The following is a 57,671-nucleotide window of genomic DNA, read 5'->3' as shown; positions in this document are numbered from 1 at the left end:
AAAATTGTTGGTAATCGCTGGTTTGATGTTGATAGTGAAGATGGTAAAGGTGATGGTAAAGCTATATTTGAATATTGTTTTTCAAAAAGTGTCGGTGCAGTCATTTTTCTAACTGCTACAGTCTATCGCACTGACTTAGTAAAACGCGCTCTCCAAGATTGGCAAGATGCTGAGAATAACTGGATATCTTTAGCATATTTAGCTGGATATTGTGCTGCTAATGGTAGCGTAATTGTCACGAAAGAGACTTATTTAGAATGTGTTGTGGGTGTGAGTTATTGGCAGAAAGAACCAAAATCAGCACTGTTAATGCAATACAAACACATCCCCGAAGTAATTTTGAAATTAGAGCAAAGTGGATATTCTAAGCAGTTTTGTCGGCGGATGCTTTTGCAGAACGGGAAAGAAGTCAACTTAAAAGTTTTATTAGGTGCTTTAAGAAGATGGCCGATGTCTGCCATTAAAACAGTAGTTCCATTTGTAGCTTTAGTCAGCTTGTGTGCTTTTGATTTGATGGTTTCTAAAGAGTTTGGGTTAGCAGAATCAAGTGAAATCTCTACTGAAGAAGTGCGGAACTATAAGCCATAAGCTACTAATTTACTAACAAATATATCTCACAAACAGAAGGTATTTACGCCATGCTTAACGCTATTAAACGCAAAATAGCTACGCTTTCAGATGACTTTAAATATTACCTAGCTCGTTGGCAGCATAGCAGAAATTTGCCAGCCTTGGCAGAAAGCGATTGCAACATCCTTAATGCTCTCAAAAAAGATGGCGTTCACGTCACAACGCTAGCAGATTTAGGGTTAGACTCTAGCCCCGAACTGCTCAAAGCTGCGTACCATCAATTGTCTCAGATGGAACAGCCCAACAACGACCATCTAGATGAAAGGTTGCCACAAATCTACACAGTTACAGGTTTACCAGAATTTTATGCCTGGGGGGTAGAGAAAAGGCTACTCAACATCATCGAAAATTATATCGGTCTTCCAATTGCTTTTCATGGTGTACATTTACGCAAAGATTTCAAGAATAAACATCAGTTTGGGACGCTACTATGGCATAGCGATGCAGAAGACCGTCGGATTATCAAAATCTTCATTTACTTGAATAATGTAGAAGAAAAAACTGGGCCATTTGAATATATTCCTCGTTCTTTAACTTCCCTATTTAGTTGGAATTACTTTCGTCTTTACTACAAACTTTGGAAGTCAGGCTATATGGGCATCGATGATGAACAAGTAAAATCAGTCATCCCCAAATCAGCTTGGAAATCCTGCCCAGGGCCAGCAGGTACGGTTATTATTGTAGATACAAAAAATGCTTTGCATCACGGTACAATACGCACAGAAGACCGCTCAACACTATTCTTTTGTTACACCGCCAATCCTCCAGAACGGCCAGACCTCTGCACCCAATACTGGGATGATACTTATCCCAGGATAGAGCTACACTCTGCATCTGATGCAGTTAAAGTTCCAACTTAGTAACCTTTTGTACTCAACATTCATCTTCAAGGAATCATCATGATTTTCACCGAAACCGCACTCAAAGACGCATTCATTATTGACTTAGAAGAAAAGCCAGACCACCGTGGTTTTTTTGCTCGGTCTTTCTGCGCTCAAGAATTTGAAGCACACGGATTAAAACCTACAGTTGCCCAATGTAATCTGTCTTTTAATTACAAAAAAGGCACTATCCGGGGAATGCACTATCAAATTCTGCCAGCAGCAGAAACAAAGTTAATTCGCTGCACAAAAGGCGCAATCTATGACGTAATTATTGATATGCGTCCTGAATCTCCCACCTTTTTATCACACATTGGTGTAGAACTTACCCCAGAAAACCGCCGCGCTTTGTATGTTCCAGAAATGTTTGCTCACGGTTATCAAGCGCTGACGGATGAGACTGAAGTCATATATCAAGTAGGTGAATTTTATACGCCAGGGTATGAGAGAGGTTTACGGTATGACGACCCCTTCTTTAACATTGATTGGCCTCTAGCTGTGACTGAAATATCTGAGAAAGATTTAAATTGGCCTTTGTTGAGAATGATGACTGTTGGTAATACTTCTAAATAATTTTAGCGGTATTAGATGGTTCGTGAAATTATTTTTAACGAACCGCCAAGAACGCATAGATGCTTCTGCGGCTTCCCACAGAGTAGAGTGCAAAGGAAATAAATTAGAATTGGGCTACAACTTTGATGTTATCCAATTCCACAATGATAAATTCGTTAGCATCTAGCAAACAAGCAGCTAGTAGCTATAAGTAAATTTAATTCCCATGAAATTGTACTTAATATTTAGCTGTGAGCAATTATTAAGTGCAAGTTTATAGAGAATTTGTATCACAACCAACAGTTCCAAAAAGGAGTTTAGTTCATGATTATTATCGATCGCGCCTTACAAGCCCGTGCAGCAGCAGGAAATCCTATCAAGGTGGGAATGATTGGTGCTGGTTTTATGGGTCGAGGAATTGCCAACCAAATTGTTAATTCCGTGCCAGGAATGGAGTTAGTTGCTATCTCCAATCGTCAGATTGATGCAGCCAAGCGAGCTTATTCGGAAGCCGGAATTGAAGATATTCAAGTTGTTGCAACTGTCAGCGAATTAGAAGATGCGATCGCAAACGGTAAGTATGCAGTCACAGAAGACGCTAAGTTACTGTGTCAGGCTGAGGGCATCGAGGCCATAATCGAAGTCACAGGTGCAGTGGAATTTGGCGCTCACATCATCATGGAAGCGATCGCTCATCGCAAGCATGTGATTATGATGAATGCCGAACTTGACGGCACTATTGGCCCCATCCTGAAAGTCTATGCTGACAAAGCAGGTGTGATTCTTAGCGCCTGTGATGGCGATCAGCCAGGGGTGCAAATGAACCTCTACCGCTTTGTAAAAAGCATTGGTTTAACTCCCTTATTGTGCGGTAACATTAAAGGACTCCAAGACCCCTATCGCAATCCCACCACCCAGGAAGGATTTGCTAAACGTTGGGGTCAAAAGCCCCACATGGTGGCTAGCTTCGCCGATGGAACCAAAATTTCCTTTGAGCAAGCGATCGTTGCTAATGCCACAGGGATGAAAGTCGCCAAGCGGGGAATGTTGGGATATGACTTCAACGGTTATGTCGATGAAATGACCCATTTATATGATGTTGAACAACTCAAAGAACTGGGCGGCATTGTCGATTATGTAGTTGGAGCAAAACCAGGCCCAGGCGTATATGTATTTGCCACACACGACGACCCCAAGCAACGCCACTATCTCAACTTATATAAATTAGGCGAAGGCCCACTTTACAGCTTCCATACTCCTTATCACCTCTGTCATTTTGAAGTTCCCTTGTCCGTAGCGCGTGCAGTCCTCTTCGGTGATGCCGTCATGTCTCCACTCGCAGGCCCATTAGTAGATGTTGTCACCACCGCCAAAATCGACCTGAAAGCAGGAGAAACCCTAGATGGCATCGGTTACTACATGACCTACGGACAATGTGAAAATTCCCCCATCGTCCAACAGCAAAATCTCCTACCAATTGGTTTAGCTGAAGGATGTCGCCTGAAACGGGATATTTCTAAGGATCAAGTCCTCACTTATGAGGATGTAGAATTACCTGAAGGTAGACTCTGCGATCAACTAAGAACTGAGCAAAACACTTATTTCGCCTCAGAAAAAACCTTAGTAGCAGTTGGGTAATATCGGTTCCAAAAATATTCGCCACAAATGAATTGGCTGTAGGGGCTGTACATCTGTCATACGTGTCAACTTAAGCTTATCTCACAGGCGTTTTACCCCCCTTAATCCCCCCTTATAAAGGGGGGAAAAACAAATCTAGTTCCCTCCCCTTTACAAGGGGAGGGTTAGGGTGGGGTGACACGTCCAGTAACGGTAAGTGAATGAACTCAATATCATGCCTTGACAAGGGTTTCACGTTAAGTTGACACCAATGGTACAGAGGTACGCCCCTATCAACGTACTTGTCGCCAGAATTTCGTAAAGAGAGAGGAAAGGAAGCTATACTGCGGGACACTAAAGTTGTTGATATTAACTTGCTGGGGAGCGTTGAAACAAACCCGATCGAAACTTTAGGTCAAATTCATGAAAATTGCTCTAGTCCACGATTATTTAACCCAGCGAGGTGGGGCAGAGCGTGTATTTGAACTGCTTTGTAAGCGTTATCCTGAAGCAGACATTTTCACATCTCTGTACGATCGCCAAAAAACTATTGATCTAGGCGATCGCATCGTTAACACAACCTTCTTACAAAAAATCCCTGGTGCAGCAAAGTATTTCAGGTCAATGGCTCCTCTATATTTTCCTGCCTTTCGCGCCTTGGATCTGCAAGACTACGATCTAATTATTAGCAGTAGCACCAGCTTCGCCAAAGCAGTGCGAAAAAATCCCAACGCTCGCCACATTTGCTTTTGCCATAACGTCACCCGTTTCTTATGGGATACAGCAACCTATTTAAGAGAATACGGAGACTATAGATATTTTGCACCTTTAATTGAGCAAGTATTTCAATTAATGAGAAAGGTAGACCTGAAATATGCCCAGGAACCTGACCTTTATATTGCTAATTCTAGTGTTGTTGCCCGCCGTATTGAAAGTATTTATGGCAAAAAGGCAATGATGGTTAACTATCCAATTGATACTAGTAAATTTGTTTTTTCCGATATAAAAGATGAATATTATCTGGCTTCAGCCCGGATGATTAGCTATAAACGCCTTGATATAATAGTCGAAGCTTTTAACTGGCTAGGATGGCACTTATTAATATCAGGTGACGGGCCAGAACTAGAACGGTTAAAATCTAAAGCATTAAAAAATATTGTGTTCTTGGGACACGTAAGTGATAGAGTCCGCAAAGACTTGTTTTCCAAAGCCAAGTCTATTATTGTCGCAGCCTTAGAAGATTACGGGTTAGTTCCAGTAGAGGCTAATGCTAGCGGTACACCAGTCATTGCTTATGGTGCTGGTGGAGTATTAGATACTCAAATACCAGGTGAAACAGGAGTCTTTTTCAAAAGACAAACACCCGAATCTCTACAAATTGCGTTACAAGAAGCTAATGGCATCTCTTGGGATTACGATCGCATCCGTAATCATGCAGTAGCAAACTTCTCAGAGAATGCATTCTTTGGGAAAGTTGAGCAAATTATTAACCAAGCTTGTGGCGGACATCAAATATTCATTTGATTTCGGAATTTCTTGACACTATAAGATTACCTATTTAATTTCTCTCTCCTTCTCGGCGGGTTGTGAAAAATAGGTAGTCTTCGGGGTATCTCTTAGCGTAAGTCTTGAAGACAAGGATAATAAAAGTGGTTCAAACTAGCCTAAATCCTCAAATAAATCCAGCCTCTGAAACTGAACCCAGCTACGGACAATTATTTGCCGTATTTGTGCGAAGATTTCCTTGGTTTTTAGCAGTATTGATTAGTTCTATTGCTATAGCAGGCATGGTAACTTTAAAAACTAAACCAACTTATAAAAGTTCAATGCAACTGCTAGTAGAATCTAACTATCAAGGTAAGAAAGAATCAGCAGGAGTAGATAGTCAGTTTACTGACTCTAATATTGTCATAGATACTGCAACTCAGCTTAACTTGATGCAGAGTTCTGGACTTATCCAAAAAGCAGTTGATAAACTTCAGTCTGATTATCCAGATATCAGTACGGCTGAAATTAAAGCTTCTTTAGTCTTAACTCAATTGAGAAGTAAAGAAGATAATGTTGCTACAAAAATCTTTCAAGTCGAATACACTGCTGGAGATCCAGAAAAGACACAAAAAGTTCTCGGTGCAATTCGACAAGTTTATCTGGAATATAACAAACAACAGCAGACTTCGCGGTTACAAAAAGGTCTGCAAATTATTAGGGAACAGTTAAGTAAAGCCAGTGAAGAAGTAAACGCATCTGAGACTAATTTACAAAGATTTCGCAGAAATCAGAACTTAATTGATCCAGAGTCACAGGCCAAAGCGATTGAGACAGCTTTAAATAATATTTCTCAAGAAAGACAGACAACTCGCGCTCAGTATGGCGAAGCCTTAGCACGCCAAAAATCTTTGGAAGAACAACTTAACCGTTCTCCTCAAAATGCTCTAGTTGCTTCTCGCCTGAGTCAGTCTACTCGCTATCAAGGCTTACTAAACGAAATCCAAAAAAGCGAATTGGCACTAGCACAAGAACGCTTACGCTTTACAGATCAGACTCCGAGTGTCCAAAAGCTCAAAGAACAGCTTCAGGGACAGAAGGAATTATTGCAACAAGAAGTAGGAAGAACTTTAGGCGGAAAGTCTGCTAGTGCTTTCACTTCTGGAGACTCTCTTCTCGAACGAGGACAACTCGGTGAAATTGATCTTAGCCTCGCTGGTCAGTTAGTAGAAACGCAGACAACTATAGTTGCTTTAACTGCCCGCGATCAAAGTTTAGCTCAGAAAGAAAACGAGCTACGTTTAGAAATCAAACGCTTCCCGCCTCTTTTGGCTTATTACAATCGGATGTTACCGCAGTTGCAATTTAGTCGTGAAAGATTAGAGCAACTTTTAAGAGCAGAACAGCAATTGCGGCAAGAACTTTCCAAGGGTGGTTTTAATTGGGAAGTAGTAGAAGATCCTCAAAAAGGCGCACAATTAGGCCCCAATCTTCAACAGAACTTGCTGTTAGGTGCTGTGGTTGGGTTGATGTTAGGAGGCATTGCTGCCTTTATTCGAGATTCGGCTGATGATGCAGTTCATACCACTGCTGAGTTAGAGAAGCAAATGGCTCTACCTTTGTTGGGAACAACCCCCAAATTACCGCCAGCTAAACCCAGAGAATCAATGATTAAATTGCCCTTTGGCAAGCCAGAAGTTCTCGCCCCTTGGACAATTCAAGTATTGCAATCTCCACCACGTTGGGAATCGCTGGATCTGATTTACAAGAACATTGAACTTTTAAATACTGTTGCTAACTTAAAATCTTTGATGATTACCTCAGCTTTACCAGATGAGGGTAAGTCAGCTTTGGCGTTAGGTTTAGCGATGAGTGCTGCCCGTTTACACAAGAGGGTGTTACTAATTGATGCCAATTTACGCGATCCCAGTTTGCACCACCAACTGAATCTTCCTAATGAACAAGGGCTTTCAACTTTATTGGCGAGTGATGCAAGTCTACCCAACCAAATTAGTCTTCAATATTCAGGTTCTTCCTACATCGATATTTTGACGGCTGGGCCCAAACCTGTTGATCCAGCTAATCTGTTGAGTTCTCCCCGAATGATGCAATTGATGGCAGCTTTTGAAGAAAACTATGATTTGGTACTCATAGATGCTCCCCCAGTTCTTGGTTTGGTGGATGCCATGCTTACCGCATCATCTTGTCGTAGTGTGGTCATGGTGGCAAGCATTGGTATTGTGACACGAAGCCAGTTGACTCAGGCTACAGCAATGCTAAGTAAGTTAAACCTGATTGGGGTTGTGGCTAATGGGGTATCAAATAGCAGTAATTACGTACCTTATATCAAACAACAGCAATTGGCTCTCCGTCAAGCTGTGGAAAAGTAACTAGTACCGCGAGATGCAAGATCCCCGACTTCTTAGAGAAGTCGGGGATCTAATTAGTTTAAATGCAACACGTAGTAGGGTAGCACATCAGTGTTACCCTACTTTTTAATGAACAAAATTTAATTTTATTGCTATCAGGAAAATTTTCGTATATTTATGCGATCTTTATGGCTTTTCAGAGAAATCACTGGCTCTTTAAAGAGTAAATAAAGAATTTATGGGAGCGATCGCTATTTCTAAATAGTCTTATATTCTAGAGATTAAAGCACCTTCACAAAGGCTAGAAGACAATAGCAGACTGGTTTTGGTACATTTATCGATACAATAAACACCTCAGTGCAATTAAACGTAGATATAAATTTATGGGTAATTTCCCTCTACATATTTCTACTTTCAGTAGTTACCGGAAAATACCGATTACCCATGAATATTGATAGTAACGTTGATTTGTAAACCTCTACACCAGCAAACTTCTGGACGATATGTGCTTGGCTGAGTGGCAAATAGCAATAATATATTTTTGCCCTCAATTATCTCCAACTTTTTGGACTGACAACAAGATTCGGATTTGGGTCTTTGGCATTGATAGCCTTTGATAACGCCTCAGTAATTCACTCCTGTATAAACCCAAAGACATTATGACAGCTTCAATAATTCCAACTCTAGAGAGTTTATATAATGTAACCCAGTCACACCAAGATAATCGTGGGTACTGCACACTCCAGTGGCGGCGGGGTAAGTTGTTGGTAAAACCGCTTGGGCGAGTGAAACAACCACATCTGCCTGCATTAAATAGTAAGCGATCGCTAGTAGAATGCTTACAACATTCTCCAGTAAGTTTGGTAAGCATAGATCCAAAGCTGGGTGAGGCTTTGCTGAGGTTTTGGGCAGATGCGTGTCAAGAAGCTCAAAAACCAATATTCCTAAGCATACCTGCCGCCAATAAACCTTCTAATCAACCCTGGAGACAATTGCAGCGATTAATTGATTGGATTGCTGCTTTAGTATTGCTGCTATTAGTAAGTCCAGTCATGCTGGGCTTGATGGCATTAATGCAAGTTTACTCACCAGGATCGCTTTTTTGTCGTGAATGGCGGGTTGGAGAACGCGGTAAACTCTTTCAAGCAATGAAGTTTTGCACGCACAATAATATCACACCGCTAGGGCGTTGGATGGTTAAATACAATCTCAACAATCTGCCCCAGTTATTTAACGTGCTACGCGGTGACATGAGTTTGACTGGATTTCATAGTTGGACTTTAGAAGATGCAGTACAGCTAAATAAACTACCCGAAATTAAACCTTCTTGGGAAGTAGAGGCATCTCACCTGTTACATCTAGATAGCCAGACACTGTAATTCATCTGTGCGGTAATTGATGATTTCATCTACCGCACTGAGATTAACGCACAAATTGCTGATGTAGCATCTATAGCGGTCTATCTACCCTGCCAAACTATTATTATAAAATCCATGAATTCTCAACTTCCTCAAAAATTCCGTAGTCTGCTCAAAGCTTCTAGCTTTTGGCAAGACAACTATTTGATATTGCGAGAATTTAAACACTTTCGCAAAATAGTAATTTTAGCTCTGACATTTTCAATTTTAGCCGCAACCTTTGAAGGGGTAAGTATTGGCTTCTTGCTCACCTTTTTGCAAAGTTTAACTAGCCCAAATGCTCAACCTGTCCAAACAGGAATAGAATGGTTTGATAATTTGGTATTAGGAGCTAATACATCATCAATTAATCGTCTTTACCGCGTATCATCGCTGATTTTACTGACTACTTGGCTACGTTCTGGGTTCAATTATTTTGGACAAGTTTATACCGAATTATCTCAATTGCATTTTGGCGATCGCTTACGTAAGCAAATTTTTGAACAGTTACAATCCTTATCGTTAAGCTACTTTGCCAAAACTCGTTCTGGTGAACTAATTAACACAATAACCACAGAAATCGAAAGAATTAGACAGGGTTTCAGTGGTGCAGCATTTTTAGTAACTAGAGGGATAACAACTCTTGTCTACTTAATCTCAATGTTTTTGATATCATGGCAACTAACTATAATTTCAGCGTTACTATTTACACTTTTAGGTGTAGGTTTATCTAATCTCAATGCCAGAGTCAGAGAATCCAGTTTTGGCATGACAACTGCCAATGCTAACTTTACATCAACAGCCATAGAATTTATTAATGGCATTCGCACTGTTCATTCTTGTGGTACTCAAGAATTTGAGCGCCAGCGTTACTACAAAGCTAGCGACAAGGTAGTAAGTTCTACAACTAAAGTTGTATTCACTTGGACACTTGTGAAGCCAATTGCTGAAGGGGCAGCCACTACGGTGTTGGTGGGAATGATTATTTTAGCATTCACTAGTTTGGTTAGTAATGGAACGCTACAAGTTGCTTCTTTGTTAACATTTTTCTTTGTGCTATTTCGCTTCATCCCATTTGTTCAAGATATTAATGGCACACGAGCATTTCTCAGTACCCTACATGGTTCAGCAGACAATATTAAAAATTTGCTGAAAAGTGACGATAAATATTATTTCCAAAATGGAAAATTGGAATTTCAAGCTTTAGAAAGGGCAATAAATTTAGTATCCGTAGATTTCGGTTACGATGACCAGAATATAGTGCTACATAACATTACCCTGACCATTGAAAAGGGAAAAATGACTGCACTAGTTGGATCTTCTGGCGCTGGTAAAACAACTCTTGCTGATTTAATTCCTCGCTTTTATAATGCTACAGAGGGAAATGTTTATATCGATGAAATTGATATAAGACTATTTGAAATTAACTCTCTACGTCGTCAAATAGCTGTTGTAAGTCAGGATACATTTATCTTCAATACTGATGTTTGGCAAAACATTGCTTATGGCACTCCACAAGCAACTAATGAGCAAATTCAAGAAGCTGCTAAATTAGCGAATGCGCTGGAATTTATTTTAGAAATGCCCGAAGGTTTTGATACCCAATTAGGAGATCGGGGTGTTAGATTATCTGGAGGACAAAGACAGCGAATTGCGATCGCACGGGCACTACTACGGAACCCAGAAATTTTGATTTTGGATGAAGCAACTAGCGCCTTAGATTCTGTATCCGAGCGCTTAATTCAAGATTCATTAGAAAAGCTATCTGTGGGAAGAACAGTAATTGCGATCGCTCACCGTCTTTCTACTATTGCAAAAGCAGATAAAGTTGTAGTCTTGGAAGCGGGGCGGATAGTAGAACAGGGCAAATATCAAGAATTACTCGCACGCCAAGGCAAGCTTTGGGAATATCACCAGATGCAATACTATAATTCGTAATTCGTAATTCGTAAAGACGCTCTCTACGGGACGCTAAAAACGAACACTGACTCGCTAACGTAATCTGTAATTTGCGAATTACGAGTTCATTCTGCGAGTCACTTGTTTATAATTTTAATCAGGAAAAATAAATGGTAAACATAGGCTACCGCGCTGCTAAAATTCAAGGTAAATTTAATCGCTCTCTATATAAAGCAGCCCTTTCTCAGATTGTCAGCATCTCGATAAAGCAAACTCAGCAAGTTCCGGTAAGTATCTATGCTTTATCATGCGAACGCGATTTACCAGAACAAGTGGCAAGTATTCGCTCATTCATTCGTCATGTCGGCATTCCAGAGACATTTACTGTAGTTTCCGATGGCAGTTACACTGATTCTAGTTGTAATTTACTCCGCCGTATCCATCCCTGCGTTCAGGTAATACTTTTACAAAACTTCCTGAGAACAGATTTACCTCAATGTGTTCTTGATTATGCCCAACTACATCCAATGGGCAGAAAGTTGTCGGCATTAATGTCTATTCCTGTTAATGGTACTACGATTTACACTGATTCAGATATTTTATTTTTTCCTGGCGCGATTGACTTAATTGATTTGAGCAAGTCGGATGATAAATACTCTCTTTATCTACCTGATTGTTCTATGTCGCTAGACGAGCGAATTATTTATGATGAGTCTGAAAAATCGAATCCTGTAAATGGTGGATTTATATTATTTAGGCATGAATTTGACTGGACTTTTGCCATCAAACGTTTAGCAAATCTTCCAGAAGTTCCAAGTTATTTCACTGAGCAAACACTTGTACATTTAACCATGCACCACAATCATGGTAAACCTCTATGCTCAAATAAATATGTTCTCAATGTAGAAGATCAGTTCATTTATCCAGATAAATCTGCAAGTAAAAACATTGCTCTCAGACATTATGTGAGTGATGTTAGACACAAGCTTTGGTTTAATGTTGGCATATAAATTGATGAAGATAAGCCTCTATTTAGATGAGGACTTCAATGAATAATAACGTAAAGAATGGTGGTTAATGCTTAACTCAATTAATGATGCCAAACAAAATGATAAACAATTGCACAGAGGGCTTTTTAAAGAAGACCTAATTTATCAATGCTCGAATTTTGATGTAGGCGAGGGCGGAGGTGTTGAAACTTATTTAGCTTCTCTATTTGAACATCGACCACCTGAAGTTAGCGATCGCGTGATAAAATCGCTCAAGGGTTTTGACCAAAGCCAATTCAAGCTGCTGCACATCCACAGCCCAGATTTACTATTGCAGCTTACTGGCGAATGTCCTACTGTCTTTAGTGTTCATAATCACTCATTGTACTGTCCTAGTGGCACAAAGTATTTAGCAGAGCAACGGACAATCTGCGATCGCAACTTCTCTTACTTAGGTTGTACCTGGGGTAAACTAGCAGATAAATGTGGTAGTCGTAGACCGTTAAGGACTCTTAAAGAATTTCAAACTACTCATCAGTTATTAGATACCTTAAAAAAGGTAAAAATCACCTTTGTTGCTAATAGCGAATACGTGCGCCAAGAGTTAATTAAAAATGGCGTACCCCCGGAGCAAACTGTAACGTTACACTGTGGTATTTCTGTACCGCAAATTAAAGCTGCTCCTCTGAGTCTAGAAATTCACCGAAATCATAGAATTTTGTTTGTTGGCCGTATTGTTTCTGATAAAGGTTTGGAATGGCTGCTTAAAACCTTAATACATACAAACCCACAAATTCAACTTGATATTGCAGGTGAAGGCTGGGAACGACCACGATTAGAAAAGTTAGCAAATACACTCGGATTAAGTAATCGGATTACTTGGCACGGCTGGTGCGATCGCAATAAACTAAATAAACTTTACGAACAGTGTTTTGCAGTTATCTTTCCTAGTGTTTGGCCTGAACCTGCCGGTCTTGTAACTCTAGAAGCATACTCTCGTTATCGACCTGTAATTGGTAGTGCAGTCGGAGGAATACCAGAACATTTACAAGATGGAGAAACGGGTATTCTGGTTCCAGCTAATGATATTAAAAAGCTGGCTGATGCTATTCATGATTTGTATGGAGATCATCAAAAAAGCCGACAAATGGGCGAACAAGGCCATGCTTTATTGATGAAGGAATTTACAATGGCTGCTCATGTAAATAATCTGCAAACAATTTATGCAAAAACAATAGCTGACTTTCCTTCAAAAGCAAAAAAATTATATAGCTTCAAGTGAAATAAGCTTAATTTGGTCAAATTCTCTAATGGTGCATCTTTTATTTATTAAATATAAAGGAAAAAATATGTCATTATCTCAAGAATGTCAACAGCCTTTAGTCAGCGTTGTTATCCCTACCTATAATCGACCAAATTATCTTAAGCAAGCGATCGCTAGTGCTATTCAACAGACTTATCAAAATATCGAAATTATTGTTTCTGATAATTGTAGTTCAGAAGATACTCAAGCCGTCGTCGCATCTTTTGATGATTCACGTATTCGATTTTGGCGACATCAGCAAAATGTCGGTATGTTTGCAAATCAGCAGCATGGCTTCAAGATGGCGCGAGGTAAATATGTTGCTAGTCTTCATGATGATGATATCTGGAATGAAGACTTTCTAGCGAAACTTGTACCAATACTAGAAGCCAACTCTGAGTTAATTCTTGCTTTTTGTGATCAATATATTATAGACGCGAATGGTATTATTAATAACAGTGGAACTGAAGAAAATACATGCGGTTATAAGCGAGACAAACTAGCAAAAGGAATTCATCAACCTTTCTCTAAAATCGGGTTAGTTGATAAAAGTATACCCACTGCTGCATCTTGTGTGATTCGTAATAATCTCGTCGATTGGGATAGTATTCCCTCAGAAGTTGGCGGGATGTGGGATTTATATTTAACTTACCTCTTCTGTATATCTGGTTATGGCGCTTACTACTATCCAGAAAGACTAACGCGATATCGTGCCCATGAGCAAACTGATACTATGCTCAGTGGTAGCCGAGATGTGCAGGCAAAAATCTGCAAAGCTAAAAGCGAAATGTTCTGTTATCAAGTCTTCATGGAAGACCCGCGTTTACAGCAATTTAGGGCATATTTTCAACGGAAATGGTTAGAGGCTAATACAACTTTGGGTATTGGTTTACTGCGAAGTGAACAAATAGCAGTAGCACGTCCTTATTTTTGGCAGGCGCTGACTAAACAAAAATTTAATGCACGAACTTTAGTAGCATTAAGTCTAAGTTTTACTCCGCAGTTTTTGGCCAATAAGTTAATAGAAATGTCGAAATAGTAAATTTTTGTAGAGGCAATTCATGAATTGCTTCTACCCGAAGATATTTGTTTATGTAAATGCTACTTAACGAACCGCAAAGAGCGCTAAGGCAAGAAAAGAAGATTGTTTAGAGTTCTTGGGCTGCGGTTTTAAGTGAGCCTAAATTATTAAAGAAGGTAGTCAATGAAACTTTGTATTGTTACTCATAAAATCAAAAAAGGTGATGGGCAGGGACGAGTAAACTATGAAGTTGCTAATGAAGCGATTCGTCGCGGTCATCAACTCACATTATTAGCTAGTGAAATCGCACCAGAACTAGAAAATAATAGTCAAGTTAATTGGGTTAGAATTCCAGTCAAAGACTATCCAACAGAATTTTTGCGTAATTTAATATTTGCCCGAAAAAGTACAGATTGGTTGCAGAAAAATCGCTCTGAGGTTGATTTAGTTAAAGTCAATGGCGCAATTAATCTGGCTGCGGCTGATGTGAACGCTGTACATTTTGTCCACAGTTCATGGTTGCGATCGCCTGTTCATATTTCTCGCAACCGCCGAGATTTATATGGTTTTTACCAGTGGCTATTTACGGCTTTTAATGCCCGTTGGGAAAAACAGGCTTTCCAAAAAGCGCAGGTTGTTGTGGCTGTATCTGAAAAGGTAGCGCAGGAATTAGTCAATATTGGTGTACCGCGTTCTCACATTCGCGTCATCATCAATGGCGTTGACTTAGAAGAGTTTGCCCCTGGTGAAAGCAATCGCCAAAAGTTAGGTTTACCGGAGAATGTCACCCTAGCATTATTCGCCGGAGACATCCGCACACCCAGAAAGAACTTAGATACAGTACTGCACGCCTTGGTGAAAGTTCCCGATTTACATTTGGTGGTAGTGGGACACACTCAAAATAGTCCTTTCCCTCAGCTAGCAGCCTCTTTGGGGTTAAGTAAACGTGTGCATTTTGTGGGATTTCGCCGTGATATCCCCCAAATTATGCAAGGAGTAGATTTATTTGTGTTTCCTTCCCGATACGAAGCTTGCAGCCTCGTATTGTTAGAAGCACTTTCTTCAGGACTGCCAGTAATTACTGCCACAGCCACCGGCGGCGGAGAGTTGGTGACACCAGAATGTGGCATCGTCTTATCCGACTCAGATGATATTAATGCTTTGGCTGTGGCGTTGATGTCCTTGGTGAGTAGTCCCGCCCTCATACAGCAAATGGGCAAAGCTGCTCGTTCTGTGGCAGAAAAACATAGCTGGACTACTATGGCACAAACTTATGTGGATTTATTCGAGGAGTTAAGCAATGCGGAACACCGTTCTGATACCAACTTATCGCCGTCCACAAGACCTATCACGCTGCCTTTTGGCGCTACAGGAGCAAATTAAACCCGTCGATCAGGTGATAGTGGTTGTCCGCGATACAGATGCAGAAACTTGGCAATTCCTGGCGCAATTAAACGCGCTTAATCTGCCACTGCATACTGTGAAAGTGACACAACCAGGCGTAGTAGCAGCCCTCAATGCCGGACTAGCAGCAGTAGAGGGCGATATCGTTTCCATTACTGATGATGATGCTGCACCCCACCCAGATTGGTTAGAGCGCATCGCTGCTTACTTTACCTCAGATAGTCGCCTCGGCGGTCTGGGAGGGCGTGATTGGATATACCACGGCAGCAAGTTAGAAGACGAATCCCGCCCAGTAGTGGGACAGTTGCAGTGGTTTGGGCGAGTGATTGGCAACCATCATCTGGGAGTGGGAGAACCCCGCGAAGTCGATATTCTCAAAGGCGTAAACATGAGTTTTCGTAAAGAGGCCATCGGACAATTACGCTTTGATGAGCGGATGCGTGGTACTGGAGCGCAGGTACATTTTGAAATGGCATTTACTCTGACATTAAAACGGGCTGGTTGGAAGATAATTTACGATCCTAATGTTGCTGTAGACCACTATCCAGCAAAACGTTTTGATGAAGATCAGCGAAATAATTTTAATGAAATTGCCTTTATTAATTTAGTCCATAATGAAACCCTAGTTTTACTAGAACATTTGCCATTTATCCGCCGGATTGTATTTTTATTCTGGGCAGTATTTGTGGGTACATGCGATAGTCTGGGTTTCGTACAATGGCTGAGATTTTTACCTAGCCAAGGGCAATTGGCAGGGAAAAAATTGCTGGCATCTTGGCGGGGGCGTTGGCAGGGATATCAAGAATTCAAAATTCAAAATTCAAAATTCAAAATTAAGGAAATTTGAATTTATTGAAAGCTGCCAAATTTATTTATCTGTATATCTAAAATTGAATGAATTCTAAGCAGATACTTTACAATAGTTTTTCACAAGAAAATTATTCTCCAGAAGAGCGATCGCAACAAGGGTGGATGGCGATCGCAAGCTTTATACTACTAACTGTAGTTTGCTATTTTGCTGGTGCTACTGCTGCATTACGCCTAATTTATCCGGTGACGGCTTTAGCAGTAGCTGTATTTTTATACTTGCGGCATCCCATTCTCTACGTCAGCTTTACTTGGTGGATATGGTTTCTCACGCCTTTAGCTACGCGCTTAGTTGACTTTCGGGTAGGTTGGGATGCTACCCGTCAGATGCTCATAGCACCCTATTTAGTGGTGTTTGTAACTATTGCCACATTCTTGCGACATTTTCCCCGCGCCTCACGTCAAGGGGGTTTGCCGTTTGTTCTGGCTTTTATCGGAGTCTTTTATGGCTTTCTCATCGGTCTGATTTATAACCCACCAATCCCTGTAGCACGCGGGTTGCTGGATTGGCTCAGTCCAATCATTTTCGCTTTTCACTTATTTATAAACTGGCGAGATTATCCTAGCTATCGCCAAAATATTCAGCGAACTTTTCTTTGGTGTGTGTTGATTTTAGGGGCTTATGGTGTATATCAATTTGTCGTAGCTCCTGAGTGGGATAGGTACTGGCTCATAGAATCAAAATTATTTATGAGTTCTGGAAACCCTGTACCTTTCGGAATGCGCGTTTGGAGTACATTACACTCAGTCGGCCCCTTTGGTTCTGTCATGCAAGCTGGGTTGCTGTTGTTATTTACCAGTTCTGGAAACTTAATTTTTCCTGCCTCAGCTGTTGGTTACTTGTCCTTTCTGCTGACACAAGCACGAACTAATTGGGGGGGCTGGTTATTAGGAATAATAATGATTATGGGTTCAGTCAAAACCCGAATTCAAATGCGCTTAATTACCATAATTGTGGTGATGGCAATTTGTGTAGTGCCATTAACAACCATTGAGCCAATTGCTGGGGTTGTCGCAGCGCGTTTAGAAACATTTTCTAATCTTGAAGATGACAACAGTTTTAAAGATAGATCGGGAAGTTATGACAAAAACCTGGGTTTAGCCCTTTCTAATGGTCTAGGTAATGGCTTAGGAAATATTTGGAAAGTTAACGAAAAAACTGGACAAATTGAAGTAGTGGTAATTGATAGTGGCATTTTAGATATGTTTTTCACCCTTGGTTGGTTTGGAGCCATCTTTTATATGGGTGGATTAATTTTGTTAATTGTTAGTGTTAGCAGTTATGGTGAAGGTCGTTTTGATAGTTTTATTAGTGCTGCCCGCGCCATTGGGATCAGTTCTGCTACACAGCTAATTATCGGTAGTGGAATGTTGAGTGTAGCAGGGATGATTCTTTGGGGATTTTTAGCTATGGCGATGGCAGGACATAAATACTATAGCAATCCCAAGATCCCCGACTTTTCTAAGAAGTCGGGGATCTGATAAATCTAACAACTTAAATAGGACTGATATAAATTATGAAAGCAATTATTGTAATGCCACTAGCCGAACAACGAGGCGGCGGTGAAATGATGCTTTGGGATTTGGTACAGCAAGGACGTAATGCTGGTGTTGAGTGGCTAGTGATATTTTTAGAACACGGCCCAATGGTAAAACAAGTAAAGTCCCTTGGTATTGATGCGCGAGTTGTGGAAAGTGGGCGTTTACGCCAAATCCACCGTTTTATTGGCGCTGTTTTTCGGATAGCTGCGATCGCCCGCCGCGAACGTGCAGATATAATTGTCAATTGGATGTGGATCACGCATATATCTGGAGGCTTGGCAGCAATGCTGGCTGGGTTGCCTGCTGTCTGGTATCAACTAGAAGTACCTAGCGATAAAACTTGGTTGGTAAGACTTGCTACTTTAATCCCAGCCCGCGCAATTATCACTCTCTCTCAAGATGGCAAGCAAGCACAAGCAGAGATTTGGCCTCATAGACCAACACCTTTAGTTTATCCTGGTGTAGCCCTAGACCGATTTGAGCCTAATGCTTTGCCAACTCCTGAAGAAGCACGGCGCAAACTTGGCTTACCCTTACACGGCCCGTTGATTGGAATTGTCGGACGATTGCAACGATGGAAGGGAATGCACGTATTGGTACAAGCGATGCCCACAATTTTACAGAAGTATCCTGATGCCCATTGTGTGGTAGTTGGCGGTAAGCACGATTTAGAACCGGACTACGAGGACTTTTTAAAAGCAGAAATCACAAACTTGGGCTTGAAAGAGCAAGTAATTATGGCTGGACTACAGCGTAATATTCCAGAGTGGGTGCAGGCGATGGATGTATTCGTTCATGCATCGGATAAAGAACCCTTTGGAATTGTGATTATTGAAGCGATGGCGCTAGGTAAACCTGTAATTGCTGGCGATGCAGGAGGCCCGACAGAGATTATTACCGATGGCATGAATGGGCTATTAACACCTTACGGCGATGCGGATAAATTAGCGATCGCAATTCTCCGCTATCTTGACGAGCAAGAATTTGCCCAGAGTGCCGGAGTAGCTGCCAGGCAACGCGCCCTCGATTTCTCAACGCAGAACTATGCTCAAAACTTTATTAGTGCCATTCGTTCTGCAATACCAAGCCTTTCGTCTGCTGATTGACACTCTCAGCGTCAATCATTTCTACAATAGACATCTTTGAAAAAGAATCTTAAGAAGGGTAGTACCGATGTATTACCCTTCTTGATTTTATGCTTCGTAAGATTGATATCACATATAAAAACAACACAGTTAGGTAGATTTTTGCAGAACATAATTAGAAAAGTTACCAGCAATATTTTAAACGGCAAATTAATGATAAATTTTGCAGTTTTATGAAACACCATAAATCAAATGATGGTCGCATTTTGATATATGTATTTACTCTGATATCTAATAGTTATTTATTTAATTAATAGAGAGAGTTGAATAGTATAATTTATATCTAAAATCAGGAAAAGACTGATTATACAAGTATGTCAATTTTTAAAACTTTATGTTTTTTCCTTAAACTTTACCGTTTCTTAATAATAATTATGTGAGTCTCTTTTAGGATAGTGGAAGCACACTATTTGTGCTGCTATAAAGGCGCTTTAGTGAATATGTAAATTCTCTGTGTACGTAATGATGACAACAGCAGCAGACTCTAAAAACTGGCTGCAAGTAAGCCGTTATAGTAATCGGGGAAGTGTTTATTTGTTTGCTCCGATGATTAACTTCAATGTGATGGCTGAAGTTGGAGACACTCCCCCCTGATTTGACGTGCTTGTACTTGCTTGGAAATTTTATGAAGAATTCAACAATTACATCTCGCTCGCAGTGAATAAGTTTCACTCCGGCTTTGGAACGGGATAAATAAATGTAATTGAATTGAAGTAATTACTTTGATATTTGATAACTGATTAGCTGAATTATAGTAGCTTGTCAAATTGCTAATTTATACCACATGGAGAGTTAGATATTTGATGTTGCGGTAAAGCATTAAGCTTCAGTATTAATTAGTAGCAAATATAAAAAAGTGTTTCTCTTCTTTCCAAATAAGTACATATACTAAATACTAATTACAGAATTTGCTTGTAAATAAATACAGCATTTCTTGTATAGCCATTTTTAACAATTAAATAATGCCTGTATTTCATAGCTCAAAGCTGACTTTAGGTTTTTCAAATTGTTGAAAAACTCTATATTAGCCATCTTGTTTTTTTATTATCTGTAATCTAATAATGCAGATATAGAAATATAGATGGTACATAATAAGACTGAAATACAGAATGTAATTACTTAGACATTTTGCAACTCTAAAAACACCAAAACTTGCAGTTTATTTGATAAGAACAGAGCCATGAAGGACTTGAAGGATTTTTCAAAATTAAAGCGATTTCAAGAGCTTTTGCTAACTACTTTTTTAGGTGACATCCCAACAATTTTTGGAGGTGTAAAATTACGTATTTTTTTCTATCGTACTATTTTTGCCCAGATAGGTAGTTCAGTATATATTCAAGATGGCGTTGAATTTCTCGGTGCAGATTCTATTAAAGTTGGGAATGGAGTTTATATTTTCAAAGGTGTTCGTATAGATGGAAAAGGACACGACAATAATAGAATTTATCTAGAAAATGGAGTTATTCTAGAGCGTAACGTTTTAATAGGGGCACTAAATAACACTTCTATTCACATTGGTGAAGATACTTTTATTGGCCCTGGCGTTTGTATTGGTGGCCCTGGAAACATTAAAATTGGCCAGAATTGTTTAATTGCAGCCCACACTGCAATATATGCCAATAATCATAACTTTGCAGATCCGACAGAGCCAATTAAATACCAAGGTGTTACTTGTAAAGGCATTGTGATTGAAGATGATTGCTGGCTAGGCCATGGAGTAAAAGTATTAGATGGTGTCACCATTGGTAGAGGCAGTGTTATTGGTGCTGGCGCTGTTGTTACTAAAGATATTCCCCCATTTTCGGTAGCTGTGGGTGTACCTGCACGAGTAATTAAAAACCGTGACGGCAAAGGGCTTCCCAAGGCTAAAGAATTACCTATGTCATCTTGAAACTAAGTTTTACCTGAAGATAGTCAGCCATTTACTAATTTGATTAATAGTCTTTTGGCAACATAATTTTAGCGTTACTCAGGGGTAAATCTATCTATCAGCAAAACCATAGTGTGAGATTAAGTAAATGACTAAAGTTACAGAAAAACCTACTGAAAATAGACTTCATCTTCCTTACTTGGATGGCTTACGTGGATTAGCATCTCTGTATGTTGTACTTGTTCACGTTGAGCCAGCAATCGGAGAGCAATTGCCCATACACTGGTCTATTTTTGTCAGAGCTATGAAATATGGTGCATTTAGTGTTATCAGTTTTATTGTGCTTTCTGGCTACGTTTTAATGCTACCAGTAGCCCGTTCTGAAAATGGTCACTTACCAGGACATTTCAGTAATTATATTAAGAGGCGATCGCGGCGAATTCTCCCACCTTATTATGTAAATTTGCTCATCTGTTTGCTACTAGCTGCAATTGTTTTTATATTAGAGAAATTCACTTCTTTTCAGTGGAATGAATCGGCAGGCATTGGATCATTTTCGCCTAATTTTTCTTTGATAGATGTCTTGTCTCACTTGTTATTAGTTCATAATCTTAGCGACAAAACATATTTAACAATTAATTCCCCTATGTGGACTATAGCAACAGAATGGCAAATGTACTTTTTGTTTCCGTTACTGTTGTTACCTATATGGCGACGTTTTGGCTTATTGGTGCTTGTCATTATCGCCTTTGTAATCGGTCTAACACCTATATACTTGTTGAATGGATTTCTTCAACAAGCCAATCCTTGGCTATTAGGTATATTCTGTTTAGGAATGGCAGCAGCAGATATTGGATTTTCTCAAAAACCCAGGTTAGTGGCTTTCAGGAATTCTCTACCGTGGGGACGATTGGCTATTGTCTTTACTTGTGTTGCCTTTATAACTGAATGGCGGCAACTAGGATTGCATATATGGATTAATCAAAGTTTCGCCGGTCTTGCCTTTGCTTGTCTATTTGTTTCTTTAACTAAGTCGATAATTGAAGGGAAACAGCCATCTTTAATACTACAGATATTACAACATCCTTGGGCGATCGCACTTGGTACATTTTCTTATAGCCTCTATCTGATGCATGGGCCAGTCTTAGTCTTTGTGCGTTACTTCCTGTTTTATCTGCCAATTTCCCCAGATATGTTTGCGGCGGCATCCTATTTAGTAGGCACTATCATGTCACTCATCATTTCTTATTGGTTTTACTTATTCTTTGAACGGCCATTCATGTCCAGTTTCTTAAAAAAGCGCAAAGTCAAAGATGCTGTAAACTTACAAAAACATTAAGTTGACTAAATATAGCAAATGGTTCCTTTATTTTTCTTATAAATAAAGGATTCAGATAAAAATATTCCTAATCTAAGTAAACCGTGGATTATTTCTGCTGTAATTGTTGCACCGCTTCTACTGACAAACCAGTAATTCGAGCGATCGCTTCTACTGTCATCCCTTCTGCTAGTAAGTTTTGGGCAATTTCATGAGCTTTTTGTTGACTTCCTTCTTCTTTGCCTTCGGTTTTAATTTGTTGGTAAATCACAGACTCGCGCATTATGTCCTTCCTAAATAAACGTCCAATCACTTCTTGTTCTAATACTAACCCAGCCAGAATTGCGGAGGCGGCAGCAATATTACTTTGCGTCCGTCGATCAGCAATTTTGTCAACAGCCGCAGCTGACAGTTGCAATGTATCAACTTTGTTCTCAGCAGCACTTAAAACCGCAAATGGTAGTAATCCTGGTGCAGACAAAAAATCTGAAGCAGGTTGCTCCCACAAACGAATCACTGAAAATTCATGTTGTAAACTTCCAGCAGTAAAAGTGGTTTGATAGACCTTTTCCGATTCGGTTTTATCTAAGTAAATTACCACTTGGTGCATTCGTTTATTGGGAAAACGGCGATACACCCGTAATCGATAATCCGCCATCCGAAAAGGCATATTATCGTCGGGCTGGGTCTGGAATTCAATGTGCAGAACAACTTCATCTGATTGCAACAATATTAAGGCATCAGCACGAATAGGTTCTAAGGATAACTCTGTAGGACTTAATTTAGTTAAGGTAATGGGTTCTCCTAATAACCAAGTAGCGAAATCAGGAGAATACATTTCAGCGATAAATTTGCAAGTGTTATCAAACATGAACGAATTTTATCATTATAAGATATATTAATTTATCTTCATATTCACAAGTCTCTATAGCTAATATCCTCAACTTTGCAAGCTATATAAAAACGGATTTCACAACTTAACAATAAAACTATCCCGTAAATGAAAATCAGCCTCCGCGCCTTTATGAGTTAACGCCCAGTAAGTCACCTCACCCTCTCTGTCTTTGATAACAGTCGTAATTGCAACTTCAATTAATTGTTCCACGGAAATGATTTTATCTAAATCGATATCCAAAGCAAGGGTTAAAACATCAGTTTGATTTTGAACATTAAACGGTAGCTTTTCAAAGGCTGTTTCCTCTTGCATACCTTGACGATATCCATCAAGGCGATAGACATTCCAGTGTCCGGCTGGGGATAAGTTAAATTCCCAATACTGTGCAGAATCCTTGATGCTAAGGAAGAACTCAAAGCAGGTGTCTTCCCACAATTCATGCTTGCGTGATGGTGTTTTTGATGGGGGAACAATTGCAATTTCTTTTAAATCGCCTTCAAGCAGATAGCGGATGGCAAGTTTATTCCCATTTCGGGCAATATTACCTGCAATTTTCAAATTAGGCGGCGATTCAGTAGAAGGAAAGGGTTGTAAAGAAAATATCTGGTCGTTCATTTCATATCTTTAATAATGTTGCAAATCTGCGTTTTTTGAGATTCAATACTTTCGGTAAGCTTAAATTGCACGATCGCTCTTGCCAAGTTATGTTCTGGGTGCTTCACTTTAAAGTAAACATTCCCAGCTAAATAATCAGCAAAAAATCTCAATCCTAATTCAAAAGCAATGAGACGGATGGCATCATATATATATGCATAGTCATTATCGGTGAGAAACGCCTTTGCCACGGAGAGATAGCCTTGTAAGATTCCCTCACACAGATCGGTGTCAAAATAAACGCTTTCCCAATTCTCGGTTTCTTCTCCAGCCGGATTGCAGCCCGATCGCAAACAATCACCAATATCGTAATGTACCAGACCGGGTTTAACGGTGTCGAGGTCTATCACACTAACGGCTTGCTGGGTAGCAATGTCGAACATGACGTTATTGATTTTTGGATCACCATGCATCAGACGCAGAGGTAATTTACCCTCAGCTTTGGCATTTTCTAGGATATGTGCAAAGCCTTGGCGATCGCTAACAAACTGTAAACAATAGTTAACTTCCGCAGATTGACTCGCACTAGTTTTCGCCAACGCTTCTTCGTAACCCTGGAGGTAAAGCGGTGTAATATGGAATCCTTGAAGGGTGTCAGCGAGTTTTTCTGGTGGCAAATCGCTGATTAAATTGTGGAACATCCCCAACGCATAACCGATTTCTTGCGCTTGTGAGCGATCGCGCATAGTGTCAAAAGATTGGGAGCCTTCAATAAAGCTAATCGCTCGCCAAAAGGAGCCGTCTGCATCCTGACAATGATCTTGAGCATCGTTAGTTAATAGTACACGCGGTACTTCCCAGCGACGATTCAGGGGGCTATCCTGTAACCGTTTATGAACATGCTCAGTAAAGGTACGCATATTCTGCATAATCAGTTTTGGCTGGCGAAACACTTGCGTATTGATGCGTTGCAGGACAAAATGTTGTTCTTTCGAGGAATCTAGAGCCGCTAAGAAGGTGTCATTGATATTACCACTCCCAAAGGCTTTAACGCCTGTAACCTTTCCTGTTTGGGTGAATTGATCTGCGATCGCAACCAGATTCTGTACGCCCTGTGTATTAAATTCTTCTGTCATCTGTTTAACCTGCACTACTCCTATTGCACGAAGGCAATAGGGGATATAGTAGCGCAAGTGTCAAAATAATTCGTAATTTTTAAAAGTACTATATGCTAGCTAGTGGTTCATGTCATTATTTCGGTGTTCAGATCCCCGACTTCTTAAAGAAGTCGGGGATCTCGCAATCCAGCAAAATTAATGCGATAGACCAATAGTAGTCTGTCAATAAATAATTCATAGATAAAATCCTTGTAGAGACGGCGATTTATCGCGTCTCTCTAACCGTCAAAATGAATTTGATAGACCACTAGCACAGGGCGCGACACCGAATAATCCATCGGAGATATTGCTCTCGTCGCCCCCGTGCTAATTTAGTAGTTAAGAAATTTCGTCACTATCAACCCATTCATCATAAGATGAGTCATAACCAGCATAGTGAACAAAGTATTGCTGATTTTGGATTTGCTGAATCGTTGCAGAATACCAAGCCTCTTGGTCTTCATCCCAACATTTTACTTTTTGACCAACGGCATATCCATTGTCATCAGCAGCGCGAAGATCGCGAGTCCGAATGTCATCTTCGCCCACCCACTCGTCATAAGATGAACCATAACCAAGGTAATGAATAAAGAATTGGTCATCTTGGATTTTTTCAATTGTTCCTTGATACCAATCTTCGTCTTCACTATCCCAAACTTCTACAGTTTTGCTGACTTCATACTGATTGTTATCTGATTTGACAGCAGAAGCAGATGAAACATCTTGGATCGGCTTTTGTTGCTCTTGTTTAATTTCTTCTTTTACTAAAGTGTATGCTTCTAAAATCAAGCCACGAGCGACACTTTGAATTCCTGTATGCTCGTAGTAATTGGTAGTTTGATCTAGGAATGCTGCAACAAAATCTAAATTATCATCAGCAATCTGAATAAAACTACCCAAGTGACTAGAAATTGATTGCGGGGTTACGCCTGTTTTAGATACTAAGTTATTCATCCAGCCTTGCACGGAGTTAAAACCCTGACTGATAAAACCAACTTTATCTGAGGGATTACTACCTGGGAGAAAATTATTGACAGCCAAGAAAACCGGATTTTGAGTTACTGCGCTAGCATCAGTACCACTAATAACTCCGTGAATCTTGCTGAGAAAGTCGGGGCCTAATGGCATAATTCCGTCTATACAAACTAAAGCTACCATCCGCATTAGGGATGCATTTTGATAGTTGTTAGCAAGGGAATTAGCAAACTCTTGGGGGTTAGGTTGAGGAATGCCGTTTAGTTTGCAAAAAGCGATGATTTCGACGGCAATTTTCAGTGCTAAGTCAATGGATTGAGTGACATCAGCTTTGGGAGTAATGTTGCCTAAAAAAGACAGAAAGCCGATTTTTTCACTAACTTTATTTGCTAAAGCTGCTGCTGCCATCGCTGTGTCTGCCTTATCAATTGTTTGATAAAGTTTGATTGCGAACTGGTAGCCTTTTTGAGGATCTTGGTATATTATGGCAGCGCGATCGCGGATTCTCTGAATTACCTTAGCATCGGTTTCTCCAGTAATGCTGCGAATACTATTCTCAAACCCTGTCAAATTGCTCCATTCACCTGGTGCTACGTAATCAAGAGCCTTTAAAACTTTGACAGTAATATTGTCAGTTGGTAATTCGTCAACCAACTGAATAATCGATTTATCCATCAGCCGATCCTCAAAACTCTAAATTATCCTTACAACACAGTTCAGTTAAAGCCACAACAACTACCTACGGAAAGCCCTTCTGTGGTTAATGCTGCACGAATTACTGAATTGTATTAATAGAGTTCCCTGACTTGACTAAAAAATAACAAATTGCGATCGCAGTCATCAATAACTGCACCTATGCTGTTAATCCTATCTCACTGGCAGTTAGGCGTAGGTTGGGTTGAGGAACGAAACCCAACACCAACAATCTCTGATTTTGTTGGGTTTCACTTCGTTCAACCCAACCCCAAAGTGTCTGTCTTAGTTTAATTGCGTTAGCGGAGCGGGGCGTTAGCCCATTGCGAATTGCGAATTGCGAATTGCCTATTTCCTCGTCTCCAGTTGCTTCCGTTGCTCACCATACTCCCGCAGCTGTTTCAACAGAACTTCTTGGGATGAGTTAGGGATAGACGGAGACGGACTGGGGGTTGGTTCAAGGGTGATTTCAGTACTTTCAAAATTGGTAGGTAAAGGATTAACCCTGTAGACGGGTAGCGACTTGTCATGAGACATCGCTTGTTGCGTTGGTGCTGGGGTAGGAGTTAGATTATTTTGTTTGTTCACAGCAGCTTTTACCGTATCTAAAGTAGTAGCAACTTGCACCTGTTGCTGCATATCTTGTGTAGAAGAGACTAAACCACTTAAACCATTCACCAATTGCCGTAAATTTTGTCGGAAATTAGGATCGCCTGTCAATTCATCTAAATCAGATGTAATTTTTTGAGTATTTTCAAAGGTTACTCGTGCTGAATCTAAAGTTTGTTGCAGCAACACCGCATTCTTCGGATCGTTTAAAGTTTTAGAAGCATCGCGTAAATTAGCTGAAGCTTGCGCTGCATTTGCTGAAAGAGCTTCTAAATTGTTGAGTAATTCTCCTTGAGTCAAGCGATTGACAGATGGTGATAGGCTACTGACTGTAACACGTAGTTGGTTGCTAGTTTGGGTAATATTATTTAAAGCGCCAACCAGCGAGGAACGATTTGTTGTTAATAGATTATCCAGATTCGTGAGCAAACGATTTGCTTGAGTTGCAGTTTCACCAAATTTATTTACTGTTTGATTTGCTGATGTATTAAGTTGATTTGTCGCTCGTTGCACTGAATTAGCGGTGGTTGAAAATGTATTTAGTTGTTGTCTCAAGCTTTTAGTCAAGCCTTGTAAATCTTGACTAAGCTCAGTAAAACTAGATGCTGCGCCTGTGGTAGTTTCTAGAACCCTATTGACATTTCTATAAAATTGGGGGTTGTTGTATGTAGCCGATAGCTCAGTTGAACTGCGAATTAGTTCATCAACACTGATGCCAATCTTACCTTGTAAGCGAGAGCCGTTACAGACAATAAGACTAGTATCACAACTTTTATCTAGGGGTTTAGCAAGCACAACCCCAGTCGGTAAAGTTGTTCTTGGCGTGATGTCGATAATACTTTCGCTAATTAATCCACTTTGATTAGCTTCCACCACTACCTTACGGGGGATAATTAAGTCAGTTTGAGAAATTTCAATTTCTACATCAATAGCATTTGGCCCTGGTATAACCCTAGAAATAGTTCCTACTTTCACACCTCGATAGCGAACCATTGTTCCTTTTTGCATTCCGCCAGCGTTAGCAAATTCCACAATAATTTTGTATGAACGCCCAGCAGCAGTAAATCTATTTAACCATAGAAATAGTAACCCAAATACCCCCAGTCCGAGCAGGAGCAACAACCCCACAGAGCCTTCTCTAAACGTTCGCCCAGAAGCGAAGCGGCTTGTCATCAGACCTCGCATTTTTTGCCTCCACCAATAATTAGTTATGAGTAGAGACGCGATTTATCGCGTCTGTATAGGAGTTGGGAATTGAATTTAACTCTCGCTCCCTATTCTTAACTCCTCACTTTTAATTCCAAATCCCTAACTTCTCACTTTCTAACCGACGACTTGAATCGGCCCTTTCACACTTCCACTTATAAATTGTTTGATCAACGGATTTTCTGTGTTGTATATCTCACTAACTGTACCCTGCCACTGCACTTTGCCTTCATAGAGAAATATAAGTCTATCAGCTGTGCGGCGGATAGTGCTGTCCTGGTGGGTAACAACAGCATAAGTACTACAAACTCCATGTAAACATTGCAAATGGCGGATTAAATCTTCGATTACTGTTGAAGCAATAGGATCAAGTCCGGCTGTTGGTTCATCGTATAGTAGAACTTCTGGCCCTTCTGAGGGATTATCAGGGTTAGACATAATCGCACGGGCAAAACTTACCCGTTTTCGCATTCCCCCGGAAAGTTCGGCTGGATAAAGATCGCTGATTGATGGCAAACCGACCATCTCCAATTTTTCGTGTACCAAATCTCGAATGCGCGATCGCGACAGCTTTGAATTTTGATAAAGTAAAAATCCTACATTCTCCTCCACCGTCAGCGAATCAAATAGCGCCGCCTGCTGAAACACCATGCCAATACCAACCTGCTGGCCACCATCCTCAATCAAACCGTCTCGCCGCACCCCTTGCACATAAATTTCTCCTTCATCAGCAGTCAGTAACCCCGCTACTACCCGTAAAATTGTTGATTTACCAGTCCCCGATGGCCCAATAATCCCCAGCGCTTCTCCCCGGTAAATGGTCAAGTCTACATTATCTAGAACTTTATGGCTACCAAAGGACTTAGAAACACCTTTCAGTTCAATCAATGGTTCAGTCATTATTTATTAGTCATTAGTCATTGGTGAGCCAGTGTTTTGGGCGGGTTTTCCATTTTGTTACCCTTACAAGAAAGCAAGCTACGCGCAGTATCTTCCCGTCTCCCAAAAGGAGAGGCTAGCGCCAAGAAAGAAGCAACTAGCATAGCTTCCTTGATGAACAACTGGTGTCAGCAACATTCGCGTAGCAGACGCACCAGAAGGAGCATCACCCAGAGAGCTATTAATCAGTATGACTACTCACAATTAAGCAAAGGACAGATATGCCTAATCAAGTAATGTCATATTTATTGGTAGGGCATTGTATAGTACATTATAAGTATATGATTAGCATTCTAATTAGCAAACTCTATTTTTCTAGCATAATATTATTTATTTACGATGTTTACCGTTCCATAATCCTCTCAACCCAAACCCAACAAAGACACCGTAGTAACTTAACGTCTCAGTAAAGAGAAACTCAGACCCCAATTTTTTTGTGGACATTAGCAAATCTATTTAATAGTATAAACATACTAAGCGAGATTATAATTACTCAAAGAAAATATAGCAATTCGATTTAATGTTTGAAAAAATATGTATTGGTATAACAAGGCTAAATTTGTATCTTAAATTTATAGTTTATTGGGAATTAACCCTACTACCAGCCTTTACCTATTATACTATTTTAGCCATGCCACTATCTATATTTAAAACATCAAATATCAGTCTTATAAAGCAATATACTTCTTAAGTAATTTTTCCTTCTCTTCCTTTTCTCTCTGTGTCCTCTGCGTCTCTGTGGTTCGTAAAAAAACAACCTTAATAAAGAGTGCTAGCCTTAACCCAAGCGTATTGTCCTATAAAGAAAAATAAAGGTAAAAATTATGAGTAACAACTTAGAGCAGTTTGCAAGTGATAATTCTTCTGGTATTTGTCCAGAAGCGCTGGAATATATGATTAGGGCAAATCAAGGCAGCGTTCCAGCTTATGGAAACGACGAATGGACTCAAAAAGCCACAGATTATTTTCGGGAACTCTTTGAAATTGATTGTGAAGTATTTTTTACCTTTAATGGTACAGCCGCCAATTCTTTATCTTTAGCAGCCCTTTGTCAGTCATATCACAGCGTCATTTGCCATGAAACATCTCACATAGAAACAGATGAATGTGGCGCACCTGAATTTGCATCCAATGGCTCTAAACTTTTACTGGCTCCAGGGAAAAATGGCAAGTTAACATCAGAAGCGATAGAGGGAATTGTCACTAAACGTACTGATATTCATTATCCCAAACCTAAAGTTATTAGTATTACACAATCAACCGAATTAGGAACCCTATATTCTATTGAAGAACTTCTAAAAATTAAAGAAGTTGCAAAAAACTATAACTTAAAGGTTCACATGGATGGCGCTCGGTTTGCAAATGCAGTTGCTGCTATGAATAAAAGCCCTGCTGAAATTACTTGGAAAACGGGAGTAGATGTGTTGTGCTTTTGTGGTACTAAAAATGGAATGGCATTAGGTGAAGCGATTATTTTCTTTAACAAAGAGCTAGCAGAAGACTTTGATTATCGATGCAAACAAGCAGGGCAGCTAGCCTCAAAAATGCGCTTCATTTCGGCTCCCTGGTTGGGTCTATTAGAAACTGGTGCTTGGCTAAAAAATGCTAGACATGCTAATCAATGTGCTGAATACTTAGAAAATCAACTATTAAATATAAACATAGAAGGTATTGAGTTGATGTTTCCTAGAGAAGCCAATGCCGTATTTGTGAAGTTACCTGAGCAAGTTATTCACAGTTTAAAAGCAAATAACTGGCAGTTTTATACATTTATTGGTGTGGGAGGAGTACGTTTTATGTGTTCTTGGAACACTACTCAATCAAGGATTGATGAATTGATTGATGATATTAAAAAAGCAACTATTTAACTCAAAGCTTATTTTACAGATAGGTATAGATATGTTTATAGTTTTACCACTCTACGTATAAAATATTATCCATCCACACACTCTACTGGCGTGGTAAGGCTAAAATAATGCAATAAAATTTTGATAAAATTGAGATAACTTAATGTTTTCTGCTTTTTTCTAATACACTAGTTTAGCCCAATACGCTTAGGTTAAGGCTAAAAACTACAACTGGCGTAGGTTGGGAAGCCACTGCGTTGGGCGGGTTCCCCGACTTGAAGCACGTGGCGTTTGAGGAACGAAACCCAACATTATCAAGGATTTGTTGGGTTTCGCTGCCGCTCAACCCAACCTACTACTCTTCTTAACCCAAGCGTATTGTATTTTAGCCTTGACACGTTACAACAAAAAAGCTTTGGGATAATTAAATTATTTGTGTGTACACCGTAGCCTTTTTTAGGGGGTTAGGGAAATTTAAAAGTATTTAAAGTTACAGTTAAACACTTTTGAAATGTCTCTTAATCAGCAACACTCCCATTGTGATGATTCAACTTTTTAAGAGCAAACCTCCCGTTTCTTTTGTTGATAGCTACTAACACAGTTAAACTTAATATACCCAACATTAAGGAAGACTCAGGTATAGGTGTTATAGAAAAATAACTGAGGGGATAACCTGTGTAGAAACCTGGAGTTCCAATTTCTAAATAGTCATAAGTGTTAAAAACATTATATGATACTCCCCCTGCGGTATAAGCAAATCCAAATTCACTCAAAGCCGGAGAATCAGCTAATAAGAGATTGTCATTATCAAGAAATGATCCTGGAGATAACAATGACTCTATTGTAACGTCATTTCTTATGCCAGTAATATCTAGAATCTCATAACCATTTGTGGCAGAATCGTAATCGCTAGTTGTTAATGTTCCACTAGCTGTAACAATGTCAGTAGGGTCAAGTACACTCGTACCAGAGTAGGAAAAATTAAACATCGCGGCCGAAACAGGAGCCATCATAGCTGTTAGAAAACAGACCGTGCCAGTAAGAGTAGCTGCAAGTTTTTTGTCAAAATTCATTCCATTTCCCCTTTTATTTCAAACAACTATTAAGATTGTGTTCGCTTGATGACTGATTCCCAAAGAACCCCACCTTTTAATTCCCTCACCAATACAATCCGAGACTACGGTAGAACGTCAAAGGGTAGCATCATGTCGTTATCCTCGTGATTCAGCATGTGACAGTGCCACACAAACCGTCCAGTGAATGAATTGCCAAAAGGTAAGTTGGCTGCGGCTTTAGCACCAAAGGGAACTATCAGACGAACCACCTCAAACGGATTGACTACTACAGTATCTTTCCAACCAGCTTCGTTCGCTGCTGGCGGTCTGGGTGAACCTTTTAAATAGGGGGTAGGGTCGAGTGGTGGATAACCGAATGGCACTGTATCCCCACCTGGTGCGTTGTGCATGAGTACTTTACGCGGCCCAGTAGCTCTATATGCTGCGGAGTACGCAGAATCATTGATTGATTGACGGTTGAGGATTTGAAATGGTACTAGATGCAGGTGCATTGTGTGGGCAAATGGCTGAAGATTGATGAAGTTCCACTGCTCTACTGTGTCTACTTGTGGTTGCTCTCTCAATTCTGGGTGGTTGGCTGCCTCATGCCAGTAAACGGCGTTGAGCATCATGGCTAACACCTGAAAGTTAGAGTTCAAAATATCTATTAGAACCAGGTTGCGCTCTTTGACTGGTTTCGTAGCAATTTTTGTGATTAATGGACTGTTTACTCGCAGTTTTGTGGGAATAGCTTTAGGAAGGGCAACACCCTGATTCACTGTAAACTGCATAACTTCTGGCATTTTAAAGAAACCCTGAGCAATTACCGTAGCCAAACCTTTGGGATACGGTGCAGCAGCGTCATTTTGCAATACAATCTTGTCTCCTGGCAGGCTTTGAGAAAAATCGATGAGTACGTCTGCTCGTTCACCAGGCCCCAGCAGTAGCTTAGACAAATATACTGGAGCGTTCAGTAAACCTCCGTCACTGCCAATTTGAATTAATTGCTGATTTGACGACAGCTTAAGTCTGAAAAATCGAGAGTTTGAGGCGTTGACGATGCGGAAGCGGTACAAAGTTCGGTCAACATTGAGGTTTGGCCAAGCCTTGCCGTTGACGACAGCAACATCACCGTAAACTTCAGTTTTCCATGTCGCTGGGAAGGACATCGAACCATCGGAATTGAACGAATGATCTTGCAGCACCAATGGTATTTCATAAGGCGCTCCGGCAGGGATACCGAGGGGGCCATTGCCACCGATGGGATCGTCCTCATCCCTAATCAGATACATTCCAGCTAATCCAGCTTGGACGTTCAAGGCGGTCATGCCGAGTGAATGGTCGTGATACCAGAGTGTCCCTGCTTCTTGATTGTTATTGTAGTTGTACACCTTGCTCTGTCCAGGCAGATATGTATCTTCTGGATAACCGTCGCTGTCAGGTTCGGTATTGCTGCCGTGTAAGTGGATGATTGTCCGGGGATTGGTTATGTCGGATGAGCTGACACCATGCAGGTTCGTATCCACTGACCCAGCTAATGGATGAGTGCCAAGTTTGTTGAATGCCTGAATCCTAACGGGCGTTCCCCTTGTTACCTCGAAAGTGGGGCCAAGATAAGGCAATCCGCCGTAACCCCAGGTGGTAGAAGACCCTAAGCTGCTATGGAACGAGTGTGTACCTGGCGCAATATCTAAGGTACTAGGCGGTGAAGTTGGGTAGGAAATGGGCAGAGACTCGGTAAATTTTGAAAGTGAGGGCGAGGCTGCATAGGTTCTCTTTCCTTTAAGTAGTTCGGGGAGCAGAACTCCGGCTCCTAAACCTGCACTCATCATTAAAAATTGCTTTCTAGTTAACATTTTTGATTGTGGTTGTAAAAATTAGCGTTGACTATACAAGGATTCGAACAGGAGCATCCCAATTTTGCAAATTTACTATAAATCGTTACAAGTCAATTGCGAATGAAGGAATAGCAACATCTGTACATTGCGATCGCTTTGCTTCACTGCGTTACGCTCGCAATGACAAATTATGTTTTTACACATTTGGGATGCTCCCGATTTGAACTTACGCAAGAATTCTTTGAAACTCTTAATTTCTATGTGTCCTTTGCTTTGCGCCCTAAGCTTTGGATTCAATAGTTCTCCCATGAGAAAGAATCTCGGTTCGTGGCGCTATAGGTTGATTAGCGATCGCACTTTGTTTACTAACGAAACATAGTTGTTTTTGTTCGACATCTTTAGCTGCTAGGAGTGTACTCAAGGTGTCAATCATATAAGTACTTTCTTCTACAGCAGAGTGCATTCCTTCTGCCAAAAAGCTATGGGTTGCCTTGAACTCCTGAATTAGAGTATCTCGATCGTTTTGAATAACTAATTGCGCCAACCGATTATACGCGATCGCTAGTTGCCCAATAGCTTCTCGACGCTCTGATGTCGCAAGCATAATATCTACTACCAGAGGTGCAGACTGACTGAACAAGCGACCAACTATATCCATTTCTAGACGGAAGATTGGGCTAGAAAAATCTAAGCTCCGACGGATATCAATGTTTTGTTGTGCGAGAAAAACACCAAGACTAAACGTTGTAAAATTACGAATTGCTTGAACAGCAATCATCATTTCGTCATGTTCTTCTGGTGTAGACACAATTAGTTTACCACCATCATGTTCAATCAAATCCAGAAGCCATTGAAATGCATCGTCTCCACGACCAGAACAGACTACCACTTTTTGGCACAAGAACGATTTGATGCCTGGGCCAAACATTGGATGTAAGCTCATTACAGGCCCACTATGCTGCTCAAGCATAGTCTGTAATATTGGATTTTTAATACTAGCAATATCGGCTAAAGCAGTAGTTGGAGAAAGGTATTTCGCCAGTTTATGGATCACATCTATTGTATATTCAATAGGGACGCAAACTAAAACTAAATCTGCTTTTTTTAGTAGCGATTCTGCTTGTTCCCAATCCCCCTGGTCGAGAATATTGATGTAGTGACCGGCGGCTGACAACTTCTGCTGGAAAAAGTGCCCCATCAAGCCGCGTCCCCCAACTAGAGTAACCCGTCGTGGTTTGGTATTTGCTGTCGGCGAAAATGCACTAGCAGCAGCAGAGGTACAACCTGTAACTAGGTTTTTCCACATTGACTCTGGAACACCAGCCTGTACTAAAGAAAATGTAAAGTTAGTAAATTGTTCTTCTAAAGATATAGATTGGGACTCAGCCAAAACTGCAATTCTTTTACCTAGTAAATCAATGAGTTGTTGGTCAATTTGTTTCAGCTTTTCTGTAAGCATAAGACCTCTTAAATATATAATTATTTTTTCGAGATGGAACGATGTCTGCGACGGGCTACGCCTAACTGCATCTCGCTATATCTGGGCGTAACTGTGCAGCACCACGCAAATAAATCGGGCGTAATGTATTTTGAGGCATGGGGGTATTAAAGTGAATTAGCACCCGAATACAGGACTTGAGGCTACCGTTTACCTGCATTTGCTGTACATCCAACAGAGGAACTTGATCCCAACCCGGACGTTGACGTGCCACCGCAGCTGGAAACATTGCATCTAAGTCAGGAGTGGCTGAAAAAGTGATACTGACGATTTCGGCAGGATCTAAGGGATTGTTTGCTTCTAAGGCATTCAATAACTCATCTACAGCTTCAGCGATCGCTTGGGCTGAGTTTTGGCTAACTGTAGTTGCACCCCGAAGTCCTCGCACCCGCCATTCTCCGAGTGGCGCTGATATATGAGTTTGTTGGTAAGTATGTGTAAGCAATGTCAACTGATCCATATTGATTTCATCCTTAAAAACTTAATTTTTTTCTCAACACAAAGTTTTAGTTAGCTACCCTTTCAACCCAAGATAATTGGAGCTTTTTTTCGAGTTTTTAGTCTAACTTTCAGAAACAATAAAGGTAGATAACTAGCAAGAATGATCAAGGTACTGTAGCGAAATAAGTCGTTGTAAGCTAAAACTGCTGCTTGCTGCTGAACTATTTCGGATTGTTTGATTATCGGGGCGAGATTGGTAGAGTGAAATGCTTGCAAACGCCCAAGCATGAGGGCTAGCCCAGCAATGCCAATACTACCTCCTAACTGGTTGATTAGGTTGTAAAGGCCGGAAGCAGAAGTTCTTTTAGCTTTGCTCACATAGCCTAAAGTCGTTAAAGACAGAGGGACAAATAATAATCCTAAACCAATTCCTCGCCAAACCTGGGGCCAAAATATATCCCAGTAATCTGATTGCAGATTTAAATCGCTTAATTGCCAAGTACCACCAGCAGAAAAAGCAATTCCTATTGCCAAAAGCATCCGAGCATCTAGACGATTTGCCAATACACCTGTTAAGGGCATAATCAAAGCAGTCGCCACTGGCCCAGGCATGAGCAGCATTCCGATTGTTAATGAGTCATATTTCAAAACTTGACTCAGAAACACCGGAGAGATAAACAGTACACCAAAAAGGCTAAATCCAGCTAAAAATGTGATGATGTTGCCAAGGGCAAAAGTTCTATTCCTAAATAATGATAAATCCATAATGGGAGAGGGGTTCACTAACTCCCACCAAACAAGATATGCGATCGCGCTAACCCCAACTATCAATAGAACAATAATTAACGTAGAGTCAAACCAATTCAATCGTTGCCCATTTTCTAGAACGTATTGCAAACTAGATAAACCAATTACCAAAGCTATCAAACCTGACCAATCGAATTTACCCTGTGGTTTCTTTAAATAAGGTGAATCGTGAATAAATCGAAATACCATTACCGCAGCAATCAATCCGATTGGAACATTAATTAAGAAGATAGAACGCCAGGTAAGTGTGTCTGCTAAATAGCCTCCCAATACAGGGCCCAAAGCTGGAGCTACAAGCATTCCTAGACCAAAAATGCTCATTGCTTTGCCATGTTCTTCTCTAGGAAAAGTATCTAATAAAATAGCCTGAGCAGTTGGAAAAAGTACTCCTGCACCTAATCCTTGAAGAATCCGAAAGAATACAAGGGCTGATAAATTCCAGGATAGTCCACATAATAATGAGGCAATTGTAAATAATATGATTGCTCCAGCATAAAACTGTTTGCGACCCCATAAGGCACTCAGATAGCCAGTTAAGGGCATTACAATCACATTACTAATAATATAGAATGTTACGACTGAACTAATTTCATCAATCGATCCACCTAAATTACTTTGAATTTGAGGAATGGCAACATTCACAATGCTAGTATCAATAATCGCAATTAATGTACCTAGCATGAGAGTTGTTGTGATTAGCCATTTATTTATAGGGGGTGGTGTAATAGTGAATTTCCCTGTTTGAGATTCAAGCGGATATTTCGGTTTCATTAGTTTAAAGTTTTATTTTGTAGCACAAATTTTCAGAGATTGCTGCTAAAAATAGTTAGCTATCACTCAATTTTGGAAATTAAGAATATTAGTGATATTGATGTTATGTTTCTATCTCTCAATATCAATAGCTTGATGCTGCTTTGAAGGGTGCGATCGCCTATTGTGTTTTTGATGCGATATATATCATGTACAAATGATATCTTTTGATAAAATATCGAGATATTATTGAGATTAAAGAGTTAAAAAACAAGAAAACTATTTGCAATCCTCTTTCATTACTTAGATAAATTAACGATTTTTAGACACAGTTTATAATCTGATCAAAAGTGATGAAAGAGGAGCAATTTAGATCGGGCTAAAAGCTAGCCAAACCAGCATCTTTTCTACATATCTATATCAATTAGTTTTCCTTGGCGCTGACGACGACAGAAGATAAAGTAAGCGCCTACTCCTAACAATGCAGGCAACAATCCAGGTTCAAAAACCCTTTCAATTCGGGTTTGGACAGTTCCTGTATACAATAGATTGCCTATTGAATTAGGAAAGTCTGCATTGGGATAGACATCAAGAATTGCAGTACTTGGAACTGTTGTTCGGATGGCGGTAGATTCCCCAAATGTACCCTTTGGATAATGAAAATAGTTCAGCAAAGCAAACTCAGACGCTGGCTGCCGTTGATTAGCGCGTACTTCCCAAATAAAATCGTCGGTATCAGGTGATGTAAGACCATCTTCTTGACGGGGTAAAAAAACAATCGGATTGCCGACGGTTCCTTGAAAAACTCCCTTCTCCCCAAAGTCAAATTTATAATCATATCCCCCTTCAAAATATAGGGTAGACTTTGGTGAATCTGGAGTTCCTATGGCAGTGTCATCGTAAGTAAAGTAACCGTTCACTCCCTCACCTTCAAAGCTGAATCGATACAAAGCTGCTTGAGCAGTATCTATATTTAATATGATTGATACGAGGAATGCTGCTGCACTTGAAATAACAGGAAGTGAGAATTTATCTAATAGAGCCATTTCTCTTACCTTTAAAAAAGATTGATTGCCAAATTAAATTTTTTAACCTGTCTCAAATTTTTCTGGTGAAAAATATTAGTGATAATAAGTTTTCGCCATTTTCAGAAATCAGGTTATGGGATGACACACGAAGAATATCATAAACTGCCTGATGTTGATAATATTAAGACTTAATAAATCAACAGAAAAATCCCTAATTATACTACTAAGTTGGTTCGCTATAATTAATCCTGTACTGATAATAGTTGTCGGCATTGACGAGGGAAGATAAACCAAGCCCCTATTGTCAAAATAATCCAGGCACGACTGTGGGTTCAGTAACCTTCTCAATTCGGGTTTGCAGTAAGAGGATGTTTGAAAAGTATTTTTGATAACATCTAAGTTCTGGAAACCTAAACCTCTTATGGTAGTTTGTTTCAAAGCCTTTTTGACTATGGGAAGATCAATGGAAGTAAGGTTTTGAGTATACTTTCCAACTTTTCAAACAACCTCTAAATTGGCTCGGTTAACTAATCTTGTGCAGATAATAGTTGTCGGCGCTGACGACGGAAAATAAACCAAGCACCCACTCCCAGTAATGCAGACACTGGTGCAGGTTCAGGAATCTGTTCAATTTTTGTTTTAACAGTTCCTTGAAATGTATAGTCTCCCGTCGTATTAGGGAAATCCCAGTATGGGTAAACTTTGAGTGTAGCGGTGTCAGATACGCTCGTTCGGATGGCAACAGAATCTGAAAAGGTTCCCTCTGGGTAACTAAAGCGAATTGACAAACCGTATTCCTCCCCGCGAGCAGCCGGAGGAATGTAAAGAATAAAGTCATCAACGGCACCATCGTAGCCTAAATTACCGGCACGGCTAAGATAAACAATATTTCTGGCCTCATCTTTTATATCTTGCTGCGATCCTTTTGTTCCCTCGGCTACAATATCCCCTACATTAATAGAATATTGTTCCACTGAGCCATCATATTCAGCAAGGGGAAAGTCAGATCCAAGAGGTTCTAGCTTCTCAGCTGAATCATCATAGATAAAGTAACCATTTGCTCCCTCAGCCTCGAAAGTAAATTTAAACAGGGCAGCTTCAGCAGTATTTATGTTTAATGTTACTGACGCAAGTAACGCTGCTGCACTTGAAATAGCGGAAAACGATAATTTCTTCAATAGAGCCATTTTTATTACCTCTAAAAAACATTGACTGCCCAATTAGTTTCTGAAACTAACCTTTAGTAAACTACCAAAAAAAGACTTAAATATACTAAGTTGGTTTACTATAATCAATTCTCCTCAGTAATAATATGTCGGCGCTGACGACGGTACAAAAACCAAGCGCCGACTCCTAACAATGCAGGCAAGAATGTAGGCTCAGGAACCTTCTCAATCCGAGTTCGGACAGTTCCTGTATACAACAAGTCGCCTCTTGAGGAAGAAGGGTCTACATTTGGATAAACATCAAGAATTGCAGTACTTGGGACTGTTGTCCGTATAGCAGTAGATCCACCAAATGTATCTTTTGGGTAATGAAAATAGCTCACGAAAGCAAACTCAGACGCTGGTTCTCGTTGAAAAGCACGTACTTCCCAAATAAAATCGTCACTGTCAGGATCTGGAATACCATCTTCAGCACGAGCTAAAAAAATAATCGGATTCCCAACACTTCCTTCAAAAACCCCCTTCTCCCCAAAGTCAAATTTATAATCATATCCCCCATCAGGATATGCTGTAGCATTGGGTGTAAACGGACTGCTTCCTATGGCACTGTCATCGTAAGTAAAGTAACCGTTTACTCCCTCACCCTCGAAACTAAATTTCAACAAGGCAGCTTGGGCTGGATCTGTACCAAGGGTTCCTAAAGCTAAAGATGCTGCAATGCTGACAGCAGAAGCAATTGAGAATTTATTCAACAAAGCCATTTTAGTTATGTCCTAATATATAGCAGTCCCAAATGATACGTGAGAATGAATAAAAGCTGTAATGCTTGTGTAATAAGGATTTTTACCTCAGCATTTTCTTATATATCATTTAAGATTGCTATAGCTATACTTTCAGGCTGAAAATTTTATTGTTTTGCAGGCGATCGCGTTGTAAAACTTGACCTGGGAGTATATTATACTCTACCTGAATACTTTCTAAAGGTCTGTGCCACATTTCTTCCCAGCGCACTGCCCAAAGGGGATGAGCAGCACGACCCCGTTGCCAACCTTCAAATAGCGCCTCTAGAGCCAAGCCTAGATTTTTGGTGTTAATGGTTGCAAAGTGCAGAACCAAAGCTGTCATCAATAAGGTTTGATAGACTGTTGGCCCTTGACCATGACAAAAACCCTGGAGTGCTAATTCTCCCAAAATCTCTGTGTTATATCCGGTTATGACGTGCCAGATATCGTGAGTCTGCATTTTGCGTATTTTGATATAGCTTAAATCATCAGGTGAATCATAAGCGCTATAGTCATAAGCAGGAATACCATTTTCAGTCATGTGATGATAGTAGACATAACCTAGAGTTCCTGGAGCGCAGTCTTTATTGAGGTCTTCTAATTTATAGTGAGGCCCTAAATAGCGTTGCGAAATCATTTCTGCCATGCCAGGATTCAGTTGCAACTGTTCAAAATGGTCAGAAGCTTGCATGTCATCCAGATGCCTGATTGTTTCTTCTAACTTGAAATACCATGCAAGCTCAGGATCTTGAGGAAATGCTGCTACTGATAAAAAAGCCTGGACAAAAGCTGGATCATTCAGCACAGAGTTAGAATTGGTCAGTACTTGTGCCATTGCCTCTGTAATCTCCATCAAAAAACTCCTTTTGAAAATGTATGTATTTTGCTGTTTAGATGTATGCAGTGTAGAGACGCAATTAATCACGTCTCTATAAAAGTCAATAATCCTATTGACGAACCAAAATTCTATTGTCTTGTTGAGAAAGGCTGACTGATGGAGCAGGAGCAGGGCCTAGGGCGACATCGCCCCAGCGCATCACACAGCCGCCAGCATTAGATGACGAACCCATTGTATAGACGAGAACTAGATCGTTTTCACGAATTTTACCTGCATGGGCGGCGTGGTAGAGATTCGCAACGGGAAAGGTTGGGCCAATATTGGCATATAGGGGATTGATGTTGATTGTACGCTCTGGTTCAATACCAAGAGCGCGGGTGCAAACTCGTGAATACCAGGCACTGGGTGTATTAAAGACAAAAAAGTTGATTTGATCTAAGGTGAGTCCAGCATCAGCGATCGCACCGTGGCAACATAGACGAATAAACTTCACCGTTGTCTCGTTAAACATTTTGCTTGCACCCTTGCCGCCTCGGATGAACATTTTGACGTTGCCATGTTCATCGGTGGTGAATTCATTGTAGAAAGCACCGCAGGTAGCAGCAGTATTGGCAATTTTCGTACCAAGAATACCTTGGTTTGCTTTCAGTTTACCAACTACAAAGGCTCCAGCACCGTCGCCTGATAAAAATGCTAAAGTATCATTCTCATCGGTATAGCGCGAATAGGTAGTTGAAACGACCACTAAGACATTGCGATACTGTCCCGTTTGTACTAAAGAACAGGCTGTCTGAAGCGAAACTAATACTGAAGTGCAAGTTGATTCTATATTCCATGCCGCACCTTGTAGTCCCAGTTTTCCAGCGAGAAAAGCAGCATTACCAGGTGTGATTTGCTCTGGAAATAATGAAGTAACGAGCATGAGATCGATGTCATCAGGAGATAGCTTTGCGGCTTCAAGAGCATCGAGCGCAGCGCGATATTCTAATGAAAGTGAAGTCTCATCGGGAGCTAACACCCTTCGTTCCACAGTACCACGGAAGGGGTCTGACATATATGGTGTTACCTCTTGTGACCAGATATCGTCATCACTGGTGACTGTGGCTTGATCGGGTACAAATAGTTTCGCTAGAGTTTTTTGTTCAGCCTCTGCAACCATCTTGGGAAAATTTTCTCTGTAGTAATTGTTTGTACGGATGATGCTAGGAAAGTTAACTGAGACTGCACGAATACCTACTGGTTCTAATGTTGTCATGACAAATATCCTTTTGATTTTGTTTTTGGTGTTACACGATGAAAGTGGAAAGTACTGATAGTCTTTTGGATTTGGAATTGTGACGGCACTCTCCCTCATTCCCAAGGTCTTGCGATCGCTTTCATAAAAAGCTGTAGGGAATTGGTACTAATGCAATACGCTTGGGTTAAGGCTTAACGCTTTGTCAAAATAAATTTTTTTTAACGAACCGCCAAGGACGCAAAGGACGCAAAGGAAGAGAAGGAAGAAATGCTTAACTGAACTGTATTGGGTACTAATGACCTTTGGCTTCTATAGCTCCTTGCTTAATCAAACTTTGAATGCGGCCTCCAATTGGTGCGGGTCGCGTTGGGTCAATTTTCACATCAACAATAAAGGGAGCGGTAGATAAAAGTGCTTTTTGGAGCGCTGCTTCTAAGTCAGATTCAGTATGAACACAGATACCATCGGCTCCCATAGCTCTAGCGATCGCAGCAAAATCAGTACTTGGTATCTCTGTATCTATGGGAACCTCGCCACTTAACCCTTGCAATGCCATTCCTTGGGCGCACATATTGTAACGTCCATCGTTGAGGATAATCCAGACAGATGGAACCTCAAATCTCACTGCCGTGCTGACTTCGTTGTTCATCAGCATTGCTCCGTCGCCAACAATCGCAACGGCTTTACCTTTTCGCCCTAATGCTGTACCAACTACTCCGGTAGTAGCATGACCCATAGAGCCAAAACCAGTACTAATTCGGTAACGACCTGGTTGCTTAAATCGCAACAAGTGAGTTGCCCAAGCAAAGGAGTTACCTGCTTCAGCTAAGATTGAGGCATCGCTGCCTTCAATAATTAGCCGTTGAATTGCATCCATCAGTACTTCGGGGCGCACTAAGCCATTGGTGCGGGGAGCATTGGCGTAGATTTCAGGACGCGGTAGTGAGGAATTGGGAAACCAATTCAGACGATCTGGCAGGTGTTTTAATATCGCTTTGAGGAATGCTTTGATTTCTGAGTGGACAGCAACGGTATCTACTGATGGATAAGCCACTCCGGGAACTTGCGGATCGATATCAACATGAATGAATCCATTACTGGGAATCATCACGGGACTCCAAAATGAAGTGGGTTCACCAAGGCGCGTTCCCAACACGAGTATGCGTTGCGGACGTTGCTCCTGCATATATGTCAGGACTGATAAATGTCCACTAAAGCCTGTGACACCGATAAATTGGGGATGATGTTCTGGAAAAATCCCTTTAGCGCGAGGTGATGTCATTACCGCCGCCCCAGTTTTTTGTGCCAACTGGCGGATTTCCTCTGCGGCGTGTCGCGCCCCAAAGCCAACCCAGATGGCAAAGGATTCTTCAGATAACAGCTTTACACATTCAGCGATCGCTTCTTCACTAACTGCTGGTACAGATTGCGAAAAGCCTTGCTGAGGTAACTGGGCTTTTAATGGTGTTGTCTGGATTGGGGTAGGAACGCTGATATGGGCTACAAAGCTGCCTGGTTGGGCTAAACCTTGGGCAAGTCTGCGAGAAATTTCTGGTAGTTGATCCCCAGACTCTAATACAGTTGCGTAATTAAATAGTGGCCCGGAAGTAAAAATTCCTGAGAAGGGCATTGTGTGGGCGCTAGTTTCTTGACAAGCTCCCCGACCGCGATTTGCAGTTGAGGTTGCAGCCGACAAGAAAATTACCTTTGCTCCCTCCCCTCGTGCCGCGAAAAGCCCAGTCAGAGCGTTAGTTATACCAGGGCCTGTAGTAGTGAATACCACGACGGGGCGATCGCTGGCAAAATAAGTTTCAGTGGCAGCAAAGGCTGCTCCTGATTCATGGCGAAAGTGAAGCAATTGAATGCTGCTACGGTTTAATGTTGCCCATAATGGCCCAATACCGCCTCCTGAAACACCGAATCCATACTCAACTCCCAAATTTTCTAGGATCTCGATTAAAGCCTCTGCAACTGTCGCCTGGGTTAATTCTGACTCTGAGGATTTTTCATTCAGCGATGCAGGCGAGAAAATAGAAGATCCAGTTGAATCAAAGGAAATTTGATTAGGTGAGAGGTTAGTTTTCGTTCCCAAAGCTTGAGAGGAATTAGTGGTTTTGTTGATAGATTTAATATTCATAATTGCCAATCTTGATTACTCTTTGTTGATTTATTCCGCAATAAGTTAAAGGTTGAAAACCTCGCCCCTTGCAACCAAAAAAACTTTGTATTGGAGGGCAACCTAGTTTTACCTATTCCTTTCATATTGATTGAGTACTTAACTTAAACTAGGATTTATTTGATAACATCCTTTTAGAACTTGATTGCTGTCTCAAAACTCGTTTCAGTACTTTCCCAGTTGGGTTTTTTGGTAGAGAATCTACAAACTTAATGCTACAAGGAAGTTTGTATTTTGCCATTCTTTCAGAGCAAAATTTGATAATTTGTTCTTCGCTAATTACGTGACCATCTTTCAAGATAATGTTTGCGTGAACTATCTCACCTTTATAATCATCATTCACACCATATACAGCTACCTCGGCAACAGATGAGTGTTGATAAATTACATTTTCTACTTCAGTTGGATACACCTTAAATCCAGACATATTAATCATGTCTTTCAAGCGGTCAACAATGTAGAAAAAACCGTCTTCATCTACCCGACCAATGTCGCCAGTATGGAACCAGCCATCTTTAATTACTTCAGCAGTTTCAAATGGGCGATTCCAATAACCAAGCATCACATTAGGGCCTTTAATTACTATCTGACCCAATTCACCAAGCTCGACCTGATTACCCTTAGTGTCAATAACCTTCATTTCTACATTCTCGATGGGAGCGCCAATGGAACCGAGTTTGTATTTCAAATCGTGATTATAAGATGCACATGGTGATGTTTCAGTTAAACCATATCCTTCATTGATGACTATTCCATACTTATCCTGCCAAGTTTGTGCAACTTCAATTGGCATTGGTGCGGCTGCTGAGAAGTAATAACGCACGCTATTAAGGTTGTGACTAGATAAATCGCTATTTAACAGATTAATGAATACTGTTGGTACACCAAAGAACATTGTTACTTGATGATTTGCGATCGCGTTAAGTACTTGTTCAAGGTCAAAACGTCGCTGTAGTATTATTGTAGCACACACATTTAATGCGGCGTTAAGAATAGCATTTTGACCAAAACAATGAAATAGTGGTAAATAAAGTAGTAATCGATCATCTGGTTGCATTCCACAACAACGGTTTTGGGAATACATATTAGAAATTATGTTGCCGTGGGAAAGGGTTGCTCCTTTAGGGAAACCTGTTGTTCCTGAAGTATAGACGATGCTAGCAGGAGCATGACGATCTATTTCAATCGCATAAGCATTGGGAGAAGCATTTTCCATAACTTTCGCTAAAGAAATGCCCTTTCTGGCGCTACCCTCTGCAATCAAAATATGTTCTAGTTCGGGTAAATCTACCTCTGGTACATTTTCAACGAGTGATTCCGTGGTAATTATTGCCTTAGCAGTACAATCATTGAAGATGTAGCTAACTTCATTGCTTTTGAGCATGACGTTAACTGAGACGACAACCGCACCAATTTTGAGAATACCAAGATAACAAATGATAAATTCTGGAATGTTGGGCAAAAACAAAATGACGCGATCGCCTTTTTCAATTCCCAATCCATGTAACCCGTTAGCAACACGATTTACTAGCTGATTAAGCTGTTTGTAGGTAAATAATTTATCTTCAAAAACCAGGGCAATCTTTTCAGGATATAATCGATCGCCACGCTCGATATGATTGGCAATATTCATAGTTAGAAAAGCTCACTCAATTTATTACCTTTGCCTAATTTGATAGTCATATTGATGGTATTAATGAGTTAATAATGCCTTTTGAGTATTTAACTGACTGACATTATCAACTTTAGTTCGTGGCTCCAAAGTCATCATGATGCCTTTTTGGGTTTGCAGAGTTAGCAAAGGCTGGCATTCAACTGGGTGTTCCGGCAGAAGATTGAGGCGGAAACGTTGACATACCATTGCCACAATTAGCTGAATTTCTGTTAACGCAAAGATGTCACCTAAGCACTGACGTTGACCACCGCCAAAAGGAAAGTATGCATAACGTGGACGATCGGCAGACCGTTCTGGTGTAAATCGCTCAGGATCAAAACCTTCAGGATTGTCCCAAAATTCAGGGAGGCGGTGTGTAACAAAAGGACTGATCAAAAGCATGGAATTAGCTGGGATATCATAGCCGCCAATGCAATCGTCAGCTAAGTTGTTGCGGGCATAAACCCAAGCACCCGGATAAAGTCGCATGGCTTCTTGAACAACCATTTTGGTATATTTAAGCTGCGGTAAATCCTCAAAAGTTGGGGTTCTTCCAGCCAATACCGTAGTCAGTTCTGCCTGTAATTGGCGTTCTATAGTGGGATACTTGGAAAGCAAATACCAAATCCAGCCAAGTGTTACAGCTGAGGTTTCAAATCCAGCCGAGAAAAGTCCAACTATCTGATCGTGTAATTGCTGATCGCTCAATCCCTTACCAGATTCATCCTGGGTACTCATGAACATTGAAAGTATGTCATGATGATCAGTATGATTACCTTGTTTGCGTTGCTGAATAATGTTGTTGGCAACTGTGCGAAGAGTGTTAATTGCTTGGGTAAACTGGCGATTTTTTGGCGTAGGGAAGTTAATCGGCGGCTTGATGACAGCCCACAAGCGATCGCTAAGGAACTTGTAGATAATATTCCAAGCCTGTATTAATTCAGTGGTATCGCTATCAGCTTCCATACTCAAAGTCGTCTTCAGGAGAATTTTCTGTGTCAGAACCAGCATTTCCTCAGAGACATCAAGAGTTGCACCGGCTGCTTTTTTTTGCCAACGTTCTAACATTTGGTCAGTAAGCTGGGTCATGTCATCGACCATCGCGGCAATTTGCTGACGGTGAAAAGATGGTTGCATTAAGCGACGCTGAGAACGCCATGCATCACCCTCGCTAATTACCAAACCTTCACCAATTACCAGTTTGATATCCTTAAAATTTTCACCTTTTGTATAGTTCTGAGGATTTTCTTGCAGCACATACTTAATACAATCTGGATCAGCAATTAAGTAAAGTTGTTGCGGCCCAATTGCCCCCAAACGGACAACGCCACCATACTCACGCGCTGCACCAGTAAGAAATTGCAATGGATTTGTTGACATTTGTGGAAAGCAGCCAATAATTGGAAAACCCCGTGGCCCCGGAGGATTTTTCCGTACACTTTGATATATTTTTTGTTGAACCATTGTATTTTCTCCCCAAATTTAATAGAAAAATTATGACTGTTTGTAATAGATTGATGCGAATTGGGAATTGGGAATTGGTATTACATTGTTTCGTCAAAATATTAAAGATTGTTTGAAAAGTGTTTAATCGATCCCCTTTAATCCTCCCTTAAAAAGGGGGAAATCAGATTTAAAGCCCCCCAATATATCAGGGATTTGAAGAGGATCTAGAACCTTTAGCTAGCAATCAGAGAACTTTTCAAACATCCTCTAAGCTCGACAAAAGATTGTTAACTGCTTGCACAATTTGTCCACCATTGGCAATATCACTTGCAATTTTGGCAATATGTTCGTCTAAGGCTTGTTCGTTGTCATCCCAAATGTAGGGTCGTTCAGCAGAAGGTGGTTGTCCAACTACATTGCGGATTGCTAGATATAAATCTCTAGTTGCAGGCGAGAGTGTAGCACGAGCATCATAATGTTCCAAATTTTTGTATGTGCGTAAATCAACTGATTGCACACCAAACATCAAAGCGATCGCTATATATTGTTGGAAAATTTCTACTGATTGACGTGCTAAATTTGCAGAAGCAAAACCTTGGCTGTTGATATTTTGGTTATATTGTTCCGCGTGGGTAGGAAAACGATCGGCTATAGAATTTCCGTAGAAGGTTAACAGAGGCATAATCGAGTTGCCAGTAATTTGCAATCCCTTCAAGCCCATGTTTACAACTCGATTTGTGTTACCAACTAAAGATGGAGATAACCCATTATTAAATTCTGGTGCTACCAAGTACGCTATTTGGACATCCAAGTGTTTAGCTAACAACCCGATGTAATAACGCAATTGATCCATGCCTACACCAATATACTGCCCTAAGAAATTCCCGCCATGATAAGTTGCATGATTTTCTACATCGATGAGTGGGTTGTCAGTTACAGAGTTAATTTCTACCTCAATTTGTTTTTGAATTTGATCAAAACCATCGACAATTGGCCCCATATATTGAGGTAAACAACGCAGTGAATAACGATCTTGAATCGGATGTTCGCCGCGATAGTTGTGATCGCCATTTAACTCGTCTCGGACTAACTGTGAACCTTCTAACAGGTTGAGCATTTGGTCAGCAGCCCATCTTTGTCCTGAATGTGGTTTGAGTTTATGGATAAATGGGTGAAATGATTGATTAGTGCCATTTAAACCTTGAATAGCCAAAGCGTGGGCAGCCATTGACAATCCTAAAAGATTTTTGGTGTCGTAGACGCAATTAGCGGCGATACCTGTCATGACTGAAGTACCATTCATCATTGCTAACCCTTCTTTAGGAAGTAGGTGCAATGGTTCTAAATTCAGCTTTTTGAGTGCTGTTAGGGCATTTATTTCTTCACCGTTAAAGTCAACGGTGTAACTGGAATTTAAACCAATCAATGCTCCGGTGATATATGCTAAGGGTGTTAAATCACCACTAGCACCAATGGAACCAAATTCGCAGACATGAGGTGTAACGCCAGCATTGAGAAATATCAGCATCCGCTTGATGATTTCTAAACGAATCCCCGATGCACCGCTAATGTGGGAATTCACCCGTAGCAGCATGGCAGCCCGAACATCAACCAGAGGTATTTTTTTACCTGCGCCTACTTTGTGATACCACATCAAATTATTTTGTAGTAAAGTCGCCGATTCAGGAGAAATTACTACATTGGCCATACCACCAAAACCAGTTGTCACCCCATAAATAGGTTCACCAGATTCAACGGCGTGGCGAATAAAATCGCAGGATGCTTGGATACCACCTAGTTTTGCGAGATCGTCAGTTAAACGTACCTGTTTGCCATAACGCGCTACACTAATTACTTCTTCAACAGTGAGATTGCGATCGCCTACAACTACAGCATCATCTGAACTAGGGACAAAAGAAAAGGCAGTTTTCTGGGCAGTGTTTGTATTTAAGCTAACTGTATTCATGTTTTCTAGAGTTTGTTGTGACTAAAGTTTTCAATCTTGGCTGACGAGTTAACAATTTTTAAAGAACTCCAATCTTCCAATTGGCTAAAGATGTCTGAGTCTGAGTTACTTTACTGTTTGTGTATCTTGGTTCTTGCCAGCGACCAAAGAATTTGCCCAGAGGAGTGATTTCTTTCATAAACTCCTCAAAGTTAGGAAAGTTGAGCGATTGAGGCCCATCTGAAAGGGCTTTTTGAGGGTTGGGATGAACCTCAACCATTAGCGAATCACAACCAGCCGCAATTGAAGCCAGCGCCATTGATGTCACCAATTCCGATTTACCAGTAGCGTGGCTGGGATCGATCGCAATTGGCAGGTGAGTTAAATTACGCAAAACCGGAATTGCAGATATATCTAACGTGTTACGTGTATATTCCCTGTCAAAGGTTCTAATGCCTCGTTCACACAAAATCACATTGGGATTTCCGGCTGCCAAAATATACTCTGCTGACATCAGCCAATCTTCAATAGTGGCTGACAAACCACGTTTGAGGAACACAGGTTTATTGGTTGCACCGACTTTTTTCAAAAGGGAAAAGTTTTGCATATTGCGTGCGCCAATTTGCAAAATATCTGCAACTGATGAAATTATGTCCAATTCAGCCGCATCCATTACTTCAGTAATAATGCCCAAACCCGAAACAGATTTAGCTGTTGCTAACCAGTCCAAGGCACTTTCTCCATGTCCCTGGAAAGCATAGGGTGAAGTTCTTGGTTTGTAAGCACCTCCTCTGAGAAACTTTGCACCTGCTGCTTTGACTCGCAGTGCAGTTTCTACAATCATGTCTTCGCTTTCTACAGAACAGGGGCCTGCAATTACGACTACGGGATGGTTTTGACCAAAGGTGATGGTTTCAGAGGGTGTAAACACCTTTACTTCACTGGGTTCACCATTACGAAACTCTAAGCTAGTCCGCTTGAATGGCTTCTTTATCCGCAGCACTTGCTCAATAAAAGGGCTTAAATTTTGTACTTGCTGCACGTCGATTTCAGCCGTATCACCAATTAAACCAATAGCTACTTTGTGTTTACCTAAAGAGAGTTCTGGGACAACATTCCAGCGTGAAAGTTCTGTGAGTAATAAGTCTATTTCTTGTCGAGGACAACCGGATTTCATGACGATAATCATCGTTTCTACATCCTTATAAAATATGTATGCACTTAACTGGTAAAAATCTGAAATTGTGTAATTACTTAGCTTAAAAACCAGGAAATAATGGCGTTCAGTAGTTTTACTGTCCCCAATGACTTACACAATATCTGAGAACTCCATGTAACACAGCAACCTTTTCTGCTGCTTTGGATGCAGTTTTTCCACCTGGGAAATGCACAAAAGTGCATTGACAGCCTTTATGCAATTTTTGCCCGAAAAATAAATGGGGAATAAAAAGAAGTGGCAGTTGCTCCAAGGAGTAGGGGAGCTATGTTTTTCACTCAGAAGGGGATGGGATTTCTTGCCGCTCTCTATAAAATGCGATCGCACTTTGCATTAAAAATCGTGTTTGAGGGGAACTCCAAAAAACCGGAGAATGCAATTAGGCGATTATTTGATTGCAAAAAACAGCTTGCCTAACAAATACTCCTTTATTTATTATCTATCTAAAGGTGCAATTTTATTAGATACTCAAATAATCTATATAAATAGCGCCCAATGATCAGAAGATACGGTTTACACAAGTGTTTGCAGTTCGGATTAGTAGGCTTACTGGAATGCTTAAGCGTAAGTCTCTTCACTACTAAAACCCAGGCGCAGCAAAGCAATATCGTACCTGATAACACACTTGGGGCTGAGTCATCTCAAGTTATAGACAACTTTCAAGGACTACCCATAGAAGTAGTAACAGGTGGTGCAACTCGCCAAATCAATCTGTTTCACAGCTTTCAAGAATTTAATATCAGCGAGGGACGTGGGGCGTATTTTTTTAGTCCTAGCGCAGATATTCAGAATATTTTGGCACGAGTGACAGGTAATAACCCTTCAGAAATTTTGGGGACACTTGGCACATTTGGTAGTTCTAGCCCGAATTTATTTTTGATAAATCCCAATGGCATTGTGTTTGGGAATAATGCAAGTTTAAATGTGCAAGGTTCCTTTGTGGCGACAACTGCAAACGGTTTACAGTTTGGCAATCGGGGGGTTTTTAGTGCCACAAATCCCCAAGCTGTGCCATTGTTGACTATTAATCCTTCAGTATTGCTGTTTAATCAAATCCAAGCAAATGGAGGAATTATCAATCAATCCCAAGCACCCGCAGGGACAAATCTCATTGGACAAGATGTTACAGGTTTGCAAGTTGCTGATGGTAAAAGTTTGCTGTTTGTTGGTGGAAATATCAATATTGATGGTGGTGGAATTCATGCTTATGGCGGAAATATTGAGTTAGCAGGTTTGGCTGCACCGGGAAATGTAGGATTGAATATTGCAGGTGATAATCTGAGTTTAGTTATACCTGAGAATGTGGAACGCGCCAATGTTTTGTTGAGTAATGGCGCAGAAGTTAATGTTCGCGGTGCAGATGGCGGGAATATTAAAATTCAGGCTCGAAATGTCAATTTTGCAAAAGAAAGTATATTAAGGGCAGGAATAGCCGCAGGTTTAGGTACTCCAAATAGTCAAGGCGGAGATATTACTATTAATGCCACAGGGACAACATTAATAGATAACAGCTTCATCGCTAATATCGTGCAAGAAAGAGCATTTGGTAATGCTGGTGATATCAATATTGCAACTGGGACATTGATGTTAAGCGATGGTGCAGTAATCAATGCTAGTCTCTTTGGAAAAGGTAATGCCGGAAATGTAAATATTAATGCTCAAGGTGATATCAGTTTTCGTAACTCAAGACCAGGGGAAAGTACAGGAATTTCTTCCCAAGTAGTTGAGGGTGCAATCGGTAATGGTGGAAAGGTTACTATTAATACCAATTCTTTGGAGATAAACGATGGTTCACAAATTCTAAGTAGTACCAACGGAAAGGGTAATTCTGGTAATATCCTCATTAATGCTCGTAATAATATTTTGTTAGATGGTAGTAACGGTAACACTAATAGTTTTAGCGGGATTATTAATAATGTAGAATCCGTTTCTGAAGGTAACGCAGGTAATATTGAAATCACCACAGGTACACTAAAAGCTACTAATGGAGCCTTTATTGGTAGCAGTATTTTTGGTAAAGGAAATGCGGGGAGTATCAGCATTAATGCCCTTGATAATATAGTCTTTGATACTAATAGTGATGCTAAGAGTGGTGTGTCCAAACAGGGGGTAGGTAACGGAGGAAATATTTACCTGAAAACAGGTTCCCTCTCGTTAACTAACGGCGGTCAACTATCAACAAATGTATCAGGACGAGGTAATGCCGGAAATATTACCATCGAAGCTTCTGATAATGTCAAGCTAGATGGTGTTTTTATTGATGCGGGTAAGTTTTACCTTAATAACTTGGATTATGATGAATTTAGCGGTTTTAAAAGCAATTTAAACATTGGAGGTGTTGGGAAAGCAGGAAACATTCAAGTTACGGCGGGATCGCTTTCTGTTACTAATGGTGCTGAAATATCTAGCTTTACTGCTGGAGTTGGAAATGCAGGAGATATTACTATTAATGTCCGCGATGATGTGACATTTTCAGGTTTTGGAGGCAGGGCAAAAGATGGCAGTGTAGTGTCAAGTCAAGGGGCTAATAACGCGAGAGGTAATGGTGGTGATATTAGCATCACTGCAAGTAATTTACTACTGAAAGATGGTGGACAAATAAGTGCTTTCAACGGCGGACAAGGAAATGGAGGTAATATTTTTCTTGATATTGGCAATAATATTACTTTTGATGGAATTGGCGGTAATGGTTTGTCTAGTAAAGCCGATACGCAGGCAGACAATGGCAACGCCGGAAATATTCAAATTGAAACAGGATCATTGTTTTTAACAAATGGTGCTACGATATCCTCTTCACTTTTTAAAGGAAAGGGGGGTAATGGTGGAAATATCACCATTAATGCTCGTGATACCGTCAGAATTGATGGTGTCGTCAAAGGTGTAACTTTGGGTGATGGCCAAATTATTAATGTAAATAGTGCTTTATTCACTTCCTTACTAAATGGTGAAGGTCAAGGAGGTGACATTGAAATTACAACAGGGTCACTTTTTATTACCAACGGTGCATACATTTCTGGAGAAACGGCTGGACGGGGAAATGGAGGCAATATCACCATCAACGCCCGCGATGCAGTAACTCTTGATCGTGGGGAAAGTGGTTTACCTACTTACGTAAGCAGTTCTGCGCTAAGTGATAACATAGGTAATGCTGGGGATATCCGCATCAACGCCAGAGAATTATTTATAAAAAATGGTGCTATACTTGCCGCTTTTGGTAGCGATCAAGGTAATGGTGGAAATATCCAAGTTAAAGGAGGAATGCTGACGTTAACAAATGGCGGTACAATCATCACGGCTGCAAACCGGAATGCTGGAAATATAAACATCGATACCAGCGATGCTGTGGTTATTGATGGTATTAGTGGCGCTTATAGTTTTTTGTCCGATGGAGGTGTTGGCAAAGGTGGGGATATCCAAATAACAAGCAATTCCTTAACACTAAGCAACGGCGGACGACTTGTTGCTACGAGTTTAGGTCAAGGTAATGCAGGTGACATTATAGTTAATGCTAGCGATGCTATTAGCATTGATGGTGTAGGTGGTAATGGAATATCAAGCGGTGCTTTGAGTACCTTAGAAGGTGAAGCTGAGGGTAGAGGAGGCAACATTAGCCTAACAACAGGTTCTTTGTCTTTAACCAATGGTGGAGTTGTTAATGCTAGTACTTTTGCTAGAGGCGATGGAGGTAATATCACCATTAATGCACGCGATCGCATTTTTATTGACGGTATTAGCACCACAGGTTTTGCTAGCGGTGTTTTTAGTACAGTCAATCCAACAGCTGTAGGCAATGGAGGTAATATTTACCTGACAACAGATTTTTTATTTTTAAATCGCGGGGGAATTAGTTCAAGTAGTGCGGGACAAGGAAAAGCCGGAGATATTAATATTAGTTCTGGCTTAACGGCACTTGATAACCAAGGACTGATTATAGCAATAACCAACTCTGGTGATGGTGGAAATATTAATTTAACTGCTAGCGATCGCTTAATATTGCGTCATGGTAGCCAAATTTCGACCACCGCAGGCACAGCCCAATCAGGTGGCGATGGTGGTAACATGAATATCAATTCAAAATTTATCATCGCCGTCCCTGAAGAAAACAGCGACATCACAGCCAATGCCTTTACAGGGACAGGTGGCAAAGTTGAAATCAATTCTCAAGGTATTTTTGGTACCGAGTCACGAAAAAAGCCAACCGAAAAAAGTGATATTACCGCTAGTTCCGAACAAGGCGTTCCAGGTGTAATCACTATTAACGAGCCTGATACTAGTTCGATTCGAAACAGCTTTACCCAATTATCTCCAGTTATTGATACCAATGCACTCATCGCCAATAGCTGCATTTCACGCGGTACTAAGCGACAAGAAAACTCTTTCACCATCACAGGTTCCGGTGGTTTGACTAGTAAGCGTCCGGGGGTTTTAGTTTCTACCTACTACACAACTGGAAAGGTTAGAGGTGTTGATACATCCCGTCCTTGGAAAAAAAGCGATCCAATTATCGAACCACAAGGATTATATCGGCTGAATAATGGACAGATCCTATTAAGTCGAGAATGTTCTCATTAATCTAAATTTACGTAATTGCATCATTACCAGCGATCGCTACTTAATCACCTAAAACTCTGAGATTGCTTGCCTACATTAGGTTTCGACCGCAATGACATATATAGAAATGTGAAAATGGGAGTCCGTTCAAAGAAAACGGGAGTCGCTACAGGTAATAGCCCAAACCTTGATATCAAAACGGTTGATAGCGAATCGAAAAATTAAAGCCATTATCTTGTAGTGAACTACCGCGATCGCTAATACCCATAAACGGTATACCATAATCTGCACGCAATACCAAACCGTTAAAAGGTTGCCAATTTAAGCCTAAACCCAGGCTAGCAATGGTTTGCGGGTCGATGTTCCTACCGCCATTGTTCCAAGCTGTGCCAATGTCAAAAAAGGGTGTTAGCTGCAAAGTTTCTGCATTCGATGTCAGAGGTATACGAACTTCCACCCCTCCAACTACGCCGTTGTCAGCAACAAGTTGATTTTGACGATAACCGCGTACTGTATCTACTCCACCAATGCTAATTTTTTCCAGCGAAAGTAAAGAATCAGGTGTCAGTTGAGTATTAATTTTGGCTAACATCAAAATGCGGGGAGATAGCCGTTGCACCCATTGTAATTGTCCCACCCAGGAAAAAAACCGCCCATCAGTACCAGTATCGTTAATGGTTGCGTCAATTGCATCGATGCCAAAACTAAATTGCGATCGCGCCGCAAAAACGCTGTTAGCATTACGTTGTAACCAATCTTGAGAAAAGCGAATTACCGTAACTCTTGATTTACCATTTTCTGGCCCTTCAGTGAACGAAAAGGGGAGATCGTTGAGTATGAAAGTTTGACTCTGCCGTAAATCGAATGCTAAACCTAAAACAAATTCGTTGTTTGGCTTATGGATTAGGGGTTGACGAATATTAAAAGAAAGGGTTTCGGCTTCGCTACGGATATTCAACTCACGAAATTGGCTTTCAATAATCCGGCTAGCACTGTTACTATAGCGGATACCAATAGTTCCATCTAAGGGGTTAAAAGGAATAGAATAACTGATATTGTAAATATCTAAACCTTCACTAGTAGCATATTCAGCACTAAATTTATCCCCAAATCCTAATAAGTTATCGTGAGCAATAAAAACGCTTCCTTGTTGTGAACCAACGCTAGGTGATTGGTTATTGGCAAAGTTTACCCCGGCGTGGAATGGTGACGATTCGGTAATTGTCACCTGTAAAATATTGTTACCTGGGGTGCTACCTGCGGTTAACTCGGCATTAACTCGTTCAATAACAGGATCGAGTTGTAATAATTGCAACGCTTCTTCGAGACGTTTTTGGTTTAAAGGCTTATTTGCCAGCCGTGCAATCCGAGAACGCACATAAGCAGGTTGCAGTCTTTGTAATCCTAAAATGGAAATTCCTTCAAGTTCGCCTTCTACAACTTGGATTTGCACAACACCGTTAGCAATATCTTGATTATTGGGAATAAATGCACCACTGCTAATATAGCCATTATCAACATAGAGTCTGGTAATTTGCGATCGCAGTTGCAATAATTGCTCAAATGTGATGTGTGTATTTTCTAAGGGCTGTTTTAATTTAATGATTTCATCTTTTAAAACAGAATAGCCTGTGACTTGGATTTTTTTGACAAAAAAACTTTCGCCGCTAGGAAAAGTGGTATCAGGTAGATTTTCCTGTTGTGATGATGGGAGTATAGGAACAGTTGGTACAGATGGGGTGGGAGGAATACTTGGTGATGGTTGAGGAACAATTTCTTCCACTTTTTCTGGAGCTTCAGGGGGAATTGTGATTCCAGGTGGGGGTGTCGATTGGGCAAATACTGCAATTGGAGTGAGACTGATGCAAGGAATTAAGATGGAAAAAAGCCGTTGAAACCAAAAGTAGAAATTCATTGTTTATCTATAATCTGTAAGAATAATTATTTGTCATTGATATAGCGGTTCCCATTCAGATGCGGTACAAGATTATATTGCAAGGTGTAGGGGCACGGCACTGCCCATACGTGTCAACTTAAGC

At 40.6% G+C, this 57,671-nt stretch carries 43 protein-coding genes (1 of these 43 cut by a window edge); 21 read left to right on the top strand and 22 right to left on the bottom strand.

Features of this window, described 5'->3' with window-relative positions; all coding sequences use genetic code 11:
- The 18 genes from VB732_RS17190 to VB732_RS17105 form a co-directional block, all read left to right on the top strand.
- Positions 1 to 588, top strand: the 3' portion of a protein-coding gene (locus VB732_RS17190; RefSeq protein ID WP_323232082.1) for a glycosyltransferase family 2 protein. 420 nt of this gene lie to the left of the window's left edge; only the last 588 of its 1,008 coding nucleotides appear in the window; its start codon lies beyond the left edge, outside the window; its stop codon occupies positions 586 to 588.
- 50 nt (positions 589 to 638) lie between these two features.
- On the top strand, positions 639 to 1,490 hold the full coding sequence (locus tag VB732_RS17185; RefSeq protein ID WP_323232080.1) for a phytanoyl-CoA dioxygenase: 852 nt from the start codon (positions 639 to 641) through the stop codon (positions 1,488 to 1,490).
- 39 nt (positions 1,491 to 1,529) lie between these two features.
- Positions 1,530 to 2,084 (top strand): dTDP-4-dehydrorhamnose 3,5-epimerase, encoded by a 555-nt coding sequence (gene rfbC, locus VB732_RS17180; RefSeq protein ID WP_323232079.1) that lies wholly within the window; start codon positions 1,530 to 1,532, stop codon positions 2,082 to 2,084.
- A gap of 303 nt (positions 2,085 to 2,387) precedes the next feature.
- Positions 2,388 to 3,701 carry an NAD(P)H-dependent oxidoreductase gene (locus tag VB732_RS17175; protein ID WP_323232077.1) on the top strand — a complete coding sequence of 438 codons (1,314 nt, stop codon included), beginning with the start codon at positions 2,388 to 2,390 and terminating at the stop codon, positions 3,699 to 3,701.
- 402 nt (positions 3,702 to 4,103) lie between these two features.
- Complete coding sequence (locus VB732_RS17170) at positions 4,104 to 5,204, top strand: glycosyltransferase (RefSeq protein WP_323232076.1); 1,101 nt, start codon at positions 4,104 to 4,106, stop codon at positions 5,202 to 5,204.
- A 125-nt stretch (positions 5,205 to 5,329) separates the two neighbouring features.
- Complete coding sequence (locus VB732_RS17165; protein ID WP_323232075.1) at positions 5,330 to 7,555, top strand: polysaccharide biosynthesis tyrosine autokinase; 2,226 nt, start codon at positions 5,330 to 5,332, stop codon at positions 7,553 to 7,555.
- A 638-nt stretch (positions 7,556 to 8,193) separates the two neighbouring features.
- The gene (hepC, locus tag VB732_RS17160) at positions 8,194 to 8,913 is read left to right on the top strand and encodes a heterocyst development glycosyltransferase HepC (RefSeq protein WP_323232073.1); all 720 of its coding nucleotides are present in this window, start codon (positions 8,194 to 8,196) and stop codon (positions 8,911 to 8,913) included.
- 114 nt (positions 8,914 to 9,027) lie between these two features.
- Positions 9,028 to 10,869, top strand: coding sequence for a heterocyst formation ABC transporter subunit HepA (hepA, locus tag VB732_RS17155; protein WP_323232071.1), 1,842 nt, complete (start codon positions 9,028 to 9,030; stop codon positions 10,867 to 10,869).
- Positions 10,870 to 11,000: 131 nt separating this feature from the next.
- Positions 11,001 to 11,840: a hypothetical protein gene (locus VB732_RS17150; protein WP_323232070.1), complete on the top strand. Its 840-nt coding sequence runs from the start codon at positions 11,001 to 11,003 to the stop codon at positions 11,838 to 11,840.
- Positions 11,841 to 11,907: 67 nt separating this feature from the next.
- Positions 11,908 to 13,101 (top strand): glycosyltransferase family 4 protein, encoded by a 1,194-nt coding sequence (locus VB732_RS17145; protein ID WP_323232069.1) that lies wholly within the window; start codon positions 11,908 to 11,910, stop codon positions 13,099 to 13,101.
- Between the two features lie 67 nt (positions 13,102 to 13,168).
- Entirely contained in the window at positions 13,169 to 14,161 is a 993-nt protein-coding gene (locus VB732_RS17140; RefSeq protein WP_323232068.1) for a glycosyltransferase family 2 protein, read from the top strand.
- 165 nt (positions 14,162 to 14,326) lie between these two features.
- Positions 14,327 to 15,526: a glycosyltransferase family 4 protein gene (locus VB732_RS17135; protein WP_323232067.1), complete on the top strand. Its 1,200-nt coding sequence runs from the start codon at positions 14,327 to 14,329 to the stop codon at positions 15,524 to 15,526.
- On the top strand, positions 15,444 to 16,394 hold the full coding sequence (locus tag VB732_RS17130) for a glycosyltransferase family 2 protein (protein WP_323232066.1): 951 nt from the start codon (positions 15,444 to 15,446) through the stop codon (positions 16,392 to 16,394). The genes VB732_RS17135 and VB732_RS17130 overlap by 83 nt, the downstream gene beginning before the upstream one ends.
- Before the next feature lie 47 nt (positions 16,395 to 16,441).
- Positions 16,442 to 17,896 carry an O-antigen ligase domain-containing protein gene (locus VB732_RS17125; protein ID WP_323232065.1) on the top strand — a complete coding sequence of 485 codons (1,455 nt, stop codon included), beginning with the start codon at positions 16,442 to 16,444 and terminating at the stop codon, positions 17,894 to 17,896.
- Between the two features lie 35 nt (positions 17,897 to 17,931).
- Positions 17,932 to 19,062, top strand: a complete 1,131-nt coding sequence (locus tag VB732_RS17120) for a glycosyltransferase family 4 protein (RefSeq protein ID WP_323232064.1) — start codon at positions 17,932 to 17,934, stop codon at positions 19,060 to 19,062.
- A 501-nt stretch (positions 19,063 to 19,563) separates the two neighbouring features.
- The gene (locus tag VB732_RS17115; protein ID WP_269141781.1) at positions 19,564 to 19,695 is read left to right on the top strand and encodes a hypothetical protein; all 132 of its coding nucleotides are present in this window, start codon (positions 19,564 to 19,566) and stop codon (positions 19,693 to 19,695) included.
- Between the two features lie 586 nt (positions 19,696 to 20,281).
- Positions 20,282 to 20,992 carry an acyltransferase gene (locus tag VB732_RS17110; RefSeq protein WP_323232063.1) on the top strand — a complete coding sequence of 237 codons (711 nt, stop codon included), beginning with the start codon at positions 20,282 to 20,284 and terminating at the stop codon, positions 20,990 to 20,992.
- A 127-nt stretch (positions 20,993 to 21,119) separates the two neighbouring features.
- Positions 21,120 to 22,310, top strand: coding sequence for an acyltransferase (locus VB732_RS17105; RefSeq protein ID WP_323232062.1), 1,191 nt, complete (start codon positions 21,120 to 21,122; stop codon positions 22,308 to 22,310).
- Positions 22,311 to 22,398: 88 nt separating this feature from the next.
- Here the strand turns inward: VB732_RS17105 and VB732_RS17100 are convergent, their stop codons facing one another.
- The 4 genes from VB732_RS17100 to VB732_RS17085 form a co-directional block, all read right to left on the bottom strand.
- Positions 22,399 to 23,160: an Rpn family recombination-promoting nuclease/putative transposase gene (locus tag VB732_RS17100; RefSeq protein ID WP_323232061.1), complete on the bottom strand. Its 762-nt coding sequence runs from the start codon at positions 23,158 to 23,160 to the stop codon at positions 22,399 to 22,401.
- A 99-nt stretch (positions 23,161 to 23,259) separates the two neighbouring features.
- Positions 23,260 to 23,799 carry a DOMON-like domain-containing protein gene (locus VB732_RS17095; RefSeq protein ID WP_323232060.1) on the bottom strand — a complete coding sequence of 180 codons (540 nt, stop codon included), beginning with the start codon at positions 23,797 to 23,799 and terminating at the stop codon, positions 23,260 to 23,262.
- The gene (locus VB732_RS17090; RefSeq protein WP_323232059.1) at positions 23,796 to 24,914 is read right to left on the bottom strand and encodes an aminoglycoside phosphotransferase family protein; all 1,119 of its coding nucleotides are present in this window, start codon (positions 24,912 to 24,914) and stop codon (positions 23,796 to 23,798) included. Before VB732_RS17090 ends, VB732_RS17095 begins: the two co-directional genes overlap by 4 nt.
- A gap of 360 nt (positions 24,915 to 25,274) precedes the next feature.
- Positions 25,275 to 26,585, bottom strand: coding sequence for a Tudor-knot domain-containing protein (locus VB732_RS17085; RefSeq protein WP_323232058.1), 1,311 nt, complete (start codon positions 26,583 to 26,585; stop codon positions 25,275 to 25,277).
- 180 nt (positions 26,586 to 26,765) lie between these two features.
- Here VB732_RS17085 and VB732_RS17080 point away from each other — a divergent pair, with 180 nt between their 5' ends.
- Positions 26,766 to 26,897 carry a hypothetical protein gene (locus tag VB732_RS17080; RefSeq protein WP_323232057.1) on the top strand — a complete coding sequence of 44 codons (132 nt, stop codon included), beginning with the start codon at positions 26,766 to 26,768 and terminating at the stop codon, positions 26,895 to 26,897.
- A 54-nt stretch (positions 26,898 to 26,951) separates the two neighbouring features.
- On the opposite strand, the gene VB732_RS17075 is transcribed toward VB732_RS17080, so the two are convergent.
- The gene (locus tag VB732_RS17075) at positions 26,952 to 28,397 is read right to left on the bottom strand and encodes an MlaD family protein (RefSeq protein WP_323232056.1); all 1,446 of its coding nucleotides are present in this window, start codon (positions 28,395 to 28,397) and stop codon (positions 26,952 to 26,954) included.
- A gap of 138 nt (positions 28,398 to 28,535) precedes the next feature.
- Complete coding sequence (locus VB732_RS17070; RefSeq protein ID WP_323232055.1) at positions 28,536 to 29,318, bottom strand: ABC transporter ATP-binding protein; 783 nt, start codon at positions 29,316 to 29,318, stop codon at positions 28,536 to 28,538.
- A gap of 863 nt (positions 29,319 to 30,181) precedes the next feature.
- On the opposite strand from VB732_RS17070, the gene VB732_RS17065 reads away from it, so the two are divergent.
- Positions 30,182 to 31,225 (top strand): low specificity L-threonine aldolase, encoded by a 1,044-nt coding sequence (locus VB732_RS17065; RefSeq protein ID WP_323232054.1) that lies wholly within the window; start codon positions 30,182 to 30,184, stop codon positions 31,223 to 31,225.
- A gap of 497 nt (positions 31,226 to 31,722) precedes the next feature.
- Here the strand turns inward: VB732_RS17065 and VB732_RS17060 are convergent, their stop codons facing one another.
- From VB732_RS17060 to aroF, 15 genes are all read right to left on the bottom strand, one after another.
- The gene (locus tag VB732_RS17060) at positions 31,723 to 32,277 is read right to left on the bottom strand and encodes a PEP-CTERM sorting domain-containing protein (protein ID WP_323232053.1); all 555 of its coding nucleotides are present in this window, start codon (positions 32,275 to 32,277) and stop codon (positions 31,723 to 31,725) included.
- A gap of 104 nt (positions 32,278 to 32,381) precedes the next feature.
- The gene (locus tag VB732_RS17055; RefSeq protein WP_323232052.1) at positions 32,382 to 34,115 is read right to left on the bottom strand and encodes a multicopper oxidase family protein; all 1,734 of its coding nucleotides are present in this window, start codon (positions 34,113 to 34,115) and stop codon (positions 32,382 to 32,384) included.
- Between the two features lie 262 nt (positions 34,116 to 34,377).
- Complete coding sequence (gene tyrA / locus VB732_RS17050; RefSeq protein ID WP_323232051.1) at positions 34,378 to 35,556, bottom strand: bifunctional chorismate mutase/prephenate dehydrogenase; 1,179 nt, start codon at positions 35,554 to 35,556, stop codon at positions 34,378 to 34,380.
- A gap of 61 nt (positions 35,557 to 35,617) precedes the next feature.
- Entirely contained in the window at positions 35,618 to 36,055 is a 438-nt protein-coding gene (aroH, locus tag VB732_RS17045) for a chorismate mutase (RefSeq protein WP_323232050.1), read from the bottom strand.
- A gap of 62 nt (positions 36,056 to 36,117) precedes the next feature.
- The gene (locus VB732_RS17040) at positions 36,118 to 37,614 is read right to left on the bottom strand and encodes a DHA2 family efflux MFS transporter permease subunit (protein ID WP_323232049.1); all 1,497 of its coding nucleotides are present in this window, start codon (positions 37,612 to 37,614) and stop codon (positions 36,118 to 36,120) included.
- A gap of 386 nt (positions 37,615 to 38,000) precedes the next feature.
- Entirely contained in the window at positions 38,001 to 38,639 is a 639-nt protein-coding gene (locus tag VB732_RS17035) for a hypothetical protein (protein WP_323232048.1), read from the bottom strand.
- A gap of 509 nt (positions 38,640 to 39,148) precedes the next feature.
- Positions 39,149 to 39,808: a PEP-CTERM sorting domain-containing protein gene (locus VB732_RS17030; RefSeq protein WP_323232047.1), complete on the bottom strand. Its 660-nt coding sequence runs from the start codon at positions 39,806 to 39,808 to the stop codon at positions 39,149 to 39,151.
- Between the two features lie 104 nt (positions 39,809 to 39,912).
- On the bottom strand, positions 39,913 to 40,548 hold the full coding sequence (locus VB732_RS17025) for a PEP-CTERM sorting domain-containing protein (protein WP_323232046.1): 636 nt from the start codon (positions 40,546 to 40,548) through the stop codon (positions 39,913 to 39,915).
- 124 nt (positions 40,549 to 40,672) lie between these two features.
- Complete coding sequence (locus VB732_RS17020) at positions 40,673 to 41,422, bottom strand: Coq4 family protein (RefSeq protein ID WP_323232045.1); 750 nt, start codon at positions 41,420 to 41,422, stop codon at positions 40,673 to 40,675.
- A 94-nt stretch (positions 41,423 to 41,516) separates the two neighbouring features.
- Positions 41,517 to 42,662 carry a 3-oxoacyl-ACP synthase III family protein gene (locus tag VB732_RS17015; RefSeq protein ID WP_323232044.1) on the bottom strand — a complete coding sequence of 382 codons (1,146 nt, stop codon included), beginning with the start codon at positions 42,660 to 42,662 and terminating at the stop codon, positions 41,517 to 41,519.
- Between the two features lie 274 nt (positions 42,663 to 42,936).
- Complete coding sequence (locus tag VB732_RS17010) at positions 42,937 to 44,781, bottom strand: ScyA-related TPP-binding enzyme (RefSeq protein ID WP_323232043.1); 1,845 nt, start codon at positions 44,779 to 44,781, stop codon at positions 42,937 to 42,939.
- Positions 44,782 to 44,929: 148 nt separating this feature from the next.
- Entirely contained in the window at positions 44,930 to 46,453 is a 1,524-nt protein-coding gene (locus VB732_RS17005) for a long-chain fatty acid--CoA ligase (RefSeq protein ID WP_323232042.1), read from the bottom strand.
- A 60-nt stretch (positions 46,454 to 46,513) separates the two neighbouring features.
- Complete coding sequence (locus VB732_RS17000) at positions 46,514 to 47,938, bottom strand: cytochrome P450 (RefSeq protein ID WP_323232041.1); 1,425 nt, start codon at positions 47,936 to 47,938, stop codon at positions 46,514 to 46,516.
- 238 nt (positions 47,939 to 48,176) lie between these two features.
- A complete protein-coding gene (locus tag VB732_RS16995) occupies positions 48,177 to 49,886 on the bottom strand; it encodes an aromatic amino acid ammonia-lyase (protein ID WP_323232040.1) in 1,710 nt (569 codons plus the stop codon).
- A gap of 58 nt (positions 49,887 to 49,944) precedes the next feature.
- A complete protein-coding gene (gene aroF / locus VB732_RS16990; protein ID WP_323232039.1) occupies positions 49,945 to 51,054 on the bottom strand; it encodes a 3-deoxy-7-phosphoheptulonate synthase in 1,110 nt (369 codons plus the stop codon).
- Positions 51,055 to 51,576: 522 nt separating this feature from the next.
- On the opposite strand from aroF, the gene VB732_RS16985 reads away from it, so the two are divergent.
- Positions 51,577 to 55,653 carry a filamentous hemagglutinin N-terminal domain-containing protein gene (locus VB732_RS16985; protein WP_323232038.1) on the top strand — a complete coding sequence of 1,359 codons (4,077 nt, stop codon included), beginning with the start codon at positions 51,577 to 51,579 and terminating at the stop codon, positions 55,651 to 55,653.
- Between the two features lie 172 nt (positions 55,654 to 55,825).
- Here VB732_RS16985 and VB732_RS16980 read toward each other — a convergent pair whose 3' ends face one another.
- Positions 55,826 to 57,547, bottom strand: coding sequence for a ShlB/FhaC/HecB family hemolysin secretion/activation protein (locus tag VB732_RS16980; RefSeq protein WP_323232037.1), 1,722 nt, complete (start codon positions 57,545 to 57,547; stop codon positions 55,826 to 55,828).
- Between the last annotated feature and the right edge of the window lie 124 nt (positions 57,548 to 57,671).

This window comes from Nostoc sp. UHCC 0252, assembly GCF_034931145.1.
In the GTDB taxonomy this organism is placed as follows: domain Bacteria; phylum Cyanobacteriota; class Cyanobacteriia; order Cyanobacteriales; family Nostocaceae; genus Nostoc.
This window is presented reverse-complemented; position numbering and strand designations above follow the sequence as displayed.

Bases quoted from the DNA above. Each gene is read 5' to 3' on its own strand.
- VB732_RS17185 (WP_323232080.1), top strand. From the start codon at position 639: ATGCTTAACGCTATTAAACGCAAAATAGCTACGCTTTCAGATGACTTT.
- rfbC (WP_323232079.1), top strand. From the start codon at position 1,530: ATGATTTTCACCGAAACCGCACTCAAAGACGCATTCATTATTGACTTA.
- VB732_RS17175 (WP_323232077.1), top strand. From the start codon at position 2,388: ATGATTATTATCGATCGCGCCTTACAAGCCCGTGCAGCAGCAGGAAAT.
- VB732_RS17170 (WP_323232076.1), top strand. From the start codon at position 4,104: ATGAAAATTGCTCTAGTCCACGATTATTTAACCCAGCGAGGTGGGGCA.
- hepC (WP_323232073.1), top strand. From the start codon at position 8,194: ATGACAGCTTCAATAATTCCAACTCTAGAGAGTTTATATAATGTAACC.
- hepA (WP_323232071.1), top strand. From the start codon at position 9,028: ATGAATTCTCAACTTCCTCAAAAATTCCGTAGTCTGCTCAAAGCTTCT.
- VB732_RS17150 (WP_323232070.1), top strand. From the start codon at position 11,001: ATGGTAAACATAGGCTACCGCGCTGCTAAAATTCAAGGTAAATTTAAT.
- VB732_RS17145 (WP_323232069.1), top strand. From the start codon at position 11,908: ATGCTTAACTCAATTAATGATGCCAAACAAAATGATAAACAATTGCAC.
- VB732_RS17140 (WP_323232068.1), top strand. From the start codon at position 13,169: ATGTCATTATCTCAAGAATGTCAACAGCCTTTAGTCAGCGTTGTTATC.
- VB732_RS17135 (WP_323232067.1), top strand. From the start codon at position 14,327: ATGAAACTTTGTATTGTTACTCATAAAATCAAAAAAGGTGATGGGCAG.
- VB732_RS17130 (WP_323232066.1), top strand. From the start codon at position 15,444: ATGCGGAACACCGTTCTGATACCAACTTATCGCCGTCCACAAGACCTA.
- VB732_RS17125 (WP_323232065.1), top strand. From the start codon at position 16,442: ATGAATTCTAAGCAGATACTTTACAATAGTTTTTCACAAGAAAATTAT.
- VB732_RS17120 (WP_323232064.1), top strand. From the start codon at position 17,932: ATGAAAGCAATTATTGTAATGCCACTAGCCGAACAACGAGGCGGCGGT.
- VB732_RS17115 (WP_269141781.1), top strand. From the start codon at position 19,564: ATGATGACAACAGCAGCAGACTCTAAAAACTGGCTGCAAGTAAGCCGT.
- VB732_RS17110 (WP_323232063.1), top strand. From the start codon at position 20,282: ATGAAGGACTTGAAGGATTTTTCAAAATTAAAGCGATTTCAAGAGCTT.
- VB732_RS17105 (WP_323232062.1), top strand. From the start codon at position 21,120: ATGACTAAAGTTACAGAAAAACCTACTGAAAATAGACTTCATCTTCCT.
- VB732_RS17100 (WP_323232061.1), bottom strand. From the start codon at position 23,160: ATGTTTGATAACACTTGCAAATTTATCGCTGAAATGTATTCTCCTGAT.
- VB732_RS17095 (WP_323232060.1), bottom strand. From the start codon at position 23,799: ATGAACGACCAGATATTTTCTTTACAACCCTTTCCTTCTACTGAATCG.
- VB732_RS17090 (WP_323232059.1), bottom strand. From the start codon at position 24,914: ATGACAGAAGAATTTAATACACAGGGCGTACAGAATCTGGTTGCGATC.
- VB732_RS17085 (WP_323232058.1), bottom strand. From the start codon at position 26,585: ATGGATAAATCGATTATTCAGTTGGTTGACGAATTACCAACTGACAAT.
- VB732_RS17080 (WP_323232057.1), top strand. From the start codon at position 26,766: ATGCTGTTAATCCTATCTCACTGGCAGTTAGGCGTAGGTTGGGTTGAG.
- VB732_RS17075 (WP_323232056.1), bottom strand. From the start codon at position 28,397: ATGCGAGGTCTGATGACAAGCCGCTTCGCTTCTGGGCGAACGTTTAGA.
- VB732_RS17070 (WP_323232055.1), bottom strand. From the start codon at position 29,318: ATGACTGAACCATTGATTGAACTGAAAGGTGTTTCTAAGTCCTTTGGT.
- VB732_RS17065 (WP_323232054.1), top strand. From the start codon at position 30,182: ATGAGTAACAACTTAGAGCAGTTTGCAAGTGATAATTCTTCTGGTATT.
- VB732_RS17060 (WP_323232053.1), bottom strand. From the start codon at position 32,277: ATGAATTTTGACAAAAAACTTGCAGCTACTCTTACTGGCACGGTCTGT.
- VB732_RS17055 (WP_323232052.1), bottom strand. From the start codon at position 34,115: ATGTTAACTAGAAAGCAATTTTTAATGATGAGTGCAGGTTTAGGAGCC.
- tyrA (WP_323232051.1), bottom strand. From the start codon at position 35,556: ATGCTTACAGAAAAGCTGAAACAAATTGACCAACAACTCATTGATTTA.
- aroH (WP_323232050.1), bottom strand. From the start codon at position 36,055: ATGGATCAGTTGACATTGCTTACACATACTTACCAACAAACTCATATA.
- VB732_RS17040 (WP_323232049.1), bottom strand. From the start codon at position 37,614: ATGAAACCGAAATATCCGCTTGAATCTCAAACAGGGAAATTCACTATT.
- VB732_RS17035 (WP_323232048.1), bottom strand. From the start codon at position 38,639: ATGGCTCTATTAGATAAATTCTCACTTCCTGTTATTTCAAGTGCAGCA.
- VB732_RS17030 (WP_323232047.1), bottom strand. From the start codon at position 39,808: ATGGCTCTATTGAAGAAATTATCGTTTTCCGCTATTTCAAGTGCAGCA.
- VB732_RS17025 (WP_323232046.1), bottom strand. From the start codon at position 40,548: ATGGCTTTGTTGAATAAATTCTCAATTGCTTCTGCTGTCAGCATTGCA.
- VB732_RS17020 (WP_323232045.1), bottom strand. From the start codon at position 41,422: ATGGAGATTACAGAGGCAATGGCACAAGTACTGACCAATTCTAACTCT.
- VB732_RS17015 (WP_323232044.1), bottom strand. From the start codon at position 42,662: ATGACAACATTAGAACCAGTAGGTATTCGTGCAGTCTCAGTTAACTTT.
- VB732_RS17010 (WP_323232043.1), bottom strand. From the start codon at position 44,781: ATGAATATTAAATCTATCAACAAAACCACTAATTCCTCTCAAGCTTTG.
- VB732_RS17005 (WP_323232042.1), bottom strand. From the start codon at position 46,453: ATGAATATTGCCAATCATATCGAGCGTGGCGATCGATTATATCCTGAA.
- VB732_RS17000 (WP_323232041.1), bottom strand. From the start codon at position 47,938: ATGGTTCAACAAAAAATATATCAAAGTGTACGGAAAAATCCTCCGGGG.
- VB732_RS16995 (WP_323232040.1), bottom strand. From the start codon at position 49,886: ATGAATACAGTTAGCTTAAATACAAACACTGCCCAGAAAACTGCCTTT.
- aroF (WP_323232039.1), bottom strand. From the start codon at position 51,054: ATGATTATCGTCATGAAATCCGGTTGTCCTCGACAAGAAATAGACTTA.
- VB732_RS16985 (WP_323232038.1), top strand. From the start codon at position 51,577: ATGATCAGAAGATACGGTTTACACAAGTGTTTGCAGTTCGGATTAGTA.
- VB732_RS16980 (WP_323232037.1), bottom strand. From the start codon at position 57,547: ATGAATTTCTACTTTTGGTTTCAACGGCTTTTTTCCATCTTAATTCCT.